51 protein-coding genes, 2 tRNA genes and 1 riboswitch (1 of these 54 only partly in view) are annotated in these 57,671 nt (G+C 70.0%); of the genes, 32 read left to right on the top strand and 21 right to left on the bottom strand.

Annotation, left to right across the window (positions count from 1 at the left end):
* Window positions 1-40: 40 nt before the first annotated feature.
* From C503_RS39040 to C503_RS0111705, 4 genes are all read right to left on the bottom strand, one after another.
* The gene (locus tag C503_RS39040) at window positions 41-1,855 is read right to left on the bottom strand and encodes a Xaa-Pro dipeptidyl-peptidase (RefSeq protein WP_018682394.1); all 1,815 of its coding nucleotides are present in this window, start codon (window positions 1,853-1,855) and stop codon (window positions 41-43) included.
* Window positions 1,856-1,866: 11 nt separating this feature from the next.
* Entirely contained in the window at window positions 1,867-3,483 is a 1,617-nt protein-coding gene (locus tag C503_RS39035) for a DHA2 family efflux MFS transporter permease subunit (protein WP_156893152.1), read from the bottom strand.
* Window positions 3,484-3,686: 203 nt separating this feature from the next.
* Entirely contained in the window at window positions 3,687-3,905 is a 219-nt protein-coding gene (locus tag C503_RS0111710) for an acyl-CoA carboxylase subunit epsilon (protein ID WP_018682392.1), read from the bottom strand.
* 227 nt (window positions 3,906-4,132) lie between these two features.
* Window positions 4,133-5,773: an acyl-CoA carboxylase subunit beta gene (locus C503_RS0111705; RefSeq protein ID WP_018682391.1), complete on the bottom strand. Its 1,641-nt coding sequence runs from the start codon at window positions 5,771-5,773 to the stop codon at window positions 4,133-4,135.
* Between the two features lie 231 nt (window positions 5,774-6,004).
* On the opposite strand from C503_RS0111705, the gene C503_RS0111700 reads away from it, so the two are divergent.
* From C503_RS0111700 to C503_RS0111690, 3 genes are all read left to right on the top strand, one after another.
* A complete protein-coding gene (locus C503_RS0111700; protein WP_026316193.1) occupies window positions 6,005-6,808 on the top strand; it encodes a biotin--[acetyl-CoA-carboxylase] ligase in 804 nt (267 codons plus the stop codon).
* Between the two features lie 114 nt (window positions 6,809-6,922).
* Complete coding sequence (locus C503_RS0111695; RefSeq protein ID WP_026316192.1) at window positions 6,923-7,483, top strand: PH domain-containing protein; 561 nt, start codon at window positions 6,923-6,925, stop codon at window positions 7,481-7,483.
* 2 nt (window positions 7,484-7,485) lie between these two features.
* Window positions 7,486-8,427, top strand: a complete 942-nt coding sequence (locus tag C503_RS0111690) for a hydroxymethylglutaryl-CoA lyase (RefSeq protein WP_018682388.1) — start codon at window positions 7,486-7,488, stop codon at window positions 8,425-8,427.
* Between the two features lie 10 nt (window positions 8,428-8,437).
* On the opposite strand, the gene C503_RS0111685 is transcribed toward C503_RS0111690, so the two are convergent.
* A tRNA-Ser gene (locus C503_RS0111685) sits at window positions 8,438-8,528 on the bottom strand.
* A gap of 4 nt (window positions 8,529-8,532) precedes the next feature.
* A tRNA-Glu gene (locus tag C503_RS0111680) sits at window positions 8,533-8,604 on the bottom strand.
* Between the two features lie 532 nt (window positions 8,605-9,136).
* Between C503_RS0111680 and C503_RS0111675 the strand changes: the two genes are divergently transcribed.
* Genes C503_RS0111675 through C503_RS0111655 form a run of 4 tightly spaced genes read left to right on the top strand, consistent with a single transcriptional unit; the run spans window position 9,137 to window position 13,294 of the window.
* Window positions 9,137-9,574 (top strand): YbaB/EbfC family nucleoid-associated protein, encoded by a 438-nt coding sequence (locus C503_RS0111675; protein ID WP_026316191.1) that lies wholly within the window; start codon window positions 9,137-9,139, stop codon window positions 9,572-9,574.
* Complete coding sequence (locus C503_RS39030) at window positions 9,574-9,888, top strand: hypothetical protein (protein WP_018682386.1); 315 nt, start codon at window positions 9,574-9,576, stop codon at window positions 9,886-9,888. Before C503_RS0111675 ends, C503_RS39030 begins: the two co-directional genes overlap by 1 nt.
* A 32-nt stretch (window positions 9,889-9,920) precedes the next feature.
* Complete coding sequence (locus C503_RS48485; RefSeq protein WP_051114799.1) at window positions 9,921-13,037, top strand: glycohydrolase toxin TNT-related protein; 3,117 nt, start codon at window positions 9,921-9,923, stop codon at window positions 13,035-13,037.
* On the top strand, window positions 13,034-13,294 hold the full coding sequence (locus C503_RS0111655; protein ID WP_018682385.1) for a hypothetical protein: 261 nt from the start codon (window positions 13,034-13,036) through the stop codon (window positions 13,292-13,294). The genes C503_RS48485 and C503_RS0111655 overlap by 4 nt, the downstream gene beginning before the upstream one ends.
* Here C503_RS0111655 and hisN read toward each other — a convergent pair.
* The gene (gene hisN / locus C503_RS0111650) at window positions 13,277-14,050 is read right to left on the bottom strand and encodes a histidinol-phosphatase (RefSeq protein WP_018682384.1); all 774 of its coding nucleotides are present in this window, start codon (window positions 14,048-14,050) and stop codon (window positions 13,277-13,279) included. The genes C503_RS0111655 and hisN overlap by 18 nt on opposite strands.
* A 39-nt stretch (window positions 14,051-14,089) precedes the next feature.
* Here hisN and C503_RS0111645 point away from each other — a divergent pair, with 39 nt between their 5' ends.
* Window positions 14,090-14,758 (top strand): response regulator transcription factor, encoded by a 669-nt coding sequence (locus C503_RS0111645; protein WP_026316189.1) that lies wholly within the window; start codon window positions 14,090-14,092, stop codon window positions 14,756-14,758.
* A 6-nt stretch (window positions 14,759-14,764) separates the two neighbouring features.
* Window positions 14,765-16,054 carry a sensor histidine kinase gene (locus tag C503_RS0111640; protein ID WP_018682382.1) on the top strand — a complete coding sequence of 430 codons (1,290 nt, stop codon included), beginning with the start codon at window positions 14,765-14,767 and terminating at the stop codon, window positions 16,052-16,054.
* Between the two features lie 3 nt (window positions 16,055-16,057).
* Here the strand turns inward: C503_RS0111640 and C503_RS39015 are convergent, their stop codons facing one another.
* Both C503_RS39015 and C503_RS43220 read right to left on the bottom strand, forming a co-directional pair.
* Window positions 16,058-16,597, bottom strand: coding sequence for a GtrA family protein (locus C503_RS39015; RefSeq protein ID WP_018682381.1), 540 nt, complete (start codon window positions 16,595-16,597; stop codon window positions 16,058-16,060).
* A gap of 68 nt (window positions 16,598-16,665) precedes the next feature.
* A complete protein-coding gene (locus C503_RS43220; protein WP_018682380.1) occupies window positions 16,666-19,047 on the bottom strand; it encodes a sigma-70 family RNA polymerase sigma factor in 2,382 nt (793 codons plus the stop codon).
* Between the two features lie 239 nt (window positions 19,048-19,286).
* Here C503_RS43220 and C503_RS39005 point away from each other — a divergent pair, with 239 nt between their 5' ends.
* A complete protein-coding gene (locus tag C503_RS39005) occupies window positions 19,287-20,075 on the top strand; it encodes a hypothetical protein (RefSeq protein ID WP_018682379.1) in 789 nt (262 codons plus the stop codon).
* Window positions 20,076-20,229: 154 nt separating this feature from the next.
* Here the strand turns inward: C503_RS39005 and C503_RS45860 are convergent, their stop codons facing one another.
* The gene (locus C503_RS45860; protein WP_156893150.1) at window positions 20,230-21,297 is read right to left on the bottom strand and encodes an NsdA family TPR-like regulatory protein; all 1,068 of its coding nucleotides are present in this window, start codon (window positions 21,295-21,297) and stop codon (window positions 20,230-20,232) included.
* 582 nt (window positions 21,298-21,879) lie between these two features.
* Here C503_RS45860 and C503_RS0111615 point away from each other — a divergent pair.
* From C503_RS0111615 to C503_RS0111585, 7 genes are all read left to right on the top strand, one after another.
* A complete protein-coding gene (locus C503_RS0111615) occupies window positions 21,880-23,079 on the top strand; it encodes a glycosyltransferase 87 family protein (RefSeq protein ID WP_156893149.1) in 1,200 nt (399 codons plus the stop codon).
* A 12-nt stretch (window positions 23,080-23,091) separates the two neighbouring features.
* A complete protein-coding gene (locus C503_RS0111610; protein ID WP_018682376.1) occupies window positions 23,092-24,276 on the top strand; it encodes a 5-(carboxyamino)imidazole ribonucleotide synthase in 1,185 nt (394 codons plus the stop codon).
* 41 nt (window positions 24,277-24,317) lie between these two features.
* A complete protein-coding gene (gene purE, locus C503_RS0111605) occupies window positions 24,318-24,785 on the top strand; it encodes a 5-(carboxyamino)imidazole ribonucleotide mutase (protein WP_033400521.1) in 468 nt (155 codons plus the stop codon).
* Between the two features lie 325 nt (window positions 24,786-25,110).
* On the top strand, window positions 25,111-25,374 hold the full coding sequence (locus C503_RS0111600; RefSeq protein WP_018682374.1) for a hypothetical protein: 264 nt from the start codon (window positions 25,111-25,113) through the stop codon (window positions 25,372-25,374).
* 1 nt (window position 25,375) lies between these two features.
* Window positions 25,376-27,133, top strand: a complete 1,758-nt coding sequence (locus tag C503_RS43215) for a helix-turn-helix domain-containing protein (RefSeq protein WP_018682373.1) — start codon at window positions 25,376-25,378, stop codon at window positions 27,131-27,133.
* On the top strand, window positions 27,130-27,750 hold the full coding sequence (locus C503_RS0111590; protein WP_018682372.1) for a hypothetical protein: 621 nt from the start codon (window positions 27,130-27,132) through the stop codon (window positions 27,748-27,750). The genes C503_RS43215 and C503_RS0111590 overlap by 4 nt, the downstream gene beginning before the upstream one ends.
* A gap of 87 nt (window positions 27,751-27,837) precedes the next feature.
* Window positions 27,838-28,980 (top strand): acyl-CoA dehydrogenase family protein, encoded by a 1,143-nt coding sequence (locus C503_RS0111585; RefSeq protein WP_084477036.1) that lies wholly within the window; start codon window positions 27,838-27,840, stop codon window positions 28,978-28,980.
* A 1,104-nt stretch (window positions 28,981-30,084) separates the two neighbouring features.
* Here C503_RS0111585 and C503_RS48850 read toward each other — a convergent pair.
* The gene (locus C503_RS48850) at window positions 30,085-30,612 is read right to left on the bottom strand and encodes a helix-turn-helix domain-containing protein (protein WP_156893148.1); all 528 of its coding nucleotides are present in this window, start codon (window positions 30,610-30,612) and stop codon (window positions 30,085-30,087) included.
* Window positions 30,599-31,399: a TIGR04255 family protein gene (locus tag C503_RS44485; RefSeq protein WP_084477020.1), complete on the bottom strand. Its 801-nt coding sequence runs from the start codon at window positions 31,397-31,399 to the stop codon at window positions 30,599-30,601. The genes C503_RS48850 and C503_RS44485 overlap by 14 nt, the downstream gene beginning before the upstream one ends.
* A gap of 716 nt (window positions 31,400-32,115) precedes the next feature.
* Here C503_RS44485 and C503_RS0111580 point away from each other — a divergent pair.
* Entirely contained in the window at window positions 32,116-32,661 is a 546-nt protein-coding gene (locus C503_RS0111580) for a DinB family protein (RefSeq protein WP_018682370.1), read from the top strand.
* A gap of 37 nt (window positions 32,662-32,698) precedes the next feature.
* Here C503_RS0111580 and C503_RS0111575 read toward each other — a convergent pair whose 3' ends face one another.
* The 3 genes from C503_RS0111575 to C503_RS0111565 all read right to left on the bottom strand — a co-directional run bounded on the left by C503_RS0111575 (window position 32,699) and on the right by C503_RS0111565 (window position 35,792).
* The gene (locus tag C503_RS0111575) at window positions 32,699-33,469 is read right to left on the bottom strand and encodes an SDR family NAD(P)-dependent oxidoreductase (protein ID WP_018682369.1); all 771 of its coding nucleotides are present in this window, start codon (window positions 33,467-33,469) and stop codon (window positions 32,699-32,701) included.
* Between the two features lies 1 nt (window position 33,470).
* A complete protein-coding gene (locus C503_RS0111570; protein WP_026316187.1) occupies window positions 33,471-34,127 on the bottom strand; it encodes a TIGR03089 family protein in 657 nt (218 codons plus the stop codon).
* Between the two features lie 93 nt (window positions 34,128-34,220).
* A complete protein-coding gene (locus tag C503_RS0111565; RefSeq protein ID WP_018682367.1) occupies window positions 34,221-35,792 on the bottom strand; it encodes an LCP family protein in 1,572 nt (523 codons plus the stop codon).
* Between the two features lie 251 nt (window positions 35,793-36,043).
* Between C503_RS0111565 and rfbB the strand changes: the two genes are divergently transcribed.
* Both rfbB and rfbD read left to right on the top strand, forming a co-directional pair.
* Window positions 36,044-37,036 (top strand): dTDP-glucose 4,6-dehydratase, encoded by a 993-nt coding sequence (gene rfbB, locus C503_RS0111560; protein ID WP_018682366.1) that lies wholly within the window; start codon window positions 36,044-36,046, stop codon window positions 37,034-37,036.
* 3 nt (window positions 37,037-37,039) lie between these two features.
* Window positions 37,040-37,927, top strand: coding sequence for a dTDP-4-dehydrorhamnose reductase (gene rfbD / locus C503_RS0111555; RefSeq protein ID WP_018682365.1), 888 nt, complete (start codon window positions 37,040-37,042; stop codon window positions 37,925-37,927).
* On the opposite strand, the gene C503_RS0111550 is transcribed toward rfbD, so the two are convergent.
* Window positions 37,928-39,010 (bottom strand): glycosyltransferase family 4 protein, encoded by a 1,083-nt coding sequence (locus tag C503_RS0111550; protein WP_018682364.1) that lies wholly within the window; start codon window positions 39,008-39,010, stop codon window positions 37,928-37,930.
* A 299-nt stretch (window positions 39,011-39,309) separates the two neighbouring features.
* Here C503_RS0111550 and C503_RS0111545 point away from each other — a divergent pair, with 299 nt between their 5' ends.
* Entirely contained in the window at window positions 39,310-40,188 is an 879-nt protein-coding gene (locus tag C503_RS0111545) for a glycosyltransferase family 2 protein (protein ID WP_018682363.1), read from the top strand.
* Window positions 40,189-40,290: 102 nt separating this feature from the next.
* Here the strand turns inward: C503_RS0111545 and C503_RS0111540 are convergent, their stop codons facing one another.
* Complete coding sequence (locus C503_RS0111540) at window positions 40,291-40,692, bottom strand: hypothetical protein (protein ID WP_018682362.1); 402 nt, start codon at window positions 40,690-40,692, stop codon at window positions 40,291-40,293.
* Between the two features lie 101 nt (window positions 40,693-40,793).
* The gene (locus C503_RS0111535; protein WP_018682361.1) at window positions 40,794-41,903 is read right to left on the bottom strand and encodes a mannose-1-phosphate guanylyltransferase; all 1,110 of its coding nucleotides are present in this window, start codon (window positions 41,901-41,903) and stop codon (window positions 40,794-40,796) included.
* Window positions 41,904-41,978: 75 nt separating this feature from the next.
* On the opposite strand from C503_RS0111535, the gene C503_RS0111530 reads away from it, so the two are divergent.
* The 3 genes from C503_RS0111530 (at window position 41,979) to C503_RS0111520 (ending at window position 46,545) form a co-directional block, all read left to right on the top strand.
* Window positions 41,979-42,902 carry a DNA-3-methyladenine glycosylase family protein gene (locus C503_RS0111530; RefSeq protein ID WP_018682360.1) on the top strand — a complete coding sequence of 308 codons (924 nt, stop codon included), beginning with the start codon at window positions 41,979-41,981 and terminating at the stop codon, window positions 42,900-42,902.
* Between the two features lie 46 nt (window positions 42,903-42,948).
* Window positions 42,949-43,155: riboswitch (cobalamin riboswitch) on the top strand.
* 115 nt (window positions 43,156-43,270) lie between these two features.
* On the top strand, window positions 43,271-45,547 hold the full coding sequence (locus C503_RS0111525) for a ribonucleoside-diphosphate reductase subunit alpha (protein ID WP_018682359.1): 2,277 nt from the start codon (window positions 43,271-43,273) through the stop codon (window positions 45,545-45,547).
* A complete protein-coding gene (locus tag C503_RS0111520; protein ID WP_018682358.1) occupies window positions 45,544-46,545 on the top strand; it encodes a ribonucleotide-diphosphate reductase subunit beta in 1,002 nt (333 codons plus the stop codon). The genes C503_RS0111525 and C503_RS0111520 overlap by 4 nt, the downstream gene beginning before the upstream one ends.
* A 7-nt stretch (window positions 46,546-46,552) precedes the next feature.
* On the opposite strand, the gene C503_RS0111515 is transcribed toward C503_RS0111520, so the two are convergent.
* Both C503_RS0111515 and C503_RS0111510 read right to left on the bottom strand, forming a co-directional pair.
* Entirely contained in the window at window positions 46,553-49,945 is a 3,393-nt protein-coding gene (locus C503_RS0111515; RefSeq protein WP_245572454.1) for a glycosyltransferase family 2 protein, read from the bottom strand.
* A 190-nt stretch (window positions 49,946-50,135) separates the two neighbouring features.
* On the bottom strand, window positions 50,136-50,450 hold the full coding sequence (locus tag C503_RS0111510) for a WhiB family transcriptional regulator (protein WP_018682356.1): 315 nt from the start codon (window positions 50,448-50,450) through the stop codon (window positions 50,136-50,138).
* 239 nt (window positions 50,451-50,689) lie between these two features.
* On the opposite strand from C503_RS0111510, the gene C503_RS0111505 reads away from it, so the two are divergent.
* From C503_RS0111505 to C503_RS0111480, 6 genes are all read left to right on the top strand, one after another.
* Window positions 50,690-51,469, top strand: coding sequence for a site-2 protease family protein (locus tag C503_RS0111505; RefSeq protein ID WP_018682355.1), 780 nt, complete (start codon window positions 50,690-50,692; stop codon window positions 51,467-51,469).
* A gap of 66 nt (window positions 51,470-51,535) precedes the next feature.
* The gene (gene cofD / locus C503_RS0111500) at window positions 51,536-52,534 is read left to right on the top strand and encodes a 2-phospho-L-lactate transferase (RefSeq protein WP_018682354.1); all 999 of its coding nucleotides are present in this window, start codon (window positions 51,536-51,538) and stop codon (window positions 52,532-52,534) included.
* Entirely contained in the window at window positions 52,527-53,858 is a 1,332-nt protein-coding gene (locus tag C503_RS0111495; protein WP_026316182.1) for a coenzyme F420-0:L-glutamate ligase, read from the top strand. Before cofD ends, C503_RS0111495 begins: the two co-directional genes overlap by 8 nt.
* A 489-nt stretch (window positions 53,859-54,347) precedes the next feature.
* Window positions 54,348-54,854, top strand: a complete 507-nt coding sequence (locus tag C503_RS0111490) for an NUDIX hydrolase (protein WP_018682352.1) — start codon at window positions 54,348-54,350, stop codon at window positions 54,852-54,854.
* Window positions 54,851-55,207 carry a GntR family transcriptional regulator gene (locus C503_RS0111485; protein ID WP_018682351.1) on the top strand — a complete coding sequence of 119 codons (357 nt, stop codon included), beginning with the start codon at window positions 54,851-54,853 and terminating at the stop codon, window positions 55,205-55,207. The genes C503_RS0111490 and C503_RS0111485 overlap by 4 nt, the downstream gene beginning before the upstream one ends.
* A 34-nt stretch (window positions 55,208-55,241) precedes the next feature.
* Window positions 55,242-55,700 carry a tetratricopeptide repeat protein gene (locus tag C503_RS0111480; protein WP_018682350.1) on the top strand — a complete coding sequence of 153 codons (459 nt, stop codon included), beginning with the start codon at window positions 55,242-55,244 and terminating at the stop codon, window positions 55,698-55,700.
* Between the two features lie 3 nt (window positions 55,701-55,703).
* Here the strand turns inward: C503_RS0111480 and C503_RS0111475 are convergent, their stop codons facing one another.
* Window positions 55,704-56,162, bottom strand: a complete 459-nt coding sequence (locus tag C503_RS0111475; RefSeq protein ID WP_026316180.1) for a metallopeptidase family protein — start codon at window positions 56,160-56,162, stop codon at window positions 55,704-55,706.
* Window positions 56,163-56,269: 107 nt separating this feature from the next.
* Between C503_RS0111475 and C503_RS0111470 the strand changes: the two genes are divergently transcribed.
* Window positions 56,270-56,629, top strand: coding sequence for a DUF3499 domain-containing protein (locus C503_RS0111470; RefSeq protein WP_211222380.1), 360 nt, complete (start codon window positions 56,270-56,272; stop codon window positions 56,627-56,629).
* 138 nt (window positions 56,630-56,767) lie between these two features.
* Window positions 56,768-57,671 carry the 5' portion of a phosphomannomutase/phosphoglucomutase gene (locus C503_RS0111465; protein ID WP_018682347.1) on the top strand. It continues 482 nt past the right edge of the window, so only the first 904 of its 1,386 coding nucleotides appear in the window; the start codon lies at window positions 56,768-56,770; its stop codon lies off the right edge, out of view.

Here is a 57,671-nt window from a genome sequence, read left to right as displayed (position 1 = left end):
GTCCTCGCAGGCAAAGGCGCTGGCAGCGGTTTCGGGCTGGTCAGATCGAGCCGATGAGCGGGACTCGCAGCGTGGTCTTGGTCAGGTCGAGGGTCAGCCGGGTCGACGAGCCCGCCGAGGCGATGTACGCGCTGTCCGTGCTGCCGATCACCACTGCCAGCCGATGGCCCGCCGGGATCACCTGGTCCGTCGTCGCCAGGTTGAAGGTGATTGTGTACGGCGTCCCGGAACTCAGCGTCCGGCGGGATTCCAGACCGGCGTAATGCCCCAGGTCCGCCCAGCCGCGCGAGATCACGTTCTGGGTCACGGAAGTCGTGTTCGTCGCGGTGTCCAGGTAGCAGGCACTGTCGCCGGAAGTGCTGTCGCCCCAGCAGGAGCGGGTTGTCAGGTTTCGGATTCCCTCGCCCGTGCCCCGATAGTTCCGAATCGTCGCCGGACCGTAGTCGACCAGTACCGCGGTCAACCGGGCCGCGCTCTGTGACGACGTGGCAGTCACCGTGATCTGCGAGGTGCCCGAGATTCGCACATCCGAGGCGAGTGTCCCGGTCTGGTAAAGAACCCGGGCCGATGAAGCCGTGGTCGGGTTGGAAACCCAGTCGTACTCGCTGGTGCGGTTGTCGGTGAATGTCGCGGTCGCGCGGGCGGGCGGCGCGGTGGTGCCAAGTGTGCCGACGCCCGTGGTGCTTCCGGGGGTCAGGCGGAGGGTGGTCGATGCGGTCGTACCGGGCCAGGACGGGTCGTCGCGCCAGACGTCGGGGGTTTGTTCCACTGTGGACGCGGGGGCGTTGTCGATGCCGTTGTCGATGCCCAGTAGGTAGTGGTCGAACCAGCGGTGCAGGGTGTCGACCCAGACCGAGCGGCGGTAGTCGAAGGGGTCGACGTGGCCGGTTTGGGAAAGCCAGATCTTGCGTTCGGTCGTCGGGGGAAGCGCGTTCCACCACAGGCCGAAGTTGATGGTCTTCACATTCAGGTCGTTCAACCCGTGCACCGCGAACACGCTCGCCTTGACCTTCGACGCGTCACGCACGTAGTCGCGTTCGCGGTAGAGCGATGTGTAGTCGCCGCTGGAGGGGGAACCGTTGGTGAGGGTGGATTTCACCGACGCGCAGTTCGCCGCGCCCTGGGAGTTCTCCACCGTCTGGGCCAGGCCGGTCGGGGTGCCGCTGGTGAAGGTGGCGCCCGACGAACGGTAGTACTCGTACCAGGAGCTGATCGCGGCGATGGGCACGATCGTCTTCAGCCCGTCGACACCGGTGGCGGCGACGCCGTTGGCGACCGTGCCGTCGTAGGACTTGCCGATCATGCCGACGGCGCCGGTTGACCAGGCCGCGGTGGCGGTCGTGCTGCCGGTGGCCGAGGTGTAGCCGGTGGCGCGGCCGTTGAGCCAGTCGATGACCGACTTCGCCGAGGTGATGTCCGAACGGCCGCCGACGTCCACGCAGCCGTTCGAGCGGGCCGTGCCCGCCAGGTCGACCAGGACGACCGCGTAGCCGCGCGGCACGAAATAGTTGTCGTAGGCCAACGGGAACAGCACCGGCTTGCCCGCGCTGTCGTAGGTCTTCTTCTGGCTCTCGTTGCCCCGGCCCAGCGACGTGTAGTACGGGCTGGCGTCCATGATCACCGGGATCCGGCCGGTCGCCTCGCGTGGCCGGATGATATCCGCGGCGACCCGGACACGCGCGCTGCCGGGCGCTGACAGTCCCGTGTCGACCCATACCGTCTCGCGGATCGCGTTGGCGTAGGAGTAAATGGGGTCGCTGCCCGCTATCGGCGCCGCGGCCGCGGGCAAAGCGGCTGACACCGAGGTCGTGACCACCGCGAAGGCCAACGTCAGCACATATCGCCGAATCGCCATGTGGCCTGACGCTACGGACCGACGCGCTCATGCGGCAGTCCCGAGTTTTTCGCGTTACCAGTTGGCGGTACCCGGATCCCGGCCGCGCACACCATGCCCAGTACCAGAACGACGACGGGCAGTACCAGGGTTGCCTTGGCGGCATTGGTGAAACCGAGGTGGAATGCGTCCGTCGCCAGTTCACGCACCCGTTCGGCGATCGACGGCGACCAGTCCGACGGCACCTTCGGCCCCTCGCCGCCGAACTGGCTGGCCGTCTGCGCCGCCTCGGTGATCCGCCGCACGAACTCGCCCGCGTAGCGCGGCGGCAGGACCTTCGCGTAGTCGCGGGCCGCCTCCGGCACCGCGAAGCCGAGCCCGACCTGCAACAGCAGCCCGGTCGTCGCGCTGCCCAGCACGCCGCCGACCTGCCGGGAGGTGTTGAACACCCCGGACGCGCCACCGACCAGGTGCGGCGGCATGCCGAGCGTGGCCGCGGCGGTGAGCGGGGAGAACACCAGCCCGATGCCGATCCCGGCGACCACCAGGCCGGGCACCAGGACGAGCGGCTCGGTCTCCGGCTCGGCCAGCGCCGCCAGCACGACCGTGCCAGCGGCCAGCGCGCCAAGCCCGGTCATGATCAGCGTGCGGCCGGGGATCCGGGTCAGGGCGCGCCCGGCGAGCAGCGCGGCACCGCCCGCCGCTACCGCCATCGGCGCGCACAGCAGCGCGGACGCCAGCGGGTCGAGGCCGAGCACGGACTGCACGTAGATCACCAATGGCAGGAACATGCCGGTGGTCGCGAAACCCAGCGCGGCGTGCGTCAGGTTCGCGAAACCGAAAGTCGAATCGGCGAACAGCCCTCGGGGCAACAGGTACGACGAACCGCCGGAACGCCGTTGCCAGAAAGCGAAACCGGCGAGCAGGAGTAGTCCGAAACCGATCAGCGGCAATACGCCGATCGGGCTCGCGATCCGACCCCAGTGGTAATGCTGCCCGTTCTGGAGTCCGAACACGAGCGTGCCAAGACCCACCGACGCCAGCACGGCACCGAGCGCGTCGAACCCCACCCGCGCGGCGGGCCGCCAGTCCGGCAGCAGCGCCAACCCGAGCAGCAGGCCGACCACGCCGATCGGCAGGTTCAGCAGGAAGATCCACTGCCAGCCCACGTGCTGCACCAGCAACCCACCCACCACCGGGCCGGTGATCGTGGCGACCCCGGCCACCGCGCCCCACACCGCGATCGGCGCGCCGCGCTTCTCGGCCGGGAACAGCCGGGTGATGAACGACAGCGTCTGCGGCGTCATCGCCGCCGCGCCCAGGCCCTGCACGGCGCGCGCGGCGATCAGCGAGCCTGCGTGTGTGGACAGTGCGCACCACAGGGACGCGCCGAGGAACAGCACCAACCCGACGACCAGCACCCGCTTGGGGCCGAACCGGTCACCGAGCCTGCCGGTGAGCAGCAGCGGCACGGTGTTGGCCAGCAGGTAGACGCTGTTCACCCAGATGATCTGGTTCAGCGTGGCGTCCAGGTCGGCCAGCATCGTCGGGATCGCGACCGTGACGATGGTCGAGTCCAGCATGATCATGAAGAAGCACGCGCACAGCGCGAACAACGCCACCCAGGGGCTGCGCACCCCACCACTCATCGACCGCTCCCACCGCGTTGTCCCGCGATGAGACTAGTGGTGCGACCCAGAACGTCGGCCGTGTATCGGCGGGTCCACGGCGTGGCTGGCGGTGCCGCCGGGACGGCCTCGTACTGGATGTACTTGGTCGTTTCGGCGGTGCCGTCAGGCACGTCGTGGGCGGGTCGAGACATGGTCGACGTTCTGGGTCGCACCACTAGGGCTCAGCGGTTCAGCGCGGACGCGCGCCAGGCACCGGGGCCGTGCGCGAGCGGGCGGCGCACCGCGGCCGAGCGGTCGGACCAGGCACTGTGCGGCTGCTCGGCGGGTTGTTCGGGGGTGGCGGCCGCGGTGATGACCGCGGTCAGCGCGGCCAGCTCGGCGTCGGTCGGCTCACCGCGCACGATCCGCAGGAAAGGACGGTCCTCAGTCGACTCGCTCATCGGGACCTCTCATGATCGAGCGCGGGCCACGGCCCCCCGTCCACCAGTTTACCGGGAAGCACCGACAGGAACCGGGGACGTGAACGCTCGCCTGTGGACAACGCGCGATCTGCTGGGGAGTTGGGTCGGTACGTCCGCTACGGCCTTCGTGACTCCGTCAGCGATGTGGCCGCCAAGTCGGGGACGATGCCGGGCGGGGATGAGGGGGCGGGTGGTGGGAGAAGATGTCACAACGGGATGTTGCCGTGTTTCTTGGGGGGTAGGGACTCGCGTTTGTCGCGGAGGATGCGGAGGGCGCGGGCGATGTGGCCGCGGGTGTGCGAGGGCGGGATTACCGAGTCCACATAGCCCCGCTCGGCCGCCAGGTACGGGTTGAGCAGCGTGTCCTCGTACTCGCGGTCCAGCTCCGCGCGCAGCGCGTCCACGTCCTTGCCCGCCTCCCTGGCCGCGGCCAGCGTGCGCCGGTGCAGGATGTTCGACGCGCCCGAGGAGCCCATCACCGCGATCTGCGCGGTCGGCCAGGCCAGGTTCACGTCCGCGCCCAGGTGCTTGGAGCCCATCACGTCGTAGGCGCCGCCGTAGGCCTTGCGGGTGATCACGGTGACCAGCGGGACGGTGGCCTCGGCGTAGGCGTAGATCAGCTTGGCGCCGTGCCGGATGATGCCGCCGAACTCCTGGTCGGTGCCGGGCAGGAAACCGGGCACGTCCACGAAGGTCAGCACCGGGATGTTGAACGCGTCGCAGGTGCGCACGAACCGGGCCGCCTTCTCCGAGGCGTCGATGTCCAGGCAGCCCGCCAGCTGGGTGGGCTGGTTGGCGACCACGCCGACGCTGCGGCCCTCGACCCGGCCGAAACCGACCACCACGTTCGGCGCGAACAGCGGGTGCGTCTCCAGGAACTCGCCGTCGTCGACGACCCGGGTGATCACCTCGTGGATGTCGTACGGCTGGTTCGCCGAGTCCGGGACCAGCGTGTCCAGCGCGCGGTCGTCGTCGGTGAGCGTGTCGGCGATCGAGCCGTCCTCGACCGGCGCGGGGAACACCGGCGGGTCGGACAGGTTGTTCGACGGCAGGAACGACAGCAGCTCCTTGACGAAACCGATCGCGTCGGCCTCGTCCGCGCCAAGGTAGTGCGCCACGCCCGACTTGGTGTTGTGCGTGCGCGCGCCGCCGAGCTCCTCCAGTGTCACCTCCTCGCCGGTGACGGTCTTGACCACGTCCGGGCCGGTGATGAACATCTGCGAGGTCTGGTCGACCATCACCACGAAGTCGGTCAGCGCGGGCGAGTACACGTGCCCGCCCGCGTTCGCGCCCATGATCAGCGAGATCTGCGGGATCACCCCGGAGGCCAGCGTGTTCCGGCGGAAGATCTCGCCGTAGAGGCCGAGCGAGACGACGCCCTCCTGGATCCGCGCGCCGCCGCCCTCGTTGATGCCGATGATCGGGCGGCCGGTCTTGAGCGCCAGGTCCATCACCTTGACGATCTTCTCGCCGTACACCTGGCCGAGCGAGCCGCCGAACACCGTCACGTCCTGGCTGAACACGCACACCGGACGGCCGTCGACCGTGCCGTGCCCGGTGACCACGCCGTCGCCGTACGGCCGGTTGCGCTCCATGCCGAAGTTCGTCGACCGGTGCCGGGCCAGCTCGTCCAGCTCCACGAACGACCCGGGGTCGAGCAGCAGGTCGATCCGCTCCCGGGCGGTCATCTTGCCCTTGGCGTGCTGCTTCTCCACCGCCCGCACCGACCCGGCGTGCACCGCCTCGTCGTAGCGGCGGTACAGGTCCGCCAGCTTGCCCGCCGTGGTGTGGAGGTCCGGCTCGCCCTCGGCGCCCGAGGGGGGCTGGACCGGCTCGGTCGCGGTCATGGTTCGGAGAGTAGTGGCGGTGCGCGGGATCGGCGGCGGGGCGTGGGTCACACCTGGTTGACCTCGACCGCGGTGGAGGTCGCAGAGTGTGCACGGCCCACCCCGGGGTCCGGCTGATCCTGCTCCGACCGGTCGGTCCCGGGGGAAGGCTGCCTGTCCGTCGGAGCGTTCCGGATTCGCCTGTCCGATCGCTCCTGGTTCCCGGGCTGGGCTGGCCCTAGGGTGGTCGGCATGGCAGCACTCGACGTCGAGGGACTGCGGGCGGCGTTGGTCGGGCCGTATGCCGTGTTGGACGTGGTCGGGTCCACCGGGTCCACCAATGCCGACCTGATGGCCGCCGCCGCGGCCGGGGCCGCCGACCGGACCGTGCTGATCGCCGAGGAACAGACCGCGGGGCGGGGGCGGCGGGCCCGGAGCTGGGTGTCGCCCGCCGGGTCCGGGCTCTACCTGAGCGTGTTGCTGCGGCCCGCGAACGTGCCCGTCCACCGGTACGGGTCGCTCGCGTTGGTCGCCGGAGTCGCGTTGGTGCGCACGGCCAGGCACGCGGGTGTCATCGCCGGGTTGAAGTGGCCGAACGACCTGCTCGCGGGGGCGGGGATGGCCAAGTGCGCCGGGGTGCTGGCCGAGTCCGGTGGCGCGGACCCGGTCGTGGTCCTGGGCATCGGCCTCAATGTCGCCCCGTTGCCCGCCGAGGTGCCGGTCGGGCCCGGCGGTCTGCCGCCCACCTCGCTGGCCCAGGAAGGCGGCAGCGGCGATCGCACCGACATCGCCATCGCCTTGCTCCGAGCCTTCGATGAGGCGGAGCGGTCCTGGCGCGGTGCGCAGGGTGACCTGGTCACGTCCGGGTTGCTCGCGTCGTATCGGAGCAATTGCGCCACGCTCGGGCAGCGGGTCCGGGTGGAGCTGCCGGACGGCACCGACCTGCAAGGGCTCGCCACCGACGTGGACGCCGACGGGCGGCTGGTGCTCGATGTCGCGGGCACCGCGCGGACCATCTCGGCGGGCGATGTCGTGCACGTTCGTCCCACTTCGTGAGCGCTCCCGGCGGACAGCACAGCCGGTTTCGGATCGGATCGTCGGATGGTCCCGCCCGGACCGGCCTCCGCCGAGTACCGTTACCGCGTCATCAGTGATGATCGGGAGGACACCGTGGCTTACCCCGACGACGTGCTCAGCCAGGGCGAGCAGGTCGTGCTGCACAAGCACCCCCACTGGAAGATGCTGCTGCTGCCCTACCTGATCCTGGTCGTCACGATCGGTGCGGGCATCTGGCTGGCCATCCTCGCCCAGGACACCTCCTGGAAGATGATCGCCTGGATCGCCATCGGCGTGGTCGCGCTGGTCGCGATCGTCTGGGGCTTCTTCGTGCCGTTCGTGCGCTGGCGCACCACGCACTTCATCGTCACCACCGACCGGGTGATGTTCCGGATGGGCGTGATCAAGCGCACCGGGATCGACATCCCGCTGGCCCGGATCAGCAGTGTCCGGTTCGAACACGGCCTGATCGACCGGATCGTCGGCTGCGGCACGCTGATCATCGAGTCCAGCTCGCAGGAGCCGCTGGAGTTCGACGACATCCCGAACGTGGAGAAGGTGCACACGCTGCTCTACCGCGAGGTCAACGACAACCCGTACGACGACTTCCACCAGGGCGGTCAGGGCGGTCAGACCCGCGAGTTCCCCGACCAGGGCCACCAGGGACGGCGCTGACCATGGGTGCCCGGGAGGTCGGTCTGCCCGCCGAGGTTCGGGCCGACGGCCTGCCGGAGCGGGTCACCATCTGGGAGGTCGGCGCCCGGGACGGGCTGCAGAACGAGTCGGCGGTCGTGCCGGTCGAGGTGAAGCTGGAGTTCCTCGCCCGGCTCGCGGCCGCGGGCCTTGGGGTGCTGGAGGCGACCAGCTTCGTGCACCCCAAATGGGTGCCGCAGCTGGCGGACGCCGAGGAGCTGTTGTCCCGGCTGGACTTTGTGGACGGTGTCCGTTATCCGGTGCTAGTCCCGAATGAGCGTGGTCTGGACCGCGCGCTGGCGGCCGGGGTCCGGCACATCGCCATCTTCGGCAGTGCCACCGAGACCTTCGCCAACCGGAATCTGAATCGGACACTGGACGAGCAGTTCGCCATGTTCGAGCCGGTGGTGGCGCGGGCCCGCGCTGAGGGGCTGGATGTCCGCGCGTATGTGTCGATGTGTTTCGGGGACCCCTGGGAAGGGGCGGTCGCGGCGGAACAGGTGGCCGCGGTCGGTGGCCGGTTGATGTCGATGGGGTGCTCGCAACTGTCCTTGGGGGACACCATCGGGGTCGCTACGCCGGGGCAGGTCGAGGCTGTCGTGGGCGCGGTGGTGGCGGCGGGCGTGCCGGTGTCCGATGTGGCCGTCCACTTTCACGACACGTATGGCCAGGCGTTGTCGAACACCCTTGCGGCGCTTCGGTTGGGCGTGACCACGGTCGATTCGTCCGCGGGCGGTTTGGGCGGCTGCCCGTATGCGGAATCCGCGACCGGGAACCTGGCCACCGAGGACCTGGTCTGGATGCTCGACGGTTTGGGCATCGAGACCGGCGTCGATCTGGATCTGCTCGTGGATACCAGTGCCTGGATGGCGACCAAGCTGGATCGTCCCAGCCCGTCCCGAGTGGTTCGAGCCCTGCGGGGCTAGTGGTGTTGTCTGGCGGAGGATGCAGGGATCGAACCTGCGCGACGCTCATCACGTCGACCACTGTTTTCGAGACAGCTGCCTTACCGCTCGGCCAATCCTCCTGAGTAGCGCGTACGGGAGTCGAACCCGCGTCTCCGAATTGAGAGTCCGGTATCCATTCCGCTGGACCAACGCGCTTTGGTGTGAGTTTCAGTGACCGATCCGGGTATCGATCCCGGTCTTCCGCAATGAAAGTGCGGCGACCTAGTGGTGCGACCCAGAACGTCGACCATGTCTCGACCCGCCCACGACGTGCCTGACGGCACCGCCGGAAACGACCAAGTACATCCAGTACGAGGCCGCTCCGGCGGCACCGCCAGACACGCCGTGGACCCGCCGATACACGGCCGACGTTCTGGGTCGCACCACTAGCCAGCAGTCGCATCGGCCTCTGCTCCCGCCGAGGCCGGTGACGGCGTCAGCGGGAGGATGACTCAGCGGGGTACGAGTAGATCGACATCGTGTTCCCCCTCTGTCTCGCCGGTGTGCTGGTCATATCCTGACCGGCGCCCGGGAGGCGCGTCAATCGCATTTAGACCGTCACCGGGCGATGGGGCCGGGCGTTGTGGTGGTACGTCCCCGGGACATCACCCGAACGGTCGGGAACCACCGGCGGGGGTGCGGCGTCCAACGCGTGCCCGGGACTGTGCCGAGCCAGAAGGAGAGCGTGGTGGCTGACCACCGAGCCCAGGTCGACGAGCTCGTCGCCGAGTACCGGCGCGGGCGCGACCAGCTGGCCGAGGTGCACCGGGCGTTGGCGGCGATCAGCGAGTCGGTGACCAGCCCGTGCGGCCTGGTCACCGCGACCGTGTCGGCCCAGGGGGTGCTGACCGGGCTGCGGCTGCACGACGACGCGTACCGGGTGCACCGGCCTGCCGAGCTGGCCGCGGTGATCGTCCGGACCGCCGCCGCGGCCGACGCGCTGGCCGCGCGGGCGGCCGGGCACGCGGTCGCCCCGGTGCTGCCGTCCGGGACCGATCCCGAGGCACTGCTGCGGGGCACCGCCGACCTGGCGCCCGCCGACCTGGCACCGCCGCGGGTGGCCGCCGACGAGGACAGCTTCGAGCACGTCGCCTGGCTGGAGCCGGGCACCCCGAGGAGGCCGTGATGGACCGCTTCCAGGCCGACGCCGCCCGGCTCGCGGACCGCGCCGGACACTTCGACGGGTACGCCGAACGCGCCGGGGCCATCCACCGCGAGCTGGCCGACCGGCTCGCCGCCGCGGGCGACTGCTGGGGCACCGACGACGTCGGCCACAGCTTCGCGGCCGCGCACACCGCCCCGGCCGACCGCACGCTCACCGCGCTCGGCGGCCTGCCCGCCAGGCTCGGCGACGTCGGCGGCCGCTTCCACGACACCGCGCACGCCTACCGCGACACCGACACCGCCAACGCCACCGCGCTCGACTCGGCCGACGCCTAGGGAGCCTGCACCGTGACCACTGGGGAGGGCTGATGGGAATCGAGCTGCCACCGGAACTGGCCGACGCCGCCGCCGCGGCCGGGGTGCGCTGGCCGGACGCCGACGAGGACCGCATGCGCGAGGCCGCCCAGGCCTGGCGCGACGCGGGCACCCGCATGTCGGCGCTGACCGGCGAGGCCGACAGCACCGCACACACCGCCCTGTCCACCATCGAGGGCGACACCGCCGACGCCGCTGGCAGGCACTGGTCCACCTTCGTACGCCCCGACTCCGGCCACCTCACCGAGACCGTCACCGGCTGCGCCGCGGCCGCCGACCGACTGGAACGGGCCGCCGACCAGATCGGCGCCGCCAAGGTCGAGATCGTCCGCCACCTGGTCGACCTGGCCAAGAACACGGACGCCGCACACACCGCCGCCGCGGCGGGCAACCCGAACGCGTTGCTCGGTCTGGACACGGCGGTCCGCGGCACGGCGGCGAACGTGGCCAACATCCACAACACCCTGGTGTCGTCGGTTCATGCCGGTGGCGCGGACATCCACACCGTCAACGATGTCGTGAACGCGAACCCTGGTGTTCATAGTGGACAGTCTGGTGTGGACTCTGGCGCTGGTGTGTCGCCGGTGGACCGGTTGACGGGGAACGTGACCGGTGGCCACGGGGGCGGGCTGTTGAGCCCGGTGGACAAGTCGGCTGGGGGCGTGCTCGACACTGTTGGCCACGGACCCGTTGACCAGCAAGGGAAAATGGTCGGCACCGGCGGTCGGGTGGGCGACGGTTCCGGTGGTCTGCTGGGTCCGGTCGATCAGTTGGTCGGTGGCGTGGTCGACACTGCCGGGCAGGTGACGGGTCATGGTGGGCCGGTGGGTCAGAGTGCCGGGGGCAGGGTCGATGCCGCCGGCCAGGTAGTGGGTCATGGTGGTTTGCCGGGACCGGTCGACGAGGTGGCTGGTGGCGTGCTGGATACCGCTGGCCAGGTGACAGGCCACGGTCATGGCGGTGTGCTGGGCCCGGCCGACCAGTTGGCTGGTGGGCTGCTTGACACTGCCGGGCAGGTGGCGGGTCATGGTGGTGTGTTGGGTCCGGTGGATCAGTTGGCAGGCGGCGTGCTGGATACCGCCGGCCAGGTGACCGGGCACGGTCATGGTGGTTCGGGCGGCCTGCTGGGTCCGGTGGATCAGTTGGCAGGCGGTGTGGTGGATACCGCTGGTCAGGTGACGGGTCATGGTGGTTCGGGCGGTCTGTTGGGCACCGCCGGACAGGGGCATGGCGGCTTGCTGGGCCCAGTTGATCAGCCGGCAGGCGGAGTGCTGGATACCGCAGGTCAGGTGACGGGTCATGGTGGTTCGGGCGGTGTGCTCGGTCCGGTGGATCGGCTGGCTGGTGGGGTGTTGGACACGGCTGGTCAGGTGACCGGGCATGGCCATGGCTCGGGTGGTCTGCTGGGGCCGGTCGATCAGCTGGCCGGTGGTGTGGTTGATGCCGCAGGTCAGGTGACCGGTCATGGTCATGTGCTCGGTCCGGTGGATCAGATGCCAGGCAATGTGCTGGACGCTGCCGGTCAGGTGACCGGCCACGGCCACGGCGGGGTGTTGGGTCCGGTCGACCAGTTGGCGGGCGACCTGCCTGGTCATGGCGGCCATGCCGGGAACGTGGTCGATACCGCTGGTCAGGTGACCGGCGGTCCGGTGGACCAGCAGGCAGGCCAGGTCATCGACACCGCAGGCCACGCCGGGCACGTCCTGGACAACGTCGCCCACCTGCCGACGCCGCCCGCAGGCATGCCGGTCAACAGCGTCCAGGCCGCCTCGGCAGCCGTCCTCGACGCACCGGGCCAGACGCTCGGTGCGCAGCCCGCGCTCGCGCAGCCGGTCACCAGCACCCCGACCGGTGCTCCACTCAACGCACCCGCAGGCCAAGTGCTCGGCGGATCACCATCCATCAGCGGCCCGACCGGCGGCTCACCACTGAGCGCCCCCGCCCCCGGCGGCGCACCGGCCGGCGCGCGCCCGACTCCCGGCGGACTCGGCCAAGGCCCGGCAGGCGGTCAAGGGTCGAGCCAGGGTTCCACCGGCCAGCAACCAGGCAGCAAGACCGCAGGCCAGACAGGCACCCCCGCGAAGTCCGACACCCCGGCCCCCGGCAAACACACCGGTGCCGACCCCCGCGCCACCGACATCCGAGCCGCCGACCCCCGAGCCGACCAGCCCACTCACCAACCCGACCAGGCCAGACGCCCCGACGACCAGGCCGCCGGTTTCGTCGTGGCCCCGATCGCGGGCACCCTCCTCGGCTCGGACAACGCGGACACCACCGCACCCCGGTCCATCGACCCCAAACCGGAACGCAAAACCGGCCAACAGACCCCCGACCAGCCCACGCCGCCACTGCCTCCAGCCGCCGCCCAGCGCACCCGCCCCACCGACCCGGCCGTGGCCCTGTTCCTGGTCCACATGTTCCCCATCGGCCACCTCCCCACCGCCGCGAGCCGTCCCGCCCGCCAACTCCCACCCCCACCCGACGAACTCGACTACGCCGCAGGCCTCCGCTTCGCCCCCGGCGACCACCCTGACTCCGCCCTGGTCGACTCCGCCGATTCGGATGACGAAGCCGCTGCCAGCGACCCTGATGCCTGCGAACCTGTGGACGTGAACCCGGCTTCCGCACCGGAACCCGGTGTGGGCGTCGACACAGGTGGTAGTGCTGCCGCCGTCCCCCTCGACCTGCTGGAGGGATACGACCCCCTCGGCGGCGAGCACGAACGCGACTGGGACCGTCGGTTCCTGGTCCGCCCCTTCGACCCCAACAGCACCCAACGCGCCGAGTACGCCTGGCCCCCCGGCGAGATCTACCCCGAAGGCGGCACCGCCCAAGGCGAGCCCCTTCTCCTCCCACCAGACTCCACCCTCGACCGCTTCGGCACCCCCGACGGCCGTGTCTTCAGCGCCGACGCCACCCTCTTCACCCGCCGCTCGCTCCCACCCGTCCACGCGACGGCGGGCTACCGGCGGTACCGGGTGCGGCGCGATCTCCCCGTCTGGCGCGCCGTCTCCGCCCCCTGGTTCGGGCAGCCCGGCGGCGGCGAGCGGTACCGGACCACCCACTCCGCGGCTGAGCTTGTCGCGCTCGGATTCCTGGAGGAGCTGTGAACAGCGAGTCGATCGTCGGACTGTTGGCCGCGATCGGGGTTCCCGCCGACGTCGTGTCCATCGGGGCCGAGGCCGACAACACCTGGTGCCTGGTGGACGACGCGGGCGACTGGGAGGTGTTCTGGCGGGAGCAGGGCAACCGCTACGACTGGGCGCGGTTCGACAACGAGCAGGTGGCCTGCCACTACCTGTTCGGCAGGCTCACCTGGTCGCAGGTCGTGCGCGGGGTCGTCGGGGTGCTACCGGAGAAGGTCTAGGGCCGCGTCGTGCACGTGCCCGTTCGAGGTGAGTACGTTGCCGCCGTCGAACCGGGCCGCGCCCGACAGGTCGGTGAACCGGCCGCCCGCCTCCTCGACCAGGACCTGGAGCGGCGCCACGTCCCACGGGTTCACGATGGCCTCGGCCGCCAGGTCGAGAGCACCTTCCGCGACCAGGCAGTGCTGCCAGAAGTCGCCGAACGCGCGCGTCTCCCACACCGATTCGGTCAGGTGCAGGTAGCGCTCGCGCGAGTGGTGCCTGGTCCACGAGTTCAGGTCCGTTGTGGACAAATAGGCGTCCGCCAGGGACCGCACGCCCGAGACGCCCAGTCGCCGCGGCTCGCCGCCGTCCCGGCTCACCCAGGCGCCCGCGCCGCGTGCCGCCCACCAGCGCCTGCCCAGGGCCGGGGCACTCACCACGCCGACCACCGGCACGCCGGAGTCGACCAGGGCGATCAGGGTCGCCCAGGCGGGCACGCCGCGCAGGAAGTTCTTCGTGCCGTCGATCGGGTCCAGGACCCAGGTACGGCCGTCGCCGACCGTGCCGCCGCGTTCCTCGCCCGCGACGCGGTCGTCCGGGTACGCGTCCGCGAGCAGCGCGCGAACCGCGTCCTCCACCGCCGTGTCGGCGTCGGTCACCGGGGAGCGGTCGGGCTTGCGCTCGACCACCAGGTCCAGGGCCTGGAAGCGGGCGCGGGTGATGGCGTCGGCCGCGTCGGCCGACCGGAGGGCGAAAGTCAGGTCGTCGCTTGACACGGGCGCGATCGTGTCACGCCTACCCTGGACCCTGTGAGCGTGGTACTGCTGGCCGAGGACGACGTGGCCATTGCCGACCCCCTCTCGCGTGCGCTGCACCGGGAGGGCTATGAGGTGCGGGTGGTCGGCGACGGCCACGCGGCACTGGAGGAGGCCGCTACCGGCCACCCCGACCTGCTGGTCCTCGATCTGGGCCTGCCCGGGATCGACGGCCTGGACGTGTGTCGCAGGCTGCGCGCGGCGGGCCGGGGCATCCCGGTGCTGATGCTGACCGCGCGTGCCGACGAGGTCGACTTCGTGGTCGGCCTGGACGCGGGCGCGGACGACTACGTCGCCAAACCGTTCCGGCTGGCCGAGCTGCTGGCCAGGATCAGAGCGCTGCTGCGCAGGCAGGCACCGGGCGCCATCGACGTCAACGGCGTGCGGATGGACCTGGCCGCCCGGGTGGTGACGGTGGACGGCGCGGAGATCACCCTGGCGAACAAGGAGTTCGAGCTGCTGCGGGTGCTGATCCAGCGTGCGGGCCAGGTGGTCACCCGGGAGGAGATCCTGTCCGAGGTGTGGAGCGACCCGGAGCTCAAGACGAGCAAGACGCTGGACATGCATATGTCCTGGCTGCGTCGCAAGCTCGGCGAGGGCGGCCCACGCTCGACCGAGCGGCGCATCGCCACGGTGCGCGGGGTCGGCTTCCGGTTCAACGCCGAGTAGCCGCGCGTGCGCCGTCGCATCCTGCTCGCGATCCTGTTGGCGGTCGCGGTGACCGCCTGCGCCCTGGGCATCCCGCTGGGCTACTCCGCGCTTCAGGTGGTGGAGAGCCTCACGCGCGAGGACCTGGCCGTCCGCGCGCAGCAGATCGTGGCCATCCTGGACGACGAGATCGCCAACCACCGGCCCGTCGACCTGACGAAGGTGCAGTTGGCGGTGCCCACCGGCGGTCGGCTCACGGTGTCGATCCCGGGCGAGCAGGACCGGGTGATGGGGCCTGCCCCGGTCCCGGACATGATCACCGAGGAGGCCACCATCCTCGGCCAGGGCCAGGTCCGACTGCAGATCGACGCCGAGCCCATGCGCACCCACCAGACCCAGGTCGCGGCGCTGGTCGCGCTGGTGGTGGTGCTCACCGTGGCGGTCGGCACGCTGGTGGCGATGGTCACCGCGCGGCGGCTGGCCCGCCCGCTGCGGCACGTGGCCGACCGGGCCAGCAGGCTGGGCGCGGGCGACTTCCGGCTCGACAAGGCCCGCTACGACCTGCACGAGCTGGACATGGTCGCGGAGGCGCTGGACGCCTCGGCCACCGCGCTGGCCCAGCTCGTGCAGCGAGAACGAGATCTCGTCGGCGACGTCTCCCACCAGCTGCGCAGCCGGTTGACCGCGCTCCAGCTCCGCCTGGAGGCGCTCACGACCGTGCCGGACGAGGACGCCGCCGCCGAGGCCCGGGAAGCCCTGGAGCAGGCGGAACGACTCGCGGACGTGCTGGACGAGCTGCTCGCCGCCGCCCGGGAGGCACGCGCGGTGGGCGCCGAACCGGTCGACCTGACCCGTGAGCTGAGCACGATCGCCGACGACTGGCGCGAGGTGCTGCGCCAGGAAGGCCGCTCGCTGCGATTGCGGCTGACCCCCGGCCTGCTCGCCCGCGTCACGCCCGCCCGGCTGCGCGAGGCGATCGGCGTGCTGCTGGACAACGCCCTCCGGCACGGCGACGGCACGGTGACGCTGTCCGCGCGCGCGGGCGAGTCGGTCGCGGCCGACACGGTGGTGATCGAGGTGACCGACGCGGGCAACGGCGTGCCGGACGAATTGACCCCGCACATATTCGAACGCGGCGTTTCGGGCGCCGGGTCGACCGGTTTGGGACTGGCGCTCGCCCGCGCTCTCATCGATTCCGACGGGGGCAGGCTGGAGCTTTCCGCGGCCCGCCCGGCGACGTTCTCGGTATTCCTTCCGGTGCCCAAGGCGGGCAACGTGCGCGGCGTCCGCTGGCCGACGGAACGGTCGCCGCGCTGATTCTCAGGCCGCGCGTTCCTCGTCGTTCGAGGTAACCGGCCGCAACCGCCGAACCCGCGCCCCGGCCTGCGGGAATACGTACCTCTTGAACGCCCACCAGCGGAACACCATCGCGACCAGCGTGCCCAGGATGATGCCGAACCCGAAGTCGGCGATCTCCTGCGTCAGCAGCGTCACATTCGGTACCTGCAGGTGCAGGAAGTAGCGGGACACGTACAGCGGCAGCGCGTTCAAGCCGACGCCGATGCCGCTGATCAGGAAGAACAGCGCCGCCTCGTGCTGGCGCTCACGGCCGCCGCGGTCCCGGAACGACCATTCCCGGTTCAGGATGTAGGAGACGATCGTGGCGATGATCACCGCGATGGCCAATGCCGTCACCGGGTTCCGATTGAGCACGGTGAGCTTGAGCGCGTAGTTCACCGCGTTCGTCACCACAAAGCAGATGCCGCCGACCACCGCGAACTTCAACAGCTCCCGGTGCTTGATCAACTGCACCCGGACCCGCTCGGGGAAGCGGGCCAGCAACGACTCAACCATGGCCATGGCGCGAAGTCTATCCGCCCTGATCAGCGCCACCGGCCAGGGTTGTGCGGCAAGTCGCGTGGGTCACGTCAGCAATTCCGGACAAACAGCCCGATGCCGATCTCCAAACAGATCAGCGGGTGGTGTTCCGGGACGAGGATCGGCGGTTTGGGGCGGGTCGTCGTTGTGGGTGTCACCGTGGTCGGGGGTTGGGTGGTCGTCTGCGGGGGCGTGGTCGTGTGCGGTGGTGTCGTGGTGGTCGTCGGTGGCGTGCCCGTGGTGGTCGGGGGCCCGGTGGTCGCTGTCGACGTCGATGGGGGCTTGGTCGTGGTCGTCGGCGGGTGCGTCGGCTCGTGGTCGCCGTGGTGGTGATGGCTCAGCCGCACGGTGACCGTCTCCGCGTCCCGGCCCAGCACCGCGCGCACGGTCAGCTGCCGGTCGCGGCCCCGGGACGCCAGGCTTTCGTCGTCATTGTCATCGTCATCGTCGCCGTGGTCGCGCCGGGTGACCACGACGATCTTGACCTCGTCGCCCGGCGCCAGCGGCGCGTCGCTCACGCAGCTCAGCACGTTCTCCCCGGGAGTGCAGGTCACCGGGCTGCTCGACGTCATGAACCGGACATCGGTGTCGGCGCCCTCGAAGGTCACCGCCACCGGCTTGGTGCTCTCGCCCGCGTTCGACGCCCACGCCGCGACCCGCGTCGGCCGGTTCCACGGCCACACCTTGCCCAACAGGCCCGGCTGCTCGACCGCCGCGCGCAGTGAGACGTCGTCGTTCAGCGGCACGACCTCGATGGCCAGCGTGAACTCGAACATCTCCTCGCCCGCGCTGAGCGACCCGACGGTCTGCGTGGTGATCCGCGCGTCGTCCGCGACCAGCCGGTACACCAGCGTCACGGACGCGCCCGGCGCCAGCCCGCCCGCCGTGCGGCACACCACGGTCCCGCTGCCCGGACCGCAGTAGACGGTCGCCTCCTGGGGGCCGGGCGCCGGGTCGAGCCGCAGCATCGGCTCACCCGCGAGCCTGCTCGGCCCGGCCTGCTCGGCGCGGACGCCGCTGGGCAGCGGCAGCGTGGCGACGACCGGCGCGGACAAACTCTCGCCGCTGTTGCGGACCGTGATCGGCACGTCGGTGGGCGATCCTGGCGTCAACGACACCGTGTCGCCCGGCCCGGACACCATCAGCCTCGGCGGGCCGGGCGGCGCCGGGGTGGTGGTCGTGGGTGGTGCCGTGGTCGTCGGGGGTGCCGTGGTGGTGGGAGCGGGGGTCGTCGTCGCTTCGGGGGTGGTCGTGGTGACCGGGGGGACCTGTTCCTCGGTCGTGGTGGGCGTCGGCTCGGGTTCGGCGGGCGGCTCGGCCGGTACCTGGGTGATCGGGGGCGTCGTCGTGGGCGGTCGGGTCGTGGGTCTGGTCGTCGGCGGCGGCTGGCTCTGCGTGGCCGCCGCCGGGACCTCCGGATGGTCCGGGGTCGACACCACGCCGATCACCACGGCCGTCACCAGCGCCACCCCGGATGCCGCCGTCGCGATCAACTGCCGGGGCACGCTCGTCGCCAGGCCGAGCACCCCGCCCGACCCGCTGCCACCACTCGCGCCACCCGCCACGACCGCGCTGCCCGCCGCCCCGGCCGTCACCGCGGCCGCTCCTACGGCGGCCGACGCCTTCGCCGCCGACAGGTACCCGGTGACCGCGAGCGGGCCCAGCACCAGCGGCGCGATGAACAGTCGCAGCCCGCTGTTCACATCGGTCAGCTCCGCGGCCAGCGCCCGGCACCGCTCGCACTCGTCCAGGTGCGCCTCGACCTGCGCCGTCTCCCGCTTGGACAGCCCGCCGCGTACCCACGCGCCGAGCCGGTCGGCGGTGGCCCGGCACCGTTCCGCGGACGTCTCCGCCAGGTGGACCTGCAGGTATGCCTGCTTGAGCCCCTCCCTGGCCCGGTAGGCCAGCGCCGACACGCCGTTCGGCGTCAGCCCGAGGATGGGCGCGACCTCGGCGGGCGACTGGCCCTCGATCTCGGTGTGCCAGAGCACCGCCTGCCACCGCTCCGGCAGCTTCGCAAACGCTTGCGCCGCCAGTGAGCGCTCCAGCCCGGCCACCGCCGGGTCCGCGAACGGGATGCTCACCGCGTCCATGCTGATGCCGCTGACCTGCGAGATGTCGTCGGAGAACTCGACCTTCCGGTCCCGCCGCGTCTTGTCGTAGGCGGTGTGCCGCAGCGCGGTCAGCAGGTAGGCGCGGAACGCCGCGTCCGGCCCGCGCCCCTGCCGCAGCGTCTCCAGCACCTTGGCGAACGCCTCCGACACCAGGTCGTCGGCCTCCGCCGAGGACCGCGCCAGCTGCCGGGCCAGGTTGCGCGCGGCCGCCACGTGCCGCTCGTAGAGCGAGCCGTAGGCCGAGATGGTGCCCCCGCGCACGGCCTCGATCAGCTCGGCGTCACTCGGGCCGTCGAACTCGGCCGGAACGGTCGTCACGGTGCTCCCTCGGGCTCGCGCGCGGCCTGCGGACACCGGGCGGACCGCGCTCCGCGACATAGTGTGACGGAAGCTCAGCGGCGCGTCACGCATCACTCGCGCGGGGGATGCACCAGATATTCACCCGTTTCGCGTCACAACCGCAACCGCGCGGCGTCATCTCCCATGGAACCGGCGAAGGGAACCAGGCTGTGGCGGTACGGGAAGCGGGATCGCGGTGGCACCCCGACGACACCGGTATGACCGGTACCGACTGGGCCCTGCGCGACCTGCGCGCGAGATGGCGCACCGCGAGCCTCACCGCGGGCTGGCGCTACCCCAGCGACTGGGGCGTCCCGGAGGTGGATGACGTCTGCGCCGCGGTCCTGGCAGGCGACGACCCGGTCGGTGCCCTCGGCGACCTGGCCCGCGCCCGCGCCCTCACCGGTGCCAGCCTCGACGAAACCCTCGGCGACCTGGCCGCCCTGTGCGCGGTCCTGGAGACGCCGACGGGAGTGAAGGCTGTCGCCGATCCGGACGCAACGCCGCCCACATTGATCCGCGCCACCGCGCTTGCGTGGGTGGATGCGGCGTTGGGGCAGCGGCACGCGGGGGAGGCGACGGACTCGTTGTCCGGTCAGGCCAGTGCGGACTACCTGCGGGTGCGACTGGGCGAGGTCTATGCCAAGGGACGGCGGGACGGGTTCTGCCCCTCCGAGCGGTTTGTGCTGCTGGTGGTCAGCCTGAACCTGAGCCGGGTGGTGGGATGGCCCCGACTGATGGCGATGGTCCTGGCGGGAGACGTCCTGCGGTCGGTATTCGACGGCGGGGAGAGCGTTGCCGTGTTGGGGCCGTCGGTGGCGGTCGTGCTGGCGGAACGGGATGCACGGCTGTCGGAGCGGGCTACCGACGCTCGACTGCTGATCAACGACCGGTTCGCGGTGGATCCGGACCTGGGCGCGCTTGGCCGTCCGGACATCCGGGTACAACGACTGCCCGGCTCGGAGTCGTCGGCCCAACACCTGGTCCACGGCATCGGCCGCGCCTGACCTGTCAACTCGTGGTGTGCCCCTGTGGACTGTTCACGGCCTTGTGGACAGGTCACAGGGGACCCCTGTTTTCTACGCTACCGCTGGTAGACGAGGCTGTGCGCTGGCTTGTCCACAGGGGTGTCGGCCCGACGAGGGGGCGTTGGTCGCACCACTAGGTTCGGATGAGGCGGTGGGCGAGATCGGTCGCGTCGCCGTCGGTGGGGTGTCGGCGGGCGGCCGCCGCGAGTGTGGTGAGTTGGTCGCGCAGGAGTCGTGAGTGGATGTCGTCGGCGGCGTCGGCGGTCTGGTGGCCGATCCGGACCCCGAGTGCCACGTCGCCGCCCAGTACGTGGCAGATGGCGAGGTTGGACATGCCGAACGCATGGCGTTTGGCTTTGCCGGGGTCGGTCTGGGCGGTGTAGTCGGTGAGGGCTTCGATCGCGGCTGGGCAGTGCGCTCTATCCCGTACCGCGAGGGTGGCCAGGACTTTGCCGGTTTCCGCGGCCAGGGTGCGCTCGGTGTAGCTCCAGTGGCTCCGGGATGGCGTGACCTTGGTGAGCGCGTCCGCGGCCGCCGTCAGCGCGTCGTGGGCCGCGGTCTTGTTGCCCGCGGTCGCGTAGGTGCGGGCTTTGGTGGACATCAGCCACGCCGTGACCTCATGGGCCTGGGCACGTTCGGCGGGAATGGTCCCCACGTCGACGATGTTCAGCGCTTCGTCGAGGTACCCGGCCCGGACATAGACGCGCGCGACGCAGTCCAGGGCCAACGCCGACCGCATTCGGTCGCCCGATTCCTCGGCTTCGATGGCTGACTGCCCGAGATAGCGCACCGCCGATCCCGACATCCTCAGATCATATGACGACCAGCCGCATAGTCTGAGCAGATCCGACAACGTAATCCGTAGGTCCTGTTCCACCTCGTCGGTATGCGTCGCGCCCAGCAATTGCCTTGCCCATCGCACTTGGGCGATAGCGGCTTCCCGCACTGTCCCGCCGCCCGAGCTCTTCTCCTGCCCCCACAACGCCTCGGCCATGTCGGCGAGCTGGCGCGCCTCGGTCGCCCCGACCCGGGAAGGTGCGGGGGTCGGAGTGGTCGGGGACGCGAGAACCGCGAGGTCCGCCGCGGTGAGGCTCGCGCCCATCGTGATCTTTGCCAATAACCCCAGGAAATCGCGTCGATCGGGCATCGGGTCCACGGCCTCTTTCTCCTGCTGGGCAGGGCTCGCACTGTTGGCGTTCACTGCCTGCTCCCGCACACTCTGGCACACCGTAGCCGATCGACAGCACAACGTGATTGGATCGCGGTCCATGTCCGGGGTGATGCCTCAAGGGCATATCTTTCGCATATCGCCGGTGACAACCGCACATATCGGCTCGATCAATAACCCCTGGCAGCTGCAACGACATACGTTCCCTCGACGCAAGTGACGGCGCCGCCTGAAACTTTCGAGGGGAAATAGACAGCTCGCGACCGCTGGTAGGCGGGTTGTGCCTGGAGTCGCCCACCGGGGAGGTGGGGTGCGCGTTGGTCAAGGCCAGGCGTGTCCCTGGGGACTGTTCGGCGGCCTGTGGATCGGTCGCGGGGGATCCCCGGATTTCTACGTTACCGCTGGTAGGCGAGGTTGTGCGCGGAGCTGTCCACAGGCGCCGTGGTGTGCGGGCTCGTCAAGTGGTGGTGTGCGGCCTGGGGATGGTTCAGCGGGGCTGTGGGCAACTCGCCGGGGAACCCCCGGTTTCCACGCTACCGGTAGCAGCCACAGGCATGCGGCGGCTTGTCCACAGGGGTGCGGCGGGGCAGGCGCGCGGCATGATTTGCTGTGACTGTGTCTACCCTGCGTACCCGGCCGTCCCTGGTCGCGTTGCTGTTCTTCCCCGTTGTCTGCATCGTCGCGGGGATAGTCGGTTGGCGGCTGGGGTGGCACCTCGGGGTCGACAACGCGGTCTACCGGTCTGGAGCGGTGGCGCTCCTGAAGAGAGAGCCCCTCTACGACAGCATGGCGCTGAGCGCGGAACCGTCTTGGGCGCGGCTGCCGTTCACCTACCCGCCCACCGCGGCGCTGCTGTTCGTGCCGCTCGCGCTCGTGTCCACACAGGTGGCCTGGGGAATCCTGGCGGCTGTCTCCATCCTGCTGCTCACCTGGGTGATCAAGATCTGCCTTGACCGCCTCCCCGACCGTCCACAGTGGATGACCACGCCCCGGACCGCGGTCCTGATCGGCATCATCGCGCTCGGGCTCGAACCGGTGTGGCGCACGATCTTCCTCGGGCAGATCAACATCGTGCTGATGGCCCTGGTCGTGGTCGACGTGCTGCTCATCGGCCCGAACAAGCGGTACGGCGGGATCCTGATCGGCGTCGCGGCGGCGGTGAAGCTGACCCCGCTGATCTTCGTGGCGCACCTGCTGCTCACCGGCAGGCGTGCCGACGCCGTTCGGGCGCTGGCCGGTTTCGTGCTGTTGCAGCTGGTGATGTTCGCGCTGATCCGGCACGACGTCAGCCAGTTCTGGGGCACCGCCGTCCAGGATCCGCAGCGCATCGGGCCGATCTACTGGGCGGGCAACCAGTCGCTCAACGGGCTCGTGCTCAGGTTGACCGACAATGCCGACTGGTCGATGCGGGTAGTGGCGCCGATCGCGGTCGTGCTGGCCGTGCCGTGTGCGATCTGGGTGCGGCGGCTGCACAAGGCGGACAGCCCGCTGCCCGCCTTGCTGATCAGTGCGTTCTTCGGTCTGCTGGTCAGCCCGGTGTCCTGGTCACACCATTGGGTGTGGGTCGTCCCGCTCACCGTCTACCTTCTCTCTCGCCTCCCCGATCCGCTGCCCGCCCCCCGCTGGCGCGCGATCGCCCCGGTGGCGGCGGTTGTCCTGGTGTTCGCCAGTTGTGTGCTGCTCGCGATGCGCAACGGCAAGGCGGTCGAGTTCGAGTGGACGGCCGCCGAGTACGTGATCGGCAGCGCCTACCTGCTCGTGCCGTTGGTGGCTGGGGTGATCCTGCTGGTCAGGCACGTCCGTAGGGGTGGGTAGAGTGCCCTGCTCGTGGACGAACGCACCGGTTTCCCCGTGGTCGGGATGGTCGGCGGCGGGCAGCTGGCGCGGATGACGCACCAGGCCGCGGTCGCTCTCGGTCAGTCGTTGCGCGTGCTCGCGGTCACCGCCGATGAGCCCGCGCCCCTCGTGTCGCCGAACGTGACCCTCGGTCACCACACGGATCTCGACGCGCTGCGCGGGTTCGCCGCGGGGGTGGACGTGCTGACGTTCGACCACGAGCACGTGCCGACCGAGCACCTGCGGGCGCTGGTCGCCGATGGCGTGAAGGTGTACCCGGGGCCGGACGCGCTCGTGCACGCCCAGGACAAGCTCGTCATGCGCCGCAAGCTCGCCGCCCTCGGGCTGCCGATCCCGGAGTTCGCCGAGGTCACCGATGTCTCCGACGTGCTGAAGTTCGGCGACGCCGTCGGCTGGCCGTGTGTGCTCAAGGCCGCGCGCGGCGGCTACGACGGGCGCGGTGTCTGGCTGCTCGACTCGGCCGCGGCCGCCACCGACCTGGTGCCGGAGCTGCTGGCCGCGGGCACGCCGCTGCTGGTCGAGCAGAAGGTGACCATGCGCCGCGAGCTGGCCGCGCTGGTCGCCCGGTCGCCGTTCGGGCAGGGGGCGTGCTGGCCGGTCGTGGAGACCGTGCAGGTCGACGGCATCTGCGTCGAGGTGCTCGCGCCCGCGCCCGGTCTCGACCCCGGTCTCGCCGAGGCCGCGCAGGACCTGGCCCTGCGGGTGGCGACCGAGCTGGACGTGGTCGGGGTGCTGGCCGTCGAGCTGTTCGAGACCGACGGCGGCGTGGTCGTCAACGAGTTCGCCATGCGCCCGCACAACTCCGGCCACTGGACCATCGAGGGCGCGTTGACCTCGCAGTTCGAGCAGCACCTGCGCGCCGTCCTGGACTACCCGCTTGGCGCCACCGACCAGGTCGCCCCGGCCGTCGTGATGGCCAACGTGCTGGGTGCCGCCACCGCTCCTGCGATGGGTGTGGATGAACGGCTGCACCACCTGTTCGCCCGGTTCCGCGACGCGCGCGTCCACTACTACGGCAAACAGGAACGGCCGGGTCGCAAAGTCGGACACGTCACGTTCCTCGGCACGGACATGACCCAGGTCCGCGAGCGCGCCAGACTGGCCGCGCACTGGCTGTCCACCGCCACCTGGCTCGACGGCCACGAGATCCACTAGGAGCATCACCGGTGACAGACAACCCGACCGTCGGCGTGATCATGGGCAGTGACTCGGACTGGCCGGTCATGCGGCTCGCCGCCGAGGCGCTGGCCGAGTTCGAGATCTCGCACGAGGTCAGCGTGGTCTCCGCGCACCGCACCCCGCACCGCATGCTGGACTACGCGGGCACCGCCGCCGATCGCGGCCTCAAGGTGATCATCGCGGGCGCGGGCGGGGCCGCGCACCTGCCGGGCATGGTCGCCTCGGCCACCCCGCTGCCGGTGATCGGCGTTCCGGTGCCGCTCAAGCACCTGGACGGCATGGACTCGCTGCTGTCGATCGTGCAGATGCCCGCGGGCATCCCGGTCGCCACGGTCTCCATCGGCGGCGCCCGGAACGCGGGCCTGCTGGCCGTGCGCATTCTGGCCGCGGCGGACGCGGGCCTGCGCGCGCGCGTGTCGGCGTTCCAGGCGGAGCTGGAGCAGATGGTGCTGCGCAAGGACGAGGCGCTGCGCGCGTCCCTCTGAGCTGTTCGGACCTGCCCGAAGGCCCCGGATGGCATCACTCGTCCGGGGCATCCTCCACGATGGACTCGATCAGGCCCGCCGTCCGGGCGCCGACGCCGTCCCGGCCACTCGGCCGTATCCGTCCGGACGGCGGTGAGCTGCGGAAACCCGGGTTGTCCTGACGTTGTCGGGCATTGTCCTGTCCGGTGCCGGTACGTCCTGTGCACCCCCGGCCGGACAAGAAAACACCGCCAACGTGCCCTGTACGGGCGGGTGTGTCCTGGATCACGATCTCTCTCGGCGGCCGCCGTCCTCGGTCGCGTCCAGTCCGAGAGGGGAGAGCGTGATGCGCGCCGGCAGATCCGTCTTGGTCAGTCCGTTCCCATGGCGTCCGGTCGTCCGGTTGTCCGGTCCGCTGTGCCTGCCCCGGTTGCCGTTGGGTCAGGCCCGCGTGTGTGTGGTGCTCATCGTGCTCGCGTCCGTCGTGGGGTTGTTGTTCCAGGGCGTGTTGACGCCGTCGGGCGTCGGGTTGGCGTTGGACCTGGTGGTGCTCGCCGAGGTGACCCACCGGGTGCTGGGGTGGGCGGCCGACCCCGTCCCGGTCGGCTGACGTGCCCCGACGGGAGAACCCGATCGATCCCGATGCGGGCCCGGTCGCGCGGTTCGCGCTCGGCCTGCGGGAGCTGCGCGAACAGGCCGGACACTCGTACCGCGACCTGGCCGGGATCGCCAACTACACGCACGGCGTGCTGGCCGCCGCCGCGTCCGGGCGCAAGCTGCCGACCTGGCCGGTGACCAGGGCGTTCGTCCTGGCCTGCGCGGGCGACGAGGAAGCCTGGCAGCGCCGGTGGTCGGCCGCCAAGGCCGAGGTGGACCGGGCGGCCGACCTGCCGCCGCCGGTCGCGGAGCCGCCAGAGGAGGAGACCGACGACCCGCCCGAGCCGAGCCGGGAGGTGGTGGGCTCGGTGATCGACCCGCGGCAGGTCGCCACGCCCGCCGAGTTCATGGCCGCGCTGCGCGAGCTGCGGGTGGTGACCGGGAACCCGTCGCTGCGCGAGTTGTCCGTCCGGGCGGGCGAGGCCGGGCACACGCTGCCCGTCAGCACCCTGCACGACGTGCTGAAACGGGACCGGCTGCCGAACCGGGACGTGGTGACCGCGTTCGTGGTGGCCTGCGGCGTGGTCGAGCCGAAGGCGTGGGACGCGGCCTGGGAGCGGTTGTGCGACCCGGTCGAGCGTGACCGCGAGGAGCCGTATCTGACCGTGCTGCCCGGCGCGGGGCGGTGGTTCTTACGGCCGCGACTGCTGCGCAAGCTGCTGCCGTTGTCACTGATGGCGGTGATCGGTGTCGTGCTGCTGCTGGTGTCGGCGACGGTGGTGCTGCCGTTCAGCTCGGTCGTGTCGATCACCGGCGTGGTCGGCGGCCAGCTGGCCGCGCTGTTCGACGACGACGCCGTGCGCACCGCGTTGATGCGGCACAACCTGCGCGTCTCGGTGACCGTGTCGGACCGGCCGGACACCGTCGCCAACCGGGACGCGGCCGACTTCGTGCTGGTCACCGGCGAGGCCCAGGCCAACGCCATCTCCGCCGACCGCACCGCGGCAGGCCGCTACCTCTACGCGACCCAGCCGTTGACCACCCAGCTCGTGCTGGTCGCGGGCCGGTCCTACGCGGTCGCGCTGGCCGACGGCACCGGCGAGCGGAAGGTGATCACCCGGCAGCGCGGCAACCCGTACTACGACCTGGACATGGCCAACCTGCTCGACCTGCTGGACCGCGCGCCGACCTGGGCCGACCTCGGAATGGCCGACGACCGGTCGCCGGTGGTGGTGAGCAGCCCGGATGCCTGCCAGTCCGCGCTCGGCGAGGCCTACCTAGGGCTGGTCGCGTTCGTCCAGGCGCAGTTCCAGCCGGTTGCGGACGTCCGGGCGGCCGACGAGCTGGCCAGTCGGATGCGGCCGCTGGTCCTCTCCCAGGGACTCCAGCCCGTGACCACCGGGGCCGCATCGGCGAGCGGCCGGGCGCCGGTGTCGGTGCTGGCGGAGAACCTGTTCTTCGCCGAGCAGTTCCAGCACCGGGACGACGACCTCGTCCTGCTCTACCCGCGCCCGGCGATGCCGCTGCCGGTGTCGTTCCTCGCGCAGAGCCCCGTGGGCAGACAGCTCGGTGAGCTGGTGGCCAGTGAACCGGCGGTGCGGGACCGGGCCGTCCGGTTGGGCTATCGGGTGGTGAGCGATCCCGCGGCGTTCACCGACGCGATCACCCGACGCGGGTTGTCCGTTCCGACGCTGCGCGCGGGCATCTCCGCGGTGCTGCCGACATTGCCGAACCTCGACCGGCTGGTGACCAGGGTGGGTGACTGCGGATGATCTCCGGGGATCCGTTGTGGTGGGGCGTGTGGTGGCCGTGGGCACTGCTCTGGCTGGTCACGTTCGGGTGCGTCCTGGTGGCAGGGACCGTGCTGCTGGTCGAGTACACCGGTCGGCCCCGATACCGGCACCGGCCGGTGCGGGTCGGCTACTTCCTGGACCGCGCGCCGCTGGGGGACCTGCCCACCGGGCCGGAGGACACGCCAGCCGAGGAGATAACCGACATCCTCGCCGCGCTCGATGCCGCCGACGAGCTCGTGCACGTCGACCTGCGCGCGTTGGAGCTGGGCGTGGGCAGGCCGGGCAGCCGCGCGCTCGGGGACCGGTTCGGCCGGGACCCGCGCCGCAGGCGGCTGCGCGACCTGGACGGGTTCGTGGTGCTCAAGGGCAGTTTCCGGGCCGTCGCACAGAACGCGGACACGGTCACGCTCGCCGCACCCTTCGGCGACCCACCGGACCCCGCCCAGGCCCCGCGCGTGCAGGTCACCTGTCGGCTCGCCGACCTGCGCACCCGGCTGCCGGAGGGGGTGTTCGCCGCGTACTGCCTGGCGCGGCCGTTGGACTGGAAACGGCGGGACCGCAGGCTGGTGCTGGCCCCGGTCGCGCTGTTCCAGTGAGCGCGCACGCGGGCCTAGTGAACGCGCGCTAACATCGGCAGCGGAGTCGGTGGCTACCGGGAGGTAACAGTGGACGCGGGGTACGGGCTGTACCAGCTCGGCGACGAGCACAACGCGCTGCGCGAGGCCGTGCGCGACCTCGCCGAGAAGGAGATCGCACCGCACGCGGCGGCGGTCGACGAGGACCAGCGGTTCCCCGCCGAGGCCCTGGCCGCGCTGAACAAGGCCGGGTTCGCCGCCCCGCACATCCCGGAGGCCTACGACGGCCAGGGCGCGGACTCGGTGGCGACCAACATCGTCATCGAGGAGGTCGCCCGGGTCTGCGCCTCGTCCGCGCTCATCCCGGCGGTCAACAAGCTCGGCACGATGAACCTGATCCTGGGCGGCTCCGAGGAGCTCAAGAAGCTCGTCCTGCCCTCGATCGCGGCAGGCGAACTCGCCTCGTACGCGCTGTCCGAGCGCGAGGCAGGCTCCGACACCGCCTCGATGCGCACCCGCGCCCGCCGCGACGGCGACGACTGGGTGCTCAACGGCACCAAGTGCTGGATCACCAACGCGGGCGAGTCCAGCTGGTACACGGTGATGGCGGTCACCGACCCGGACGCGGCCAAGCCCGCCGACGGCATCTCCGCGTTCATGGTGCACAAGGACGACCCGGGCTTCTCGGTCGGCCCGAAGGAACGCAAGCTCGGCATCAAGGGCTCGCCGACCCGCGAGATCTACTTCGAGAACTGCCTGGTGCCGGGCGAGCGCATCATCGGCGAACCCGGCCAGGGGCTGCGGCTCGCGCTGCGGACGCTGGACCACACGCGGCACTCGATCGGCGCGCAGGCGTTGGGGATCGCGCAGGGTGCGTTGGACGCGGCGGTCGCGTATGTCAAGGACCGCAAGCAGTTCGGGAAGGCCATCGCGGAGTTCCAGGGCATCCAGTTCATGCTGGCCGACATGGCCATGAAGGTCGAAGCCGCCCGCCACCTGGTGTACGCGGCGGCGGCGAAGGTGGAGCGCGGCGAGCCGGGCGGCTCGTTCGCTTCGAGCGCGGCGAAGACGTATGCGTCGGATACGGCCATGGAGGTCACCACGGACGCGGTCCAGCTGTTTGGCGGGGCCGGGTACACACGCGACTTCCCGGTGGAGCGGATGATGCGCGACGCCAAGATCACCCAGATCTACGAGGGCACCAACCAGATCCAGCGCCTGGTGATGGCGCGCGCCCTGCTCAAGGGATAGATGGATCTTGCTGGACGATTCCTGGGGACGGCTGAATTCTATGGTGAGGCCGTCCCCAGGCCGTCTGTAGGATTAGGCCGCCCGAAAATCTGGATGCTCTCTAGAGCCGTTGGTTGCTACACTCCTTCTGGCAGAGGCGGCGACAAGTGATCAAGGTCGAGCGATTCCGACTTGCGAACCTTGCTAATCGGGAACTCATCTTCACTCGCAATATTGCAAGAAATGCTGGCAACTGCTTCAGTGACTTGTGGCGATACGTCCAACCGTGTAACACCAGCTATGCACAAATCGACGAAGGCTTCGCCCAGCTGATGCCACAGGAACTCCAGGTCTACTAGTGGCGCTTTAGTCCCCAAAGTTTGCAATTCAATCATTTTCGCTGCAATTTCGGCGGGACTTCTCCGATTTCTTCCGCTAGAATCTGACCATTCCAAGACTGTCGGACTGGGTGTGGCCTCTCCGTCGAGCTCGGGAATCGATCCAGCCTTCACTATTACGTGGATAGTAAGAGACCTCCCAGGGCTCGACCAATTGTCGGCTTCAATGCGCAATTCGACGACGTTGTCAAGGATCAACCCCATCGGGGATCGGCCCCTATTGGCTTTGTCTATCAGTACCCGCTTAAGGGGCTGAAGCCAAGGCACGACCTCATCGGGAAACGCAAACCTGCTAAATCGACGTCCGACTGCGAGAGAAAAGCTCCTCACCTGCGTATCGTTGCCAGCCTCTAGTCCTCTGAGTACGCGTACATAGGGAACTTCCGACTTACTGATGCTGCGAATGAAATCCAAGTCGACAAAGAAGCGCTCACTAAAGGCGGGAAGTGGGACGTAACGTGGTTGTTGCCCCTTGATAGCTCCCTTGATCAGGTGTGCGTCCAGTTGTACAGCGGGGGATATGCTTATATTAGGTTTGTTGGCTTGAACTATATCGCAAGTTTGTGAAACAATAGCGACGAACGTGTGAGCGATATCGAATGAGATCAAACCGTTTGTCTCTAGCAGGTCACCCTGGTGTAGCTTCGACACCATGGATGTTGGCATATACCCCGGCGTGGACTTATCTCCACACTCCTCGTTCAATGGATGGTTCCTCTTCGGCAGGTCATAGGTGTATTGGACGGTTGATATCGGTTTCGCTTGACGAGTTATCGGCGCGCAGCAAGTCATAGATGCTCTTAGCTTGGTCGCCTGGCATCAAAAGGTGTGTGCGCCTATTCTCTGGACCCCCTTCAAGCTGTCCGACTGTCATGGATAGCTCGTGGAGCTTCTGTAGATTTGCAGCATTTAGCCGACCGCCATTGGTCCAGTGATGTAGGGCTCTTCTTGAAACACCAAATATCTTGGCAAGTTGTTCCCATGTTAGCCCGGAATCCGAATGAATTTTCTTTATGAGGGCGGCGGAAGAGGTTTCTTGCCCCGGGCTTGGAGAATGGATAGTTGAACGGACTGTCAGAGAATTCGAAGGAGCATTGGATGGAACCCAAAAACCAGACGTCGGCTGGATTCCGATCCATTCTTGGTTGATTCGTGTGGCAACACCGTTTGTTGAAACAATCAAACCTATAAGGCCGATTGCAAGCCTGCTAGAGATGGGGTTTGATTCGGTAGGCCACGCGCTAGAGCGGGTCACTTATTCCACCTCCATATGCTTTTAGAAACTCTGGAGTAATCGCCCAGCGGAAGTATCCGTAGGCAATACCAGAAAGCTTCGATGCGGTTTCCGAGAGGGTTTCCGAAGAGAAGCTGGAGCGCTCTTCGACGTAGGCATCTAGATCAAGAATCCAACTTTTATTCGGCGACGGCTTGATGATTGGGTCGAACGTCTTCTCGGGCGGAAGAAATACCGACCGAGCTAGCAAGTTTGCATCGTTGAGCTTGTAAACAGCCTCACTTATGGAATGTACAAGCTGTGGTATGCGAGTAATTCCCAAAGCCTGCGAGTTGACCAACTCTGTGATTCGTGAGTAATCTTCTGCCTTGTCTACTCGGTTTACATAGCGGAAGCCGATACGTTCTACTATCGGAATTTCGACAGTGGCGGCGAGCACTTCCAAGAGGTGGCGAAAACGGTGACAAAAGTCCGCCCGTGAAGTGTATCGAGAAGTTTCTAGTGTTATGAATACTTCAGAAAATGAAACCTTCCATGTCTCATCCGGTGAACGAAATTGATACACCATTCCGCCTGGCTCTTGTGTAGCTCCAGTCGGTGTCACGATTAGCTGAATTTGGTGATGTTCTCCGTAGATCGGATACTCGTTTGAGATTTTCTCCCCGAACCGCTTCGCGAACGTGTCGAGGCTTGTCTTCAGATGAGTTACGCTTACCCAGCGTATCTGCGAGAGGACTGTAACCAGCGGTGCGGCCGGAAGGGGAACTTCTGGAGGTGCGGGTTCAAATGGCGCAGGGGCGATGCTCATACTTCACACTGTACTTCACACTGCTGGGTCCAGGCGGGGCGGCAAGTTCCCGCTGTGGTCACACTTGTTGATGAACTTGGCTCTATGGGATCAAGGCCGTGCCGTCCACGCGGCAGGGTCTGGGCGGCGACGGGGCGCCACGCCGCGCGGACGGCACGGCCAGGGATGACGGAGGGGCTAGCGGTAGGAACCCCTGTGGCGCTGAAGCTGGTTAGGCGCCGAGGCCCCGCCCCTGAATCCCGGAGAGCCCACAGAGCGCTGCACCCTACCTCTCACACGGTGCCAGCTCCGTTGGCGCGTACAGCACTGCGGCACGGACAGATGGGCATGGAGAGTTGCCCTACCCGGACGTCAAGATCAGGCCGTCCACAGGCCGTCAGGCGTCGGGTAGAGGCGCGATGCGGTGAGAAGAGAAGCGGTGAGCATGTAATCGCTGGCCAGAGGCGGTCTGCTAGCGAGTGGCGCTAGTCGTGTCTCACCTGGTGGCAAATCCTAGATCTACGAGGGCACCAACCAGATCCAGCGCCTGGTGATGGCGCGCGCCCTGCTCAAGGGCTGAGTTTCCGCACCACGGCCGGGTTGTTCGTTTCGGACGAACAACCCGGCCGTGGCGTTTCCGAGTTTCTTTCCGACGGTCGAGGGATTGCGGACCGAAGCTGTCCGCAAGGGGTCCTAGAGTTGTCCTCGATACCGGGACAGACCAAAGGGGACAGATCGTGAGCAGCAACGACACCGCCAGCAGCCTGGAGATCTCGGCCTCGGCCGCGCCCGGGGACCTGGTCGGGGAGCGGGCCGACCTGCTGCAGACCCTGATCGCGCATCGGGGGTTTCTGCGGTTCACCGCGCGGGAGCTCACCGATGAGCAGGCCGGGCAGCGGAGCACGGTGAGTGCGTTGACGGTGGGTGGGCTGATCAAGCATGTCACCGCCACCGAGGCCGCGTGGTACCGGTTCATGGTGGGCGGGCCCGAGCTGATGATGAGCGAGATCGGGGACTGGGAAGACGAGCACCGGATGAACCCGGGCGAGAAGCTGTCCGACTTCCTGGACAACTACGAGCAGGTGGCGGCCCGTACGGACGAGTTCCTGCGGACGGCCGATCTGGACAAGTCCTTCCCGTTGCCGGAGGCGCCCTGGTTCGAGCCGGGTGCGGTGCGGTCGATCCGGCGCGTGGTGCTGCACCTGATCGCGGAGACGTCGCAGCACTCGGGGCATGCGGACATCATTCGGGAGAGCATCGACGGGCAGAAGACGATGGGCTGAGGTTGTGGGTCCCGCGTCTTATCGGGGGCGCGGGACCTTATCGGGTCAGGCCTCGGACGAAGGGGCCGATCAGGGTTTGGTAGCCGCTGGCGAAAAGGCGGGGTAGGGCGTCGATCACGTGGGCGTCGGGGCCGATGAGGACCCTTGCCTTGTCGCGGCGGATTCCGTTGAGGATGGTTTGGGCGGCTTTCTCCGGGGTGGTTCTGGCTATTTTCTCGAAGCTGGACTCGAAGTCGTCGGTGCTGCGCGCGTTGCGGGCGATGTTGGTTTTGACGCCGCCGGGGTGGACGCAGGTGACGCCTACGCCGGTGTGGGTCAGGCGCATTTCCTGGCGTAGGGACTCGGTGAAGCCGCGGACGGCGAACTTCGCGGCGTTGTAGGCGCTCTGGGTGGGGACGCCTATCAGGCCGAAGACCGAGGAGATGTTGACGAGGTGGCCGCGAGACTTCGTCAGGTGGGGTAGGAACGCGCGAGAGCCGTTCACCACGCCCCAGAAGTTGATGTCCATCAGCCAGCGGAAGTCTTCGTCGGTCATGGCTTGGACGGTGGCTTTGAGGGCGACGCCTGCGTTGTTGATGACTATGTCTACGCGGCCGAGGTCTGCGGCTACCTGTTCGGCGTGGGCGTAGATGGCGTCTCGGTCGGCGACGTCCAGGTGGTAGGTGTGGATTCCTGGGGCCGCGGTTATCGGGGTGATGTCGGAGGCGGCTACCTGGGCGCCTTCGTTGTGGAGGGCTTGGGCCAGGGCTTGGCCGATGCCGGAGGCCGCGCCGGTGACTACCGCTACTTTGTCGGTGAATGTTCGCATGTCAGATCAGGTCTGCTGTGGTGCGTTCGGATTGGCGGTGCTTGTCCAGGTTGGTTGGGTTGGTGACCTGGACAAGGGAGCCCTGGACGCGCAAGGGAGCGATCAGGGCTTTGAGGATGCCGGTGGGGACGGTCCAGGGGTGGGTGGAGAGTAGGCGGGTGCCTTGGGGGAGGTCGTTGGGGTGGTTGAGGATTTCCCCGATGGTGAGGTTGGCCAGGGCCGGCGCAGTGTTGGGGACTTCTTCGCCGTAGAAGTCGTCGCCGAAAAGGCGGGATTCTGCGATGAAATCCGTGCGGGTGGGGGTGGAGCCGCCTAGGTCTCGGCCCATGGGATCCAGGGACACTGTGGCGGTTTTGGGGCCTGGGGCCTGGTCAGGGGTGATGAAGGTTATGTCGGCGTCGGTGCCGACTATGTGGGCGCCGGTCCACCAGGCGCCTAGGAGGATGGTGGCTGTTTGCCAGTGTGGGGGGAGGTTTATGGCTACGGTGGATCCTGGGGTTATGTCGTGTTCTTCGGTTAGCCAGTTGGCGGTTTTGGCTGCCCAGTTGAGGGTGGTGGCGGTGGAGAGTTCTATGCGAGTGCCTGCTTGGTCGTCGTAGTGGGTGATGAGGGGTTTTGCCGGGGGGAGGGGGGATAGCAGGGCTTGGGTCAGGTTCATGGGGATAGTTTAGGGGGCGGCCTTGATTGCCCACCGTGACTGCTCGCCCTTGATTTATGCCGCGCTGCCTGCTAATCGGCGGCTAGTGCACCACTAGTTCACGCAGTTGAGTTTGCCCGCTTCGATGGTGGCGGGGGGTGCGTTGGTGGCGGGCGACGTGGTTGTCGTCTGGGAGGTGCTGGGGGGCGGGGCCAGGTTCATCAGCGGGCTGCCGGTCAGCTGTTGGCCGTCCGACTTGGGGTAGGACGTGCCCAGGACGACGCGGATGTGGCTCTTGGTGAGGGTTCGGTCCTCGGCGAAGGAGAACGTGCCGGAGGACAGCGTGTTGGCCACTGACTTCGCCTCGGCCAGTTCGCCTGCCGGGTAGCGGATGATCGAGGACTGCTGGACCGCGGCGTCGCCGGTTTGGCCTCGGGTGAAGCCGTGCCCCGCGAGGAGGTCGAGGACCGTGGTGGCCAGGCCCCGGGTGGTGGTGCCGTTGCGGACGTCGACCGTGATGCCCGCGCCCGTGGCGGTGTTGCCCGCGGGGCTGCCGGTGGTGGGCGGGGCCAGTGCGTCGGGGTCGGCGTCGGTGGGGCGGGTCATGGGGGGTGGCGTGGTGCCGCCGTCGGCCGAGGCGAAGGTGTTCTTGATCTCGGTGGCCACCTGGTCGGGGTCGATCTTGACGACGTCCGCGCCGCCGATCTTGGCCAGGCCCTGGGTGGGGATGGTGTGGAACTCGATGTTGCCGCTGCTGAGGCTCTGCATCTGGGCGGCGAACGTGGTCAGGTTCCAGTTCGAGGAGAGCACGACCGACTTCTGCACGGCGGTGACCAGGTCGCGGGCCCGGCTCGGGCTGGTGAGGATGTCGGCCGAGAGGATCTTGTTGGCCAGTGCGCCGAGGAAGACCTGCTGGCGGACGATGCGGTCGAGGTCGCCGTTGGGCAGGCCGTAGCGCTGGCGGACGAACGACAGGGCCGCCGCGCCGGAGATGGTCTGCCTGCCCGCCGGGAAATGGGCGCCGGACTTGACGTCGTCGACCGGGTTCTTCAGGCAGACGTCCACGCCGCCGACGGCCTTGGTGACCTCGTAGAAGCTGGCCAGGTTGACCTCGGCGTAGCGGTCGATGACGACCGAGCCGCCGGTCAGCCGCTGGATCACCGAGATGAGGTTCTTGCGGCCCGCGACCGTGGCCCGGTCCTCCAGCTCCTTCTGGTCGGTCACGCCCTGGTCGGCCAGGGTCTGCCGGGCGTCGACGTAGGCGTTGATGAACGCCGAGTTGAGCTTGCGCTTGCCGAAGCCGGGGCCGATGTCCACGTACGAGTCGCGCGGGAAGGAGAAGGCCACCGCGCGCTTACCGCCCGCCGGGATGTGCAGCAGGATCATCGTGTCGGTGTTGCGCTCGCCCTCGTCCTTGCCGCCGTTGAGCAGGGCGAGGGCCTCCTTGGGCAGCGGGTTGCCGAACGAGTCCTTGCGGCTGTCCATGCCGACCAGCAGGATGTTGAGCGCCTTGTCCAGCGTCACCCGGTTGGCGGACTCCTGGTCGCCGGGGCGGTCGTCGAAGACGTCCGTGGTCACCGTGTGCGCGTCGAGGTCGCCGACGACGGTCCACCAGAAGTAGCCGGTGGTGGCCACCACCGTCGCGGACATCAGCACCGCGATGGTCCGCACCACATTGCGGCTCATCCGAACCCATAGCGAGGCTTGAGGGCGGTCCGGTATTACTTCTCCGGACGCGCCGCCCCCCTCGTGCGCACGCTCGTCCACGCACGCTCCTCCCCGGTCCGACCTGAACGGTTTCCAGGTTACCCACGTTGGTGTGGTCTGGCTGTCAGCGTCGTCACTGGTAACACGGATCGGTGAGGGTCGACGTTTACTGGGGCGGCCGCGTCTCACAGGCGACACGGAGCACAGTCGAGCCAAGGATGGGGAAACACATGCGGGTGCTGGTGACAGGCGGGGCCGGGTTCATCGGGTCGCACTACGTGCGGCAGGCGCTCACCGGCGCCTACCCCTCGCTGGCCGACGCCGAGGTCGTCGTGCTGGACAAGCTCACCTACGCGGGCAACCGGGCCAACCTGGACCCGGTCGCCGACAGCGAGCGGCTGCGGTTCGTCGAGGGTGACATCTGCGACGTCGAGCTGGTCGGGCGCACCATGGCCGGGGTCGACCTGGTGGTGCACTTCGCCGCAGAGTCGCACGTGGACCGGTCGATCCTGGGGTCCACCGACTTCGTGCTGACCAACGTGCTGGGCACCCAGGTGCTGCTCCAGGCCGCCGTGGACGCGGGGGTGTCCCGGTTCGTACACGTCTCGACCGACGAGGTGTACGGCTCGATCGACGAGGGATCGTGGGCGGAGACGCACATCCTGGAGCCGAACTCGCCGTACTCGGCGTCCAAGGCATCCTCCGACCTGCTCGCGCGCTCGTTCCACCGCACGCACGGGCTGGCGGTGAACATCACCCGGTGCTCGAACAACTACGGGCCGTACCAGTTCCCGGAGAAGGTCATCCCGTTGTTCACCACCAACCTTCTCGACGGCAAGAAGATCCCGCTCTACGGCGACGGTCTCAACGTGCGCGACTGGCTGCACGTGGACGACCACTGCCGGGGCATCCAGCTGGTCGCGGACGGCGGCAGGCCGGGTGAGATCTACAACATCGGCGGCGGCACCGAGCTGACCAACCGCGAGCTGACCAGCCTGCTGCTGGACGCGACCGGCACCGACGAGTCGTTCGTGCAGCCGGTGGTCGACCGCAAGGCGCACGACCGGCGGTACTCGGTCGACATCACGAAGATCTCCGCCGAGTTGGGTTATCGTCCCCAGGTGTCCTTCCAGGACGGTCTGGCGAGCACCGTGCGGTGGTATCGGGAGAACCGGGCCTGGTGGGAGCCGCTGAAGCAGCGCGCCACTCTGCCCGGGAGCTGATAAATGACCCTCGCGATCCTGGTCCCCGGCGGCGGCGGCCAGCTCGGCCGCGAACTGGCCGCGCTGCCGGGGCTGGACGTGCACGCGCCCACCTCCGCCGATCTCGACCTGACCAGCGCGGGCTCGGTCATCGAGGCGGTCGCCGCCATCGCCGAGCGGCCGAACCCGGTGGTGATCAACGCGGCCGCGTACACGGCGGTCGACCAGGCCGAGACCGACCAGTCCCGCGCCTTCGCCATCAACGCCGACGGTCCGCGCGTGCTGGCGGCGGCCTGCTCGTCGCGGGGCGTCCCGCTGATCCATGTCTCGACGGACTATGTGTTCCCGGGGGACGCGGACAAGCCGTACGAGGTCGACGACGCTCCCGGGCCGCGCTCGATCTACGGTCTGACCAAGCTGGCGGGTGAGGACGCGGTTCTCGGCTCCGGCGCGGACGCGTGGGTCGTCCGGACGGCCTGGGTCTACGGCGCCTACGGCAAGAACTTCGTCAAGACGATCGCCCGGCTGGAGTCGCAGCGCCCCGGGCTGTCCGTTGTGGATGATCAACTGGGGAGTCCGACGTGGACGTTCGAGCTGGCCTCCGGCCTGGTCGAGCTGGCGCGGCGGATCGTCGGGGACACGCCGCCTGCGGCCAGGGTGCTGCACTGCACCGGGGCGGGCGAGGTGACCTGGGCGGGGTTCGCGCGGGCGATCTTCGAGGAGCTGGGCGCCGACCCGTCCCGGGTCGCGTCCTGCACGACCGCGGACTACCCGACCCCGGCGGCCCGACCCGCGTACTCGGTGCTCTCGGATCAATCCTGGCGGTCGGCGGGCTTGACGCCGCTGCGGCCGTGGCGGGAGGCCCTCGCCGCGGCTTTCGCGGCGCACCCCACCGAGTTCCGTCCCGCCTGATCAGCGCCCGGCAGCGGCGCGGTAGGCGGAGACCGTCAGCTCGGCGCAGCGACGCCAGGTGTGGGTGGCGGCGTGCGCCCGGCGCTCGCTGCTCGTGGCGGGCTCAAGCGGGTGCTCCAGGGCCTTGACCAGCGCGTCGGCCAGGGCCGCGGTGTCGCCGAACGGGACAAGGTGGGCGTGCCCGCCGGACACCTCGCGCAGCGCGGGGACGTCGGTGCAGACCACCGGCACGTCGCAGGCCATCGCCTCCAGCACGGGCAGGCCGAAGCCCTCGTCCCGGGACGGCAGCGCGAGCGCGGACGCACCGGCGACGACACTGCGGAGGTCGGCCTCGGTGAGGTAGCCGGTCGCCCGGACGCGGCCACCGCCCGCGACATGACCCGGGCCGGTGAGGACCAGCGGGGGCAGCGACGGGGTGGCGGCGTGGGCCTTGAGCAGCCAGTCGAGGGCCTTGCGCGGGCCCGCGGCGCCGACGAACAGGATGTACTGGCCGGGCAGGTGCAGGCGGGCGGCGGTGTCCTCGTTCGGCGGCCGCGCGGTGAACCACGCCGGGTCGACGCCCAGCGGGGTCACCCTGACCTTGTCGTCGGATACCCCGAGCCGCTCGACGACCCGGTCGGCGACCGCGCGGGTGGGCGTGCAGACGATGCCCGCGCGCTGAGCGGACACGGTGACCAGCTCGGGCAGCCGGGTGTCGAAGCGGGACAGTTCCTCCGGGTAGTCGAGGAAGTCCAGGTCATGCACGGTCAGCACACCGGCGGCGCGGCGGGCCGCGGGCAGTACGAAGTTCGTGCCGTGCACCACGTCGGTGAGCCCCGCGAACAGCTCGACCGGCGGGAACGGCGCCCGCAGCCACGCCTGCCGCAACAGCCGCGCCGGTGACGGAATGCCGCGCGCCCGCACCCCGTGCGGCAGCACCCGCCGCAACGCCCGCCAGCCACGCAGCGTGAACGCGACCGCCCGCATGTCCACATGGGACGACGAGGCCAGCTCCTCGGCCAGCGCCGCGGTGTAGCGCCCGATCCCGGTCCGGTTGCCCAGCAGCGGCGTACCGTCGATCAGCACCCGGATCGGCTTAGGCATCCCGGCCACCCCCTCCACGCGTAGACCATCGCGGGCGCTCCCCCGAACCGCCCCGCACCGACCACCCGGCGCGCTCGACCAACCCAGCCTCCTCCGCGTGCGGTGCCTGGGCATAGCGTGCCTCATCGCAGCCCGTGATGGGTGCTCAACCGCAGGAAAACCCGGCAGCCGACCCCCGCCGGTCCATACCAATCCGGGCTGACCAGGTCCGATGTGGACCAGCCGATGTTGCGGATTGGCCGCGGCCGCCGCCCGCCCGGGGCGGGCCGCCGTCGATCGGCCCGGCACAATGTCGCACCGTGACCGAGCACGCGACGACCGAGCACCCGACCGAATACGGCGATCGGCTCGCCGTCGTGACCGTGACCTACTCGCCGGGGGAGACCCTGGAGCGCTTCATCGAGACCCTTGCCGAGGCCACCACCCGGGACGTCCGGGTCATCCTGGCCGACAACGGGTCCGTGGACGGGGCTCCGGAGGCCGCCGCGGCCGCGCACGAGCACGTCGAGCTGGTGCGGACCGGGGGGAACCTGGGCTACGGGGCCGGGGCGAACCGGGGGGTGGCCGGGCTCGGGCCCGAGTTCGGGTGGGTGGTGGTGGCGAATCCCGATCTGGAGTGGGGGGCCGGGTCGTTGGACGAGCTGCTGGCCGCCGCCGAGCGGTGGCCGCGTGGGGGGTCGTTCGGTCCGTTGATCACCGAGCGGGATGGGACGGTTTATCCGTCTGCTCGGGAGGTGCCTTCCCTTGGGAAGGGGATCGGGCACGGGGTGCTGGGGAAGGTGTGGCCTTCGAATCCGTGGACTCGGGCGTACAAGCAGTCGGCCGCGGATATCCGGGAGCGTGCTGCCGGGTGGCTGTCGGGGTCGTGTCTGTTGTTGCGGCGGGCCGCGTTCGACTCGGTGGACGGGTTTGACTCCCGGTATTTCATGTACTTCGAGGATGTGGATCTGGGGGAGCGGCTGGGGGATGCCGGGTGGCAGAATGTCTATGTGCCTTCGGCGCGGGTGATGCATATCCAGGGGGTGTCCACGGCGAAGGTCTCGTCGAAGATGCTGGTGGCGCACCATGACAGTGCTTATCGGTTTATCGCTGATCGGCATCCGGGGGCTGTTTGGGCGCCGTTGCGGGGGTTGGTCCGGGCGGGGCTGGCTGTTCGGTTGCGGCTGGAGAACCGCTGACTGTCCGAGGGATTTCTGTTGCTTCGAGGGCTCGCGAACCGCTGAAGAACCAGCGCGCCCTCGAAGCAGGGAAAGAACCGGAAAACCGTGGGCCCAAAAGGGTTACCGCTGACGCGGATCCCCATCCAACCGCTGGGCCAGCGAAGGCCGATGTCCCGGCTGCGTGACCGTGGGCACCAACCCGGGCTCGGCCACCGGCTGCTGCCGGGGCAACCTCTCCGTGGGTCTCACCGCCGCGGGCCGCCCAGGCGAGGCCACCGACTGCGTCGCGGCCTCCTGGGCGATCGCGGGCAGTTCGTCCTCGGCCCGGAACGCCTCCGCCTGCACCGGGAACACGATCGTCATCTCCGGATCGTCCGAGTCGAGGGCGGAGACGACGGCGCGGGGGATCTGCAGCGTAGCGGCGGCGTCCATGGGAGAGATGGCGCTCTCCGGGGTGACGACGTAGGCGCCGCGCGCGCGGGCGCGCGCCAGGATGGCGTCGGCCCGGTCACGGGGGTCCATGGTGGCGGCCTCTCGTCGATCTCGTGCGGCAACCGTTCCCGACCAGAGTATCCCGGTCGGCACGCCGCGTCAGCGGCCCCGGTCGATCATTCGCAAATCCGTCACAGGTATTCGGCGTCGCCGCGGTCGCGCAGGATCTCGGTGAGGCGCTTGATGTCCTGGGCGCGGTCGCGGTCGCAGACCAGGACCGCGTCGGCGGTGTCGACCACGATCAGGTCGCGTACGCCCAGGGTCGCCACGAGCCGTCCGCCCGCCGGGACGACGATCACGTCCGAGCCGTCCACCACGACGGCGCGGGCGTCGGCGGGGCCGCTGGTGAACGAGCGGCCGCCCTCGCCGATGTCGGTGCCGAGGAGACGGACCACGGTCTCGAAGTCGCCGATGTCGCTCCAGCCGAAGTCGCCCGGCACGGTGGCGACCTTGCCCTCCTCGGCGGCCGGTTCCATGACCGCGTACTCGACCGCGACCTTCGGGACCGTCGGCCACAGCTCGGCCAGCACGTCCTCCTGGTGGTCGGTGCCCCAGGCGTCGGCGATGCGGCTGATCGGGTCGGCTACGTCGGGGCGGCGGGCCGCCAGCTCGGCGAGGAACACATCCGTGCGCCAGACGAACATGCTGGCGTTCCACAGGTAGTTGCCGGACTCGATGTAGCGGGTCGCCACCTCCAGCGACGGCTTCTCCTTGAACTCCAGCACCCGCTGGATCACCGAGCGCCGGGCGATCTCGCTGCAGCGCAGGTAGCCGTAGCCGGTCTCGGGGCGGGTGGGGGTGATGCCGATGGTCATCAGGTAGCCGTCGCGGGCGCCCTCGACGGCCTTGGCGACCGTGTGCGCGAACTCGGCGGTGTCGGTGATCAGGTGGTCGGCGGCGAAGGAGGCCATGACCCCGCCCGGGTTGCGCCGCTCGATGACCGCCGCGGCCAGCGCGATCGCCGCGCACGAGTCGCGGGCGAACGGCTCGACCAGGATGTTGCGGTCGGGCAGGTCGGGCAGCTGCCTGGCGACCCCGGCCGCGTGCGCGGTGCCGGTGACCACCAGCAGGTTCGTCGCCGGGGCCAGCGGGGTGAGCCGGTCGAAGGTGGCCTGCAGCAGCGACCGGTCGGTGCCGGTGAGCGCGTGCAGGAACTTGGGGTTCCCGGCCCGGGACAGCGGCCACAGACGGGTCCCGCTGCCCCCCGCGGGGACGACTACGTGCAGTTCTGACGACGTCACTGAAGCCTCGTGTCCTCGACCGGTCGGGGTACTGGGTCCGCCAACTGTAACGAACCGGCGGGTACGGTCCTGCTGATGTCGTCGTCGCTCCCGCTGGCGCAGCGGTCCCGGACCTGGGTGCCCGGGTACCCGTTGGACCTGGCCGCGGTGCTGCGGCCGCTGCGGCGCGGTACCGGGGACCCGGCGTTCCGGCAGGACGAGCGGGGGATCTGGCTGGCGGCCAACACCCCGGACGGGCCGGGCACGCTGCTGCTGCGCGTCCACGCGGGCGAGGTGTGTGCCGATGCCTGGGGGTCGGGCGCGGACGTGCTGGTGGACGGTGTGCCCGCGCTGCTCGGCGCCGAAGACGACGACTCCGGCTTCGAGTGCCTCCACCCGTTGATCGCCGAGACGCGGCGGGCCAAGCCGGGGCTGCGGCTGGGGGCCACCGGGCGAGTGTGGGACGTGTTGTTGGCCGCCGTGCTTGAGCAGAAGGTGACCGGCGTGGAGGCCCGCCAATCGTGGCGGGAACTGGCCCGTCGATTCGGCACGGCCGCTCCCGGGCCCGCGCCTGCGGGCACCCGCGTACCGCCGACTCCGACGGCGGTGCTGGGGATCCCGGACTGGGAGTGGCACACGGCAGGTGTCGACCGCACGCGGCGACGCACGCTCATCGCTGCCGCGCAGGTGGCCGGGCGGTTGGAGCGGGCCGCGGAACTGCGCGGTGTGGAAGGCCGGTTGTTGCTGCGCAAGGTGCCCGGGATCGGCGTCTGGACCGCGGCCGAGGTGGCGCAGCGGGCCTGGGGCGACCCGGACGCGGTCAGCGTCGGCGACTACCACATTCCGGCGCTGGTCGGGTACGCGCTCGCCGGGCACAAGACCGACGACCACGGCATGCTCGACCTGCTCGCCCCGTATGCCCCGCACCGGCAGCGAGTGGTCCGCTACATCGAGGCCAGCGGGTTCGCCAAGCCCCGGTTCGGGCCGCGGATGAGCGTCAAGGACTACCGTTCCCTGTGACACGCCCATTATGTGGGGGTGATTTGCGGCTGACACCCCAACATGTAGTCTTCGCGGCGCTGGTGGTTCACCCGGTGCGACTGTGCCGGGTGAGGCAAGAGGGAACCCGGTGCGATTCCGGGACTGCCCCGCAGCGGTGAGCGGGAACGACCGCCGTCAACGAAGCACTGGGCGCGAGCCTGGGAAGCGACGGCCAGTAGGTCAGAGCAATGCGCCCGCGAGTCCGAAGACCTGCCACCGGTGCGCGCGTCGAGCCCGACGCGCGCGGTCCGCGGGCTCCGAGGGTGGGTCGACGTGACGGTCGGGTGGCGTGCTGCCGCCTGCCCGCGCGCACTCTCGCGTCCGCTACCTGCGGCGAGGGAGAACAAGTGACGGTGATCGACGCCCCGGTGGGGCGGTGGGCGGCCGCGGCGGCTGGTCTGTCCGATGTGGACATAGAACGGGTGTCGGCGACGGTGACCGCGGGCGCCCGGCCCGGTGCACCCGAGCGGGAGCTGCGCGAGCTGGCCATGCGCACCGCGGCCGGGTTGGTGGCCGAGGAACCGCAGTACTCGACGTTGGCGGCGCGGTTGCTCACCGCGCACATCCACGAGGAGGTCGCGGACGCCGGGATCACCGACTTCGCCTCCGCCATTGCCCTGGGCAGACAGGTCGGATTGCTGTCCGCGCGCACGGCCGATTTCGTCGCCGCGCACGCCGAGGCGCTGTCCGCGCTGGTCGACCCGGCCGCCGACGACCGGTTCGGCTACTTCGGACTGCGGACCGTCTACGACCGTTACCTGTTGCGCCACCCGGAGACCCGCCAGGTCGTCGAGACCCCGCAGTACTTCCTGCTGCGCGTCGCCTGCGGGCTGGCCGAATCGGTCGGCGAGGCCGCCGAGCTGTACGCGCTGACCAGCTCGTTGTCCTATCTGCCCAGCTCTCCCACGCTGTTCAACTCCGGCACCGCGCACCCGCAGCTGTCCTCGTGCTTCCTGCTCGACTCCCCGCGCGACGAGCTGGAGTCGATCTACCACCGGTACGGCGAGGTGGCCCGGCTGTCCAAGTACGCGGGCGGCATCGGCATCTCCTGGTCCCGGGTCCGCTCCCGCGGCTCGCTGATCCGCGGTACGAACGGCCGGTCCAACGGCATCGTGCCCTGGCTGCGCACGCTGGACTCCTCGGTCGCGGCGGTCAACCAGGGCGGCAGGCGCAAGGGCGCGGCCTGCGTCTACCTGGAGCCGTGGCACGCGGACATCGAGGAGTTCCTGGAGCTGCGCGACAGCACCGGCGACGAGGCCCGCCGCACGCACAACCTCAACCTGGCCATGTGGGTGCCGGACGAGTTCATGCGCCGCGTCGAGGCCGATGCCGACTGGTCCCTGTTCGACCCCAAGGCCGTCCCGACCCTGCCGGACCTGTGGGGCGCGGAGTTCGACGCCGCCTACCGGGCCGCCGAGGAAGCCGGGCTGGCCGAGCGCACGATCCCGGCGCGCACCCTCTACGGCCGCATGATGCGCACGCTCGCGCAGACCGGCAACGGCTGGATGACGTTCAAGGACGCGGCCAACCGCGCGTGCAACCAGACCGCCGAACCGGGCAATGTGGTGCACCTGTCCAACCTGTGCACCGAGATCATCGAGGTCACCGACGACGAGACCACCGCCGTCTGCAACCTCGGCTCGGTAAACCTCGCGTCCCATGTGGACGATAGCGGTCTGGACTGGGACCGGCTCGACCGCAGCGTGCGCACGGCGGTGAAGTTCCTGGACCGGACCATCGACCTGTCGTTCTACCCCACCCAGCCTGCCTCCGGCAGCAACCGCCGCTGGCGGCCCATCGGCCTGGGTGTGATGGGCCTGGCCGACGTGTTCTTCGCGCTGCGCCTGCCCTTCGACTCGCCCGAGGCGCTCGCGTTGTCGACCCGGATCGCCGAGCACATCGCCCTCGCCGCCTACGAGACCTCCGCCGCGCTCGCCGCCGACCTCGGCCCACACCCCGCCTACGGCCGGACCAGGGCCGCGCGCGGTGTCCTGCACCCCGACCACTTCCCAGACGCCGCGATCACCCAGCCCGCGCGCTGGGCCGCGCTGCGCGAGCGGGTCGCGGTAACGGGCCTGCGCAACTCGCTGACCGTGGCAATCGCGCCGACCGCGACCATCGCCGCGATCGCGGGCTGCGCCGAGTGCGTCGAGCCGATCGTGTCCACGGTCTTCAAGCGGGAGACCCTCTCCGGCGAGTTCCTGCAGATCAACCCGCACCTGGTGGCCGACCTCAAGCGGCTGGGCCGCTGGGACCGGCGCACCCGCGACGCGATCAAGGCCGCGGACGGCTCGGTCCAAGGCCTGGACCTGCCCGAGGAACTGCGCGTGCTCTACCGGACCGCGTGGGAGCTGCCGCAGAAGGCGCTGATCGACCTGGCCGCCGCGCGCACGCCGTTCGTGGACCAGAGCCAGTCGCTGAACCTGTTCCAGGCCAGCCCGACCATCGGCAAGCTGTCCTCGATGTACGCCTACGCCTGGCGCGCGGGCCTCAAGACCACCTACTACCTGCGTTCCCGCCCGGCGACGCGCATCCAGCAGACGACCGTCGCGGTGACCGAGCGGTCCACTGAAGCGGTCGCCTGCTCCCTGGAAAACCCCGAGACCTGCGAGGCCTGCCAGTGACCACCCTGCTCGACCCCGGTATGGACCTGACCCTGCGGCCCATGCGCTACCCCGACTTCTACGAGCGCTACCGCGCGGCGATCCGCAACACGTGGACGGTAGAGGAGGTCGACCTCGCCTCGGACGTCACCGACCTGGCCAAGCTCACCGCCGACGAGCACCACCTGGTGAAGCGCCTGGTCGCGTTCTTCGCCACCGGCGACTCCATCGTGGCCAACAACCTCGTGCTCAACCTGTACAAGCACGTCAACGCCCCGGAGGCGCGCCTCTACCTGTCGCGGCAGCTGTTCGAGGAGGCCGTGCACGTCCAGTTCTACCTGACGTTGCTCGACACCTACCTGCCCGATCCGGACGAGCGCGTGCAGGCGTTCGCGGCCATCGAGCACATCCCGTCGATTCGGCAGAAGGGCGAGTTCTGCTTTCGCTGGATCGATTCCATCGACCGGCTGGACCGGCTGGAGACTCGGGAGCAGCGGCGCCAGTTCCTGCTCAACCTGATCTGCTTCGCCGCCTGCATCGAGGGCCTGTTCTTCTACGGCGCCTTCGCCTACGTGTACTGGCTGCGGTCGCGCGGTCTGCTGCACGGCCTGGCGACCGGGACGAACTGGGTGTTCCGGGACGAGTCCATGCACATGGAGTTCGCGTTCAGCGTCGTGGACACCGTGCGCGCCGAGGAGCCGGAGCTGTTCGACGACGACCTGCACGGCGAGGTCGTGCGGATGATGACCGAGGCGGTGGCGTGCGAGCTGGAGTTCGCCCGGGATGTCTGCGGCGACGGGCTGTCCGGGATGAACGTGCGGGAGATGGAGCACTACCTGCGCTATGTCGCCGACCAGCGGTTGGTGCGGCTGGGTTTCCCGCGCGAGTTCGGTGACGAGAACCCGTTCGGTTTCATGGAGCTGCAGGACGTCCAGGAGCTGACGAACTTCTTCGAGCGCCGCGTCTCCGCCTACCAGGTCGCGGTCCAGGGCTCGGTCGCGCTCGACGAGGACTTCTGACGGCCGCTCACCGGCGTCCCCGGTCGGCCCGCCGCCTGCCGGGGACGCAGGTGAGCACGGTGAACAGCACCACCGCCGCCTGGATCAGCAGCAGCCCGGCACGCAGCCCGGACGGCTGCTCGATCCGCACCTGCGCCGTCCTGGTCGGCACGCCGACCGCCACGGCCGCGCCCCAGGCCCGCACGATGGGCGCGGGCCGACCGTCCACAGTGGCCTCCCAGCCCGGCTCCTCCTCGGCCGCGACCACCAGCAGCCGCCCGTCCGGCCCGTCCGAGACCCGGGCAGCGACCAGCGGCGCGGCCGCGTCCACGCCGACCACGCCGGTCGCCGAGGCCGCGACCGGCGGGGTGGTGCCGGTCAGCGCCTGCCGGGCCAGGTCGGGCGAGAGCAGGTAGGCCGAACCGGACGGCACCTCCAGGCGGAACACCGGCCGGTCGTCGGACGTGCGCGGCCCGACGGTCACCAGTGGACCGGCGCGGTCGCGGAAGACGTCCGCCGAGGGGTCGTTCGGCCAGACCAGGTAGAGCACACCGGTCGCGGCCGCCCGCCCGATCGCGGTGTGCACGCGGTTGACGTCGTTCGACCGCAGATCACGTTCCAGCGCCGCGAGCCGGGGGATGGCCGACGGGGTCGGTGGGAGATCGTCGTCACCGAAGCGCGGCGCGCGGCCGACGATCTGGCGTGGCGGCTGACCGGGCGTGAGGATCAACACCGCGCGGTGCGTGTCGGCCAGCTCGGCGGACATCGTGGACGCGAACGTCAACCCGCCCGCGTCGGTCAACGGTCCGGTTCTGCCGGGAACCAGCACTCCCACGGCCAACGCGCCCAGCGCGAGTACGCCTGCCGAGGCGACCGCGGGCACCGGCAGCCGCAGCCGCACGCCTGCCGAACCGGTCCGCAGCACGGCCGTCAGTGTCCACAACAGACCCCAGCCCACCAGCAACAACGGCGCCCCGGCCCACCCGTGCCCGGCGGGACCGCCGGACAACCCGGGCGCAGGCACCGAGCCGACCAGCACGACCGCGACCACGCCCAACAGCGCCATCCCGAGCCCCGGCAGCACACCCCGGTGCGGTCTGGCCAGCACACCGATGATCGTCGCCAACAGCACGACGACGCCGAGCACCGGCCACGCACCCGGTCCGCCCGCGTGCAGGCCGAGCAGTTCCGCCAGCGACGCGGGCCGGTCGTCCAGGGGTGTACCGATTCCGCGCAGCACGACATCGGGATGCTGGATCACCACCGCGGGCCACGGCAGCAACAGCGCCAACGGCATCAGGACCAGCAGGAACAGCGCCGCCCCACGCCGTTTCCCGCCGCCCGGCACCAGGATGAAACCGGTCAACGCGACCACCACCAACGCCAGGTGCGTCAACGGCGAGAACGCGCCGATTACCGCCATACCCAGGGCTGTGCCCGCGGTCGTGCACAGCCAGGCTCTATTGCCCGTGCCGCGCACCAACAAAGCCGCGATGCCCGCCGCCACCAAGGGCAACAGGATGTGCACGACGACGACATCGATCCTGCCTTGCGCGACCGCCGCCGTGCCCGGGGGCAGGAGCGCGTAACCGAGCGCGAGCAGTGCTCGTACCCACCGCCGAACCGGCGCGCGCCGGGTCGCCAGGTACGCGCTCAACCCGGCCAACGGCAGATCCGCCAACAACAGCAACGCCAACCCGGCCCGCGGTCCGCCGAAGGGCGCGAACACCGCACCCAACACCCCGAGCACGGCCAACGCCGCGGGCGCTGGCGCGGCCGTCCCACCGGCCACCCCGTGCCAGGTGTCGACGTACTCCGACCAGACCTGTCCGAGATCACCGATCGGCAGCAACCGACCGCCCGCGAGGTGCAGCCCCAACCGGCCCACGTTGAGTGCCAGGGCGAACGCGGCCAACCCCAGGATCAGCAACAACGGCGGCGACATCGCGATCTGCCGCAGCACCCGCGACCGGTCCACCCGCACCAGCACCAGATCGGGCTCCGGCGCCGTGCTCCCGTCCCGCCGCACCGGCGACGGCCGTGGCGCCGGACTCGGCTGCGACCCCGCAGACCGGACCGGCACCCCATCGGGCAAGGCGACCGCGATCGCCCGCTCCGGCCTGCGCAGACCCGCCCGACGAGGACGTCCGTCCGCGCCTGCCGGAAGTACATTCGGGTTCATCGACGGCCGCGCCGGTTCGGCAGGCGCCAGCCAGACCGCCGACGGGTCGTAGCCGCTGGGCAACCGCCCGAGCGCGGCATCCGCCTCCACCCGCCTGCGGACCATCGCCGACACCGCACCCCGGGTCGCGTTCCGCAGCCGTGTCAGCCGACTCGTGAACAATCCTCGCACGCTCGAATTGCCCCGATTGCCCGCACGCGCTGCCCGAGCGGCCCACAGGCCAGCACCGCCGCCAAGCACATAACCGAGGGCGGATAACTCCGCGTTCGCCTCCGGGAGCCTGCGCAGCGCGGCGAACCCGAGCGCGCGTAGCAGGCACAGCACGGTAAGTCTGGGAATTCCCCATAAGAACGACACCGCCGAGCAATTCACCAGAAACGTGCGGAGTCCGTGGCCGCGCTCCAACGCCCGCGGCGTCGACAGCCGCGCGCCGTCGACATCGACCCGACGCTGCCCCGTGGTCATCGCGCGCGCGTGCCGGATCCGCGCGGACGGCACGCACAGTACGACCTGCCCGGCCCGGTTCGCCCGCCAGCCGAAGTCGACGTCCTCGCCGAGCAGCCCCACCGCGCGGTCGAACCCGCCCAGCCGCTCCCACAGCGCCCGCCGCACCAGCATCCCGGCCGAGGCCACCGCCAACACCTCGGTGCTCTGCTCGAACCGCCGGTCATCCCCGTCGTTGCCGCGGTCCCGCCCCAGCCGGGACCAATCCAGTTCGGACGGACCGATCCCGGTCTGCCGGTGCCCGGAGGCGTCCGTGGACAGTCCGGCCGCGACCACCAGGCGTGGGTCGTGCCAGTCGACCGCGAGCGGACCCAGCACACCCGCGGCGGGGGAGACCTCGGCGGCCAGCAGCAACGTGGACAGACAGTCCGGATCGGGCGCGGAATCGTCGTGCAGCAGCCAGATCCAGGCGCCCGGGTCACCCCAGCGCAGCATGGCCTGGTCGATCGCGGCATGCACGGCCGCGGTGAAACCGGTGTCCCGGTCCAGCGTGAGCACCCCGTCGAGCACCCGGTCCGAGCCCTCGGCCGCGTCCGCCAGGATCGCGGGTGTCTCGTCGATCGAACCGGTGTCGACCGCCAGCACGTGCCGGGGCCGCGGGGTGGACCGGCGCAGCGCGGAGAGCGCTGTCCGCACCCACTCGGCGCCGTCGTGGCAGACCACGACCGCCAACACGGGGGCGGTGCGCAACACCGGCGCACCACGCGCGAGCACCTGGCGCGACCGGGGCGGCACGGACCAGCCCACCTCCCCTTCGCGGCTCGACCCTGGGCCGCCGCGCTACCACCCACGACGCCACTGGCCACCCACCGTACGACGGAAAGCCGCGCACCGTGTACGGACCCGCGCGGACCGACTCGCCACCGTTACCGACGAGCCATCCACCGGCACCGACCCGGACTCCCCAGTCGGGTCGCCGCCCGGCTCACACCGCGCGTTTCTTCAGCTTCCGCCGCTCGCGTTCGGACAGACCGCCCCAGATGCCGAAGCGCTCGTCGTGCGCGAGCGCGTACTCCAGGCACTCGGAGCGGACCTCACACCCGAGGCAGATGCGCTTCGCCTCTCGGGTGGACCCGCCCTTCTCCGGGAAGAACGCCTCCGGATCCGTCTGCGCGCACAACGCGCGCTCCTGCCACTCCTGCTCCTCGGTCTCGTCGAAGAACCCGGCCAGCACACCGAGTTCGTCGGTCGACCGGTCGCCCCACTCCACGACGCGGCCCCCGTCACCCAATCCCTGCATATCGCCCGCCTCCTCGCCTTCCGCACTCCCCGGCTGGCGGATGCCATGGGCCATCCCCGTGGCGAATGACATCGATGTGATTACACCCGTGTCGCCGCGGCGGGTCAAGCTCGGCCCCCGAGCGGGTGATGGGATATGTGCGGCCAGTACCCGATCGTGTACCTGCCGAAACGCCACCGGGCATCCGGTTTTCCCATACCGGCCGGCGGGCAACCGACGAACATTGCCACACTGGTGGCGTGCAGCGATCAGCGGTCCGCCCGTCCCCGATCTTCCTCGCCCTGCTCGCGGTGACCGTCGGGGGTGCCTGCCTCACCCTGATCGACGACGTGACCGCTTGGCACGCCGGGATTTTCATCCTGGTGGCGGGCGGCTGGGCGGTGTCCCTGTGCCTGCACGAGTTCGGGCACGCCGTCGTCGCCTACCGCGGCGGCGACCGCGAGATCTACTTCAAGGGCTACCTGAACCTCGACATCCGCCGCTACACCGACCCGGTGCTCAGCCTGGTGCTGCCGCTGGTCTTCCTGGCCATCGGCGGCATCCCACTGCCCGGCGGCGCGGTGTGGATCAACCGGTACGCGCTGCGCTCGCGTGCTGTGACCTGCCGGGTTTCGCTGGCCGGACCGTTCGCCAACCTGGTCGTTGGGATCCTGCTGACCATCGCGGTCACCGCGTTCCTGCCCCCGGTGTCCAACGCCGGTCCGCTGACCAGCGGCCAGGCGGTCGCGTGCGGGCTGTCGTTCCTGGCGATGCTGCAGTTCGCCGCGTTCGTGCTCAACATCCTGCCGGTGCCCGGCCTGGACGGGTGGGGCGCGATCGAGCCCTACCTCTCCCGCGAGGCGCAGGAGTTCGGCGCCAAGGCGCGGATGTGGGCACCGCTCATCCTGTTCGCGCTGCTGTTCGCGGTCCCCGGGGTGAACGAGCTGTTCTGGCGGCCCATCACCGCGCTGTTCGAGGCGGTCGGCGGCGACAGCTGGGGCGCCGCGTGGGGGCGTGTGCTGTTCATGTTCTGGAAGTAACCAGCCCGCCGCTGTGTCCCGGCGGCCCGGTGCGGGCCGCCCCGAACGTGATGAGGATCGCCGGTCGTGAAGATCGTGGTAGTCGTCGGCGGGGTCGGGGGAGCCCGATTCCTGCTGGGTGTGAAGAAGTTCCTCGGCCTGCCCGCGGTGGGCCCGGCCCCGGCCGGTACACCGCACGAGGTGACCGCGGTGGTGAACACGGGGGACGACATCTGGTTGCACGGTCTCCGAGTCTGCCCCGACCTGGACACCTGCATGTACACCCTCGGCGGGGGAATCGATTCGGAGCGCGGCTGGGGCCGCACCGGCGAGACCTGGGTGGTCAAGGAGGAACTGGCCGCCTACGGCGCCGACCCGGACTGGTTCGGCCTTGGTGACAAGGACATCGCCACGCACCTGGTGCGCACCCGGATGATGCGCGCGGGCTACGACCTGTCCGACATCACCGCCGCGCTGTGCGCGCGCTGGCAGCCCGGGGTCCGGCTGCTGCCGATGACCGACGACCGGGTCGAGACGCACGTGGTGATCGACGAGCCGGACAGCGGCGAGCGCAAGGCCGTGCACTTCCAGGAGTGGTGGGTCCGGCACCGGGCCGCGCCCAAGGCGCACTCGATCGTGCCGCTGGGCGCCGACGAGGCCACGCCGGGGCCGGGTGTGGTGGAGGCCATCGCGGACGCGGACGTGGTGTTGCTCGCACCGTCCAATCCGGTGGTGAGCGTGGGCACCGTGCTGGCCGTGCCGGGGGTGCGCACCGCGCTGCGCAAGACCGAGGCGCCGGTGGTCGGGGTGTCGCCGATCATCGGGGGCAAGCCGGTGCGCGGAATGGCCGACGCCTGCCTGTCGGCGATCGGGCTGGAGACCTCCGCCGAGGCCGTGGGCAGGCACTACGGCTCGCGGGCCTGTTCGGACAACGGCGTACTGGACGGCTGGCTGGTCGCCGCGGGCGACACCGCCGACGTGCCGGGCGTGGCGGTTCGCGCGGTCCCGCTGCTGATGTCCGATGTGGAGGCCACGGCCACGATGGTGCGCGCGGCGCTTGAGCTGGGCGGGGTCGACCTTGGCTGAGCACGGCGCGCGCGGCACGGTGGAGATCGTGCCGGTCCGCGGGCTGCCGGAGTTCCGCCCCGGCGACGACCTGACCGGCGCCATCGCGACGGCCGCGCCCTGGCTGCGGTCCGGGGACGTGGTGGTGGTCACCAGCAAGGTCGTGTCCAAAATAGAGGGTCGACTGCTGCGCGTGCCCGCCGATCCGGCGGTGCGGGAGGCGGTCCGGCGGCAAGCGGTGCTGAACGAGGCCGACCAGGTCGTGGCGGCCAAGGGGCCGACGCTGATCACGGTCAACAAGCTGCTCGGGATCGTGCAGGCCGCCTCCGGGGTGGACGCCTCCAACGTGGCGGGCGACGAGATCGCCCTGCTGCCCGCCGACCCGGACGGCTCGGCGCTGGCACTGCGGCGCGGACTCCGGGAACGGCTCGGGGTGGAGGTGGCGGTGGTGATCACCGACACCATGGGCCGGGCCTGGCGGATCGGCCAGACCGACGCGGCCATCGGGGCGTCCGGGCTGCGGGTACTGCACTCGTACGCGGGATCGGTGGACGCGCACGGGAACGAGCTGGTGGTCACGTCGGTGGCGATCGCGGACGAGATCGCGGCGGCGGCCGACCTGGTGAAGGGGAAGCTGGGCGGCATCCCGGTGGCGGTGGTCCGGGGGCTGGAGATCGGCGACGAGACGTCCCGGGCGCGGGACCTGGTGCGGCCGGTCGAGGATGACCTGTTCCGGTTGGGGACGGCCGAGGCGATCACGCGGGGGCGGCGCGAGGCCGTGCTGCTGCGGCGGTCTTTGCGGAGCTTCTCGGACGAACCGGTGTCCACGGAAGCGATTCAGCGCGCGGTGGCTGCGGCGTTGACGGCTCCGGCGCCGCATCACACGCGGCCGGTGCGGTTTGTTCGGGTTGTGGCGAAACGGAAGGAACTCCTCGCGGCCATGCGGGCTGCCTGGGAGGCTGACCTGCGCGGGGACGGGTGGTCGGAGGATCGGATCCAGCGGCGGGTCGCGCGCGGGGATCTGTTGCACGAGGCGCCGGAGATCGTGCTTCCGTTCCTGATCAGGACGGGTTCGCACGACTATCCGGACGCGCGGCGGGCCGAGGCTGAGCGAACGATGTTCACGGTCGCGGGCGGGGCGGCTGTGCAGGGTTTGTTGGTGGCCTTGGCGGCGGAGCGGCTGGGCTCGTGCTGGGTTTCCTCGACGATCTTCTGCGCGGATGTGGTGCGCGAGGTGCTGGACCTGCCCGCCGACTGGGAGCCGCTTGGCGCTGTCGCCATCGGCCACCCCCTGGAAGAGTTGACCCCGCGCGATCCACGTGCGGACGAACTCCTGGAGAAGTGAACGAGAAACACCGTTACGGCTTCCAACACCCCAGGTCACGAAGCCTCCTCCCCGCGCACGCGGGGATGCTCCCGCGTCCCCGGAGCAGTACGCGCAGGTGCTGCGCTCCTCCCCGCGCACGCGGGGATGCTCCCGACGGCGGAGTGGAAGTCCGCTGGATCTGGCACTCCTCCCCGCACACGCGGGGATGCTCCCTTGACGCTGGTGGCAGGGACGGTGCCGCCGTCCTCCTCCCCGCGCACGCGGGGATGCTCCCGCGCCGGTGAACTCGGCGTAGACAGGCTTGAGCTCCTTCCCCGCGCAGGTGGGGCTGATCCCTCGCCCTCCCCGCCCATATCGACGATCCGTCGGTTCCTCCCCGCGCTTGCGGGGTTGGGGTCGCTGGGATGGGTGAATTCCGGGGGTGGTGGGGTGTGGGCGAGAATGATCGCGAAAGGTGTCGAGGGCGAGGGAGTGCCGGTGGGTCCGCATGCTGACGCGGTGGCGACTATGGCGGCGTGGCGGCCGGATGACCGGGGACAGGAGTCCTTGCGCCAGGCTTACCTGGGCTTTCTCGCCGCCCGCCCCGACGCCTGTGAACGGTCCTGCGAGGCAGGCCATATCACCGCTTCCGCGCTCGTCTTCGACGCCGCCGGGGAACACATCCTGCTGACCCTGCACCCCCGCGTCGGAAAGTGGCTACAGCTCGGCGGCCACTGCGAGCCGTACGACAAAACGCTCGCCGGTGCCGCTTTGCGGGAAGCCCGGGAGGAATCCGGCATTCCCAATCTGCGCATTGATCCGGTGCCCGTCCACGTCGACGTGCACCCGATCACCTGCTCGCTCGGCCTGCCCACCCGGCACTTCGACGTCCGGTTCGCGGTGCGGGCGCCGGATGGCGCCATTCCCGTGCGCAGCAACGAATCCCTCGATCTGCGCTGGTGGCCGGTCGACGCGCTGCCCGAGGACGCGGACGGCACCGCCGGGATCGACGCCATGCTCGCGGTGTTGCGATGATCGCGCTCGACCCGGATTCGTCGGTGCCGCCGTTCGAGCAGGTACGGGTCGGGTTCGCCAAGCAGATCAACGACCGCACGCTCGCCGTCGGCACCAAACTCCCCACCGTGCGGGCATTGGCGGCCGAATTGGGGCTGGCCGCGAACACCGTGGCCCGCGCGTACCGGGAGCTGGAAGAGGCCGGTCTGGTGGAAACCCGGGGCCGGGCGGGCACCTTTGTCAGCGCGGCAGGTGACCGCACCCTGCAACGTGCCAAGGAAGCCGCCGAGCGTTTCGCGGAAACGACGCGGATGCTCGGAATCGACGCCGACGCCGCCCTGGAAATCGCGCGGGCGGCATTGCGCGTCGGGTGAGCGCGTGCAAGCGGAACTTGCTAACTTGCAGCGCGTGACCGACAACGGGCTCGATTCCCTCCTCGAACGCGCGCATGCCCACCGCGTGGCGGGACGATCGGAGCAGGCCATCGCGTTGATCGAGCGGGCCATCGCGCTCGGCGGCGAGGAGCGCGCCTACGCCCGCACCTCGATGGCCGACCTGTTGTTCTCCCTCGGCCGCGAGCAGGAGGCGGGCGAACAGCTCATGCTGTTGCGCACCGAGCAACCCCGCTGGTCGGCGCCCTGTCAGCTGGTCGCCGAACTCGCCCAGGAACGCGGCGACCACGCCGAGGCCCTGGACTGGTACGACCTGGCCGTGGCGAGCCTGCCGGACGACGAGCTGGTCGAGATGGACGGCCTCAACGCGCCCTACTGCTACGCCAACAGCCTCATGACCAACCGTCGGACCCTGCGCAGAACCATGGGCAGACCCTCGGACGACTGGGACAACATGACGATCGAGCGATCCTGAGGCTCAGCCCTCGCCGTCGATGACGCCCGGGTCCAGGCCCAGGTAGCTCGCCACCTGCTCGACCAGCACGTCATGCACCAGGTCCGCCAGGTCCGCACTGTCCTTCGCGCGGGCCTCCAGCGGCCGCCGGTACAGCACGATCCGCGCACGCGTCGGCTGTCCGCGCCGGTCGACCCCCGCCCGCACCAGCCGGGCCAGCGGCACCCCGCTGTCGGCCAGCACGCCCTCCGGCGTATCCGGTGTGACCTCGGGCACGTCGTCCACCGCGACGTCCAGCTTCGTCAGCTCGGTGCGCCAGCGTGCCTCGATCGGCTCCAGCGCGTCGAGGACCAGGGCGTCGAACTTCTCCGCCCTGGTGCTGGCCGCCGGAAGGGTCGAGGGGTAGAGCGGGCCGCGCAGGCCGCGGCCGTGTCGGTCGCGGTTGCGTCGTCCGCGTCGCCTGGAACTGCGAGCCGTCACCACCCTGAGCAGGGTACGCGGGTGCCGCGCTGGTCCGGATGGGCGTGTCGGGGGCGTGTCGTGGGGCACTTGGGGCGCATGGCGCCGGAAAGGCGCTATGGTCACCGATCGTGCGGAGCGTGCGTCGGTGTTCGCGAACCGGGTGTCTGAACCCGGCCGTCGCCACGCTGACTTACGCCTACGCCGAGTCCACGGCGGTCGTCGGCCCGTTGGCCACCTACTCCGAACCGCACAGCTATGACCTGTGCGAGGAGCACGCCCTGCGGCTGACCGTGCCGCGCGGCTGGGAGGTCGTCCGGCACGACGGCGAGTTCGCCCTCCCGGAGCCGACCGTGGACGACCTGACCGCGCTGGCCGAGGCGGTGCGCGAGGCGGGCCGGGTGGACCGCCCGGTCGAGGCGCCCGAGCCGGGCCCGAGCGCGGGCAGGCGGGGCCACCTTCGGGTGTTGCCCGACCCGATAAGTGACTGAAACCGGTGACCGGATCCCGCGACTCCCGGACCTGACCCCGGACTGTCCATCGGTCCGCGCGCGTCGCCGGTAGGCTCCCAGCCAAGCAATCGCGGGCGGCTCGTCCCGGCCGCCGGCCCGAACCCCTGGGAGAACCCCGTGCGCGACCTGTCCGGTGTCTTCAAGGCCTACGACATCCGCGGCGTGGTGGGCGAACAGATCGACAACGACCTGGTGCGCGCCATCGGCGCCGCGTTCGCGCGGCTGGTGGGCGGGACCGCCGTGGTCGTCGGGCACGACATGCGGGACTCGTCGCCCGGCCTGGCCGCCGCCTTCGCCGAAGGGGTGACCGGCCAGGGCCTCGACGTGGTCAGCATCGGGCTGGCCAGCACCGACATGCTCTACTACGCGGCGGGTAGCCTCGACCTGCCTGGCGCGATGTTCACCGCGAGCCACAACCCGGCCAAGTACAACGGGATCAAGCTCTGCCGCGCCGGGGCCGCGCCGATCGGCCAGGACTCCGGCCTCACCGACATCCAGCGCGATGTGGAGGTCCAGCTCGCGCAGCCGTTGGAGAGCCTGGAAAACCGGGACATGGTCCGTGGGCCTGCGGCGGCAGGCTCCGTGCAGACCCGCGACCTGCTCGCCGACTACGCCGCCTATCTGCGCAAACTGGTCGACCTGGCGGCCATCCGGCCGCTGAAGGTCGTGGTGGACGCGGGCAACGGCATGGGCGGGTACACCGTGCCCAGCGTGTTCGACGGCCTGCCGGTCGAGGTCGTGCCGATGTACTTCGAGCTCGACGGCAGCTTCCCCAACCACGAGGCCAACCCGCTCGACCCGAAGAACATCGTGGACCTGCAGGCCAAGGTGCGCGAGGTCGGCGCGGACGCGGGCCTGGCCTTCGACGGCGACGCGGACCGCTGCTTCGTGGTGGACGAGCGCGGCGAGCCGGTCTCGCCGAGCGCGATCACCGCCCTGGTCGCGGTGCGCGAGCTGGCCAAGGAGCCGGGCGCCACCGTCATCTACAACCTGATCACCTCGCACGCGGTGCCGGAGATCG

Origin of the sequence: Actinokineospora enzanensis DSM 44649, from assembly GCF_000374445.1 — a bacterium.
GTDB lineage: Bacteria > Actinomycetota > Actinomycetes > Mycobacteriales > Pseudonocardiaceae > Actinokineospora > Actinokineospora enzanensis.
The sequence above is the reverse complement of the archived record's forward strand: the minus strand, read 5'-3'. Positions and strand labels throughout refer to the sequence as shown.

Bases quoted from the DNA above. Each gene is read 5' to 3' on its own strand.
- C503_RS39040 (WP_018682394.1), bottom strand. From the start codon at position 1,855: ATGGCGATTCGGCGATATGTGCTGACGTTGGCCTTCGCGGTGGTCACG.
- C503_RS39035 (WP_156893152.1), bottom strand. From the start codon at position 3,483: ATGAGTGGTGGGGTGCGCAGCCCCTGGGTGGCGTTGTTCGCGCTGTGC.
- C503_RS0111710 (WP_018682392.1), bottom strand. From the start codon at position 3,905: ATGAGCGAGTCGACTGAGGACCGTCCTTTCCTGCGGATCGTGCGCGGT.
- C503_RS0111705 (WP_018682391.1), bottom strand. From the start codon at position 5,773: ATGACCGCGACCGAGCCGGTCCAGCCCCCCTCGGGCGCCGAGGGCGAG.
- C503_RS0111700 (WP_026316193.1), top strand. From the start codon at position 6,005: ATGGCAGCACTCGACGTCGAGGGACTGCGGGCGGCGTTGGTCGGGCCG.
- C503_RS0111690 (WP_018682388.1), top strand. From the start codon at position 7,486: ATGGGTGCCCGGGAGGTCGGTCTGCCCGCCGAGGTTCGGGCCGACGGC.
- C503_RS39030 (WP_018682386.1), top strand. From the start codon at position 9,574: ATGGACCGCTTCCAGGCCGACGCCGCCCGGCTCGCGGACCGCGCCGGA.
- C503_RS48485 (WP_051114799.1), top strand. From the start codon at position 9,921: ATGGGAATCGAGCTGCCACCGGAACTGGCCGACGCCGCCGCCGCGGCC.
- C503_RS39015 (WP_018682381.1), bottom strand. From the start codon at position 16,597: ATGGCCATGGTTGAGTCGTTGCTGGCCCGCTTCCCCGAGCGGGTCCGG.
- C503_RS39005 (WP_018682379.1), top strand. From the start codon at position 19,287: ATGACCGGTACCGACTGGGCCCTGCGCGACCTGCGCGCGAGATGGCGC.
- purE (WP_033400521.1), top strand. From the start codon at position 24,318: ATGGGCAGTGACTCGGACTGGCCGGTCATGCGGCTCGCCGCCGAGGCG.
- C503_RS0111600 (WP_018682374.1), top strand. From the start codon at position 25,111: ATGCGCGCCGGCAGATCCGTCTTGGTCAGTCCGTTCCCATGGCGTCCG.
- C503_RS0111590 (WP_018682372.1), top strand. From the start codon at position 27,130: ATGATCTCCGGGGATCCGTTGTGGTGGGGCGTGTGGTGGCCGTGGGCA.
- C503_RS44485 (WP_084477020.1), bottom strand. From the start codon at position 31,399: ATGAGCATCGCCCCTGCGCCATTTGAACCCGCACCTCCAGAAGTTCCC.
- C503_RS0111575 (WP_018682369.1), bottom strand. From the start codon at position 33,469: ATGCGAACATTCACCGACAAAGTAGCGGTAGTCACCGGCGCGGCCTCC.
- C503_RS0111570 (WP_026316187.1), bottom strand. From the start codon at position 34,127: ATGAACCTGACCCAAGCCCTGCTATCCCCCCTCCCCCCGGCAAAACCC.
- C503_RS0111565 (WP_018682367.1), bottom strand. From the start codon at position 35,792: ATGAGCCGCAATGTGGTGCGGACCATCGCGGTGCTGATGTCCGCGACG.
- rfbB (WP_018682366.1), top strand. From the start codon at position 36,044: ATGCGGGTGCTGGTGACAGGCGGGGCCGGGTTCATCGGGTCGCACTAC.
- rfbD (WP_018682365.1), top strand. From the start codon at position 37,040: ATGACCCTCGCGATCCTGGTCCCCGGCGGCGGCGGCCAGCTCGGCCGC.
- C503_RS0111550 (WP_018682364.1), bottom strand. From the start codon at position 39,010: ATGCCTAAGCCGATCCGGGTGCTGATCGACGGTACGCCGCTGCTGGGC.
- C503_RS0111540 (WP_018682362.1), bottom strand. From the start codon at position 40,692: ATGGACCCCCGTGACCGGGCCGACGCCATCCTGGCGCGCGCCCGCGCG.
- C503_RS0111530 (WP_018682360.1), top strand. From the start codon at position 41,979: ATGTCGTCGTCGCTCCCGCTGGCGCAGCGGTCCCGGACCTGGGTGCCC.
- C503_RS0111510 (WP_018682356.1), bottom strand. From the start codon at position 50,450: ATGCAGGGATTGGGTGACGGGGGCCGCGTCGTGGAGTGGGGCGACCGG.
- C503_RS0111490 (WP_018682352.1), top strand. From the start codon at position 54,348: ATGGCGGCGTGGCGGCCGGATGACCGGGGACAGGAGTCCTTGCGCCAG.
- C503_RS0111485 (WP_018682351.1), top strand. From the start codon at position 54,851: ATGATCGCGCTCGACCCGGATTCGTCGGTGCCGCCGTTCGAGCAGGTA.